General features: G+C 72.3%; 49 protein-coding genes, 1 other RNA gene and 4 pseudogenes (2 of these 54 running past the window's edge). 24 read left to right on the top strand and 30 right to left on the bottom strand.

From position 1 onward, the window contains the following. Together OG524_RS10675 and OG524_RS10670 are read left to right on the top strand one after the other, a co-directional pair. Window positions 1-726 carry the 3' portion of a class I SAM-dependent methyltransferase gene (locus OG524_RS10675; RefSeq protein ID WP_405809984.1) on the top strand. 6 nt of this gene lie to the left of the window's left edge, so 726 of the gene's 732 nt are visible here — the last part of the coding sequence; the start codon falls outside the window, past its left edge; it ends in the stop codon at window positions 724-726. Next, window positions 723-1,811, top strand: coding sequence for a prenyltransferase (locus OG524_RS10670; RefSeq protein WP_405391160.1), 1,089 nt, complete (start codon window positions 723-725; stop codon window positions 1,809-1,811). Before OG524_RS10675 ends, OG524_RS10670 begins: the two co-directional genes overlap by 4 nt. On the opposite strand, the gene OG524_RS10665 is transcribed toward OG524_RS10670, so the two are convergent. After that, the gene (locus OG524_RS10665; protein ID WP_405391161.1) at window positions 1,808-2,101 is read right to left on the bottom strand and encodes a hypothetical protein; all 294 of its coding nucleotides are present in this window, start codon (window positions 2,099-2,101) and stop codon (window positions 1,808-1,810) included. The two genes, OG524_RS10670 and OG524_RS10665, sit on opposite strands and share 4 nt — an antisense overlap. Before the next feature lie 140 nt (window positions 2,102-2,241). Here OG524_RS10665 and OG524_RS10660 point away from each other — a divergent pair. Together OG524_RS10660 and OG524_RS10655 are read left to right on the top strand one after the other, a co-directional pair. After that, window positions 2,242-2,792, top strand: a pseudogene (locus tag OG524_RS10660) (hypothetical protein). A gap of 40 nt (window positions 2,793-2,832) precedes the next feature. Further along, the gene (locus OG524_RS10655; RefSeq protein ID WP_405809981.1) at window positions 2,833-3,612 is read left to right on the top strand and encodes a maleylpyruvate isomerase family mycothiol-dependent enzyme; all 780 of its coding nucleotides are present in this window, start codon (window positions 2,833-2,835) and stop codon (window positions 3,610-3,612) included. A 63-nt stretch (window positions 3,613-3,675) separates the two neighbouring features. Here OG524_RS10655 and OG524_RS10650 read toward each other — a convergent pair whose 3' ends face one another. The 4 genes from OG524_RS10650 to OG524_RS10635 form a co-directional block, all read right to left on the bottom strand. Continuing rightward, on the bottom strand, window positions 3,676-4,518 hold the full coding sequence (locus tag OG524_RS10650) for a DUF5336 domain-containing protein (protein WP_405391164.1): 843 nt from the start codon (window positions 4,516-4,518) through the stop codon (window positions 3,676-3,678). A 185-nt stretch (window positions 4,519-4,703) separates the two neighbouring features. Beyond that, entirely contained in the window at window positions 4,704-5,639 is a 936-nt protein-coding gene (locus OG524_RS10645) for an N-acetylmuramoyl-L-alanine amidase (RefSeq protein WP_405391165.1), read from the bottom strand. Between the two features lie 9 nt (window positions 5,640-5,648). Continuing rightward, window positions 5,649-6,248: a class I SAM-dependent methyltransferase gene (locus tag OG524_RS10640; RefSeq protein WP_405393244.1), complete on the bottom strand. Its 600-nt coding sequence runs from the start codon at window positions 6,246-6,248 to the stop codon at window positions 5,649-5,651. A 173-nt stretch (window positions 6,249-6,421) separates the two neighbouring features. After that, window positions 6,422-8,002, bottom strand: a complete 1,581-nt coding sequence (locus tag OG524_RS10635) for an MFS transporter (RefSeq protein WP_405809979.1) — start codon at window positions 8,000-8,002, stop codon at window positions 6,422-6,424. A 269-nt stretch (window positions 8,003-8,271) separates the two neighbouring features. Between OG524_RS10635 and OG524_RS10630 the strand changes: the two genes are divergently transcribed. Next, entirely contained in the window at window positions 8,272-9,759 is a 1,488-nt protein-coding gene (locus tag OG524_RS10630) for an MFS transporter (RefSeq protein ID WP_405391167.1), read from the top strand. A gap of 261 nt (window positions 9,760-10,020) precedes the next feature. On the opposite strand, the gene OG524_RS10625 is transcribed toward OG524_RS10630, so the two are convergent. Together OG524_RS10625 and OG524_RS10620 are read right to left on the bottom strand one after the other, a co-directional pair. Further along, complete coding sequence (locus OG524_RS10625) at window positions 10,021-13,752, bottom strand: CHAT domain-containing protein (RefSeq protein ID WP_405809976.1); 3,732 nt, start codon at window positions 13,750-13,752, stop codon at window positions 10,021-10,023. 718 nt (window positions 13,753-14,470) lie between these two features. Then, a complete protein-coding gene (locus OG524_RS10620; RefSeq protein WP_405812445.1) occupies window positions 14,471-15,772 on the bottom strand; it encodes a hypothetical protein in 1,302 nt (433 codons plus the stop codon). Window positions 15,773-16,549: 777 nt separating this feature from the next. On the opposite strand from OG524_RS10620, the pseudogene OG524_RS10615 reads away from it, so the two are divergent. The 5 genes and pseudogenes from OG524_RS10615 to OG524_RS10595 all read left to right on the top strand — a co-directional run bounded on the left by OG524_RS10615 (window position 16,550) and on the right by OG524_RS10595 (window position 21,276). Then, window positions 16,550-17,579 (top strand): annotated as a pseudogene (locus OG524_RS10615) (ABC transporter substrate-binding protein). A 95-nt stretch (window positions 17,580-17,674) separates the two neighbouring features. Continuing rightward, a complete protein-coding gene (locus OG524_RS10610) occupies window positions 17,675-18,511 on the top strand; it encodes a Nif3-like dinuclear metal center hexameric protein (RefSeq protein ID WP_405391169.1) in 837 nt (278 codons plus the stop codon). Then, complete coding sequence (locus OG524_RS10605) at window positions 18,508-19,251, top strand: zinc ribbon domain-containing protein (protein ID WP_405393247.1); 744 nt, start codon at window positions 18,508-18,510, stop codon at window positions 19,249-19,251. The genes OG524_RS10610 and OG524_RS10605 overlap by 4 nt, the downstream gene beginning before the upstream one ends. Further along, window positions 19,251-20,483, top strand: a complete 1,233-nt coding sequence (locus OG524_RS10600) for a bifunctional RNase H/acid phosphatase (RefSeq protein WP_405809974.1) — start codon at window positions 19,251-19,253, stop codon at window positions 20,481-20,483. The genes OG524_RS10605 and OG524_RS10600 overlap by 1 nt, the downstream gene beginning before the upstream one ends. Window positions 20,484-20,490: 7 nt before the next feature. Continuing rightward, window positions 20,491-21,276: a sulfite exporter TauE/SafE family protein gene (locus OG524_RS10595; RefSeq protein ID WP_405391171.1), complete on the top strand. Its 786-nt coding sequence runs from the start codon at window positions 20,491-20,493 to the stop codon at window positions 21,274-21,276. Between the two features lie 85 nt (window positions 21,277-21,361). Here OG524_RS10595 and eda read toward each other — a convergent pair whose 3' ends face one another. Together eda and yaaA are read right to left on the bottom strand one after the other, a co-directional pair. Then, window positions 21,362-22,012, bottom strand: coding sequence for a bifunctional 4-hydroxy-2-oxoglutarate aldolase/2-dehydro-3-deoxy-phosphogluconate aldolase (eda, locus tag OG524_RS10590; RefSeq protein ID WP_405391172.1), 651 nt, complete (start codon window positions 22,010-22,012; stop codon window positions 21,362-21,364). Window positions 22,013-22,075: 63 nt separating this feature from the next. Beyond that, entirely contained in the window at window positions 22,076-22,876 is an 801-nt protein-coding gene (yaaA, locus tag OG524_RS10585; RefSeq protein WP_405809971.1) for a peroxide stress protein YaaA, read from the bottom strand. A 317-nt stretch (window positions 22,877-23,193) separates the two neighbouring features. Here yaaA and OG524_RS10580 point away from each other — a divergent pair, with 317 nt between their 5' ends. Then, entirely contained in the window at window positions 23,194-24,630 is a 1,437-nt protein-coding gene (locus tag OG524_RS10580; RefSeq protein WP_405809969.1) for an RNB domain-containing ribonuclease, read from the top strand. Here the strand turns inward: OG524_RS10580 and OG524_RS10575 are convergent. From OG524_RS10575 to OG524_RS10565, 3 genes are all read right to left on the bottom strand, one after another. Further along, window positions 24,581-25,441: a hypothetical protein gene (locus OG524_RS10575; protein WP_405809968.1), complete on the bottom strand. Its 861-nt coding sequence runs from the start codon at window positions 25,439-25,441 to the stop codon at window positions 24,581-24,583. The genes OG524_RS10580 and OG524_RS10575 overlap by 50 nt on opposite strands. Beyond that, window positions 25,408-27,036, bottom strand: a complete 1,629-nt coding sequence (locus tag OG524_RS10570; RefSeq protein WP_405809966.1) for an IS200/IS605 family accessory protein TnpB-related protein — start codon at window positions 27,034-27,036, stop codon at window positions 25,408-25,410. Before OG524_RS10570 ends, OG524_RS10575 begins: the two co-directional genes overlap by 34 nt. Window positions 27,037-27,247: 211 nt before the next feature. Then, window positions 27,248-27,988, bottom strand: a complete 741-nt coding sequence (locus OG524_RS10565; protein ID WP_405391175.1) for a MerR family transcriptional regulator — start codon at window positions 27,986-27,988, stop codon at window positions 27,248-27,250. Between the two features lie 159 nt (window positions 27,989-28,147). Between OG524_RS10565 and OG524_RS10560 the strand changes: the two genes are divergently transcribed. Then, on the top strand, window positions 28,148-28,690 hold the full coding sequence (locus OG524_RS10560) for a TetR/AcrR family transcriptional regulator (RefSeq protein WP_405809964.1): 543 nt from the start codon (window positions 28,148-28,150) through the stop codon (window positions 28,688-28,690). 18 nt (window positions 28,691-28,708) lie between these two features. Continuing rightward, window positions 28,709-29,110: RNase P RNA component class A (gene rnpB / locus OG524_RS10555), an RNA gene on the top strand. A 301-nt stretch (window positions 29,111-29,411) separates the two neighbouring features. Here the strand turns inward: rnpB and OG524_RS10550 are convergent. Further along, window positions 29,412-29,804, bottom strand: a complete 393-nt coding sequence (locus OG524_RS10550; protein ID WP_405809962.1) for a contact-dependent growth inhibition system immunity protein — start codon at window positions 29,802-29,804, stop codon at window positions 29,412-29,414. A gap of 181 nt (window positions 29,805-29,985) precedes the next feature. Between OG524_RS10550 and OG524_RS10545 the strand changes: the two genes are divergently transcribed. Both OG524_RS10545 and OG524_RS10540 read left to right on the top strand, forming a co-directional pair. Next, complete coding sequence (locus OG524_RS10545) at window positions 29,986-31,860, top strand: serine/threonine-protein kinase (RefSeq protein WP_405809960.1); 1,875 nt, start codon at window positions 29,986-29,988, stop codon at window positions 31,858-31,860. Further along, window positions 31,854-32,330 (top strand): GNAT family N-acetyltransferase, encoded by a 477-nt coding sequence (locus OG524_RS10540; protein WP_405391193.1) that lies wholly within the window; start codon window positions 31,854-31,856, stop codon window positions 32,328-32,330. The genes OG524_RS10545 and OG524_RS10540 overlap by 7 nt, the downstream gene beginning before the upstream one ends. 29 nt (window positions 32,331-32,359) lie before the next feature. On the opposite strand, the gene OG524_RS10535 is transcribed toward OG524_RS10540, so the two are convergent. Together OG524_RS10535 and OG524_RS10530 are read right to left on the bottom strand one after the other, a co-directional pair. Further along, window positions 32,360-32,929: a GNAT family N-acetyltransferase gene (locus OG524_RS10535; protein ID WP_405809957.1), complete on the bottom strand. Its 570-nt coding sequence runs from the start codon at window positions 32,927-32,929 to the stop codon at window positions 32,360-32,362. Between the two features lie 43 nt (window positions 32,930-32,972). Then, entirely contained in the window at window positions 32,973-34,424 is a 1,452-nt protein-coding gene (locus tag OG524_RS10530) for an MFS transporter (RefSeq protein WP_405391195.1), read from the bottom strand. Between the two features lie 104 nt (window positions 34,425-34,528). Between OG524_RS10530 and OG524_RS10525 the strand changes: the two genes are divergently transcribed. Beyond that, window positions 34,529-35,140: a TetR/AcrR family transcriptional regulator gene (locus OG524_RS10525; RefSeq protein WP_405391196.1), complete on the top strand. Its 612-nt coding sequence runs from the start codon at window positions 34,529-34,531 to the stop codon at window positions 35,138-35,140. Here the strand turns inward: OG524_RS10525 and OG524_RS10520 are convergent. The 4 genes from OG524_RS10520 to OG524_RS10505 form a co-directional block, all read right to left on the bottom strand. Then, on the bottom strand, window positions 35,038-35,646 hold the full coding sequence (locus OG524_RS10520; protein ID WP_405391197.1) for a hypothetical protein: 609 nt from the start codon (window positions 35,644-35,646) through the stop codon (window positions 35,038-35,040). The genes OG524_RS10525 and OG524_RS10520 overlap by 103 nt on opposite strands. An 85-nt stretch (window positions 35,647-35,731) precedes the next feature. Next, on the bottom strand, window positions 35,732-36,586 hold the full coding sequence (locus OG524_RS10515) for a PhzF family phenazine biosynthesis protein (protein ID WP_405391198.1): 855 nt from the start codon (window positions 36,584-36,586) through the stop codon (window positions 35,732-35,734). Window positions 36,587-36,731: 145 nt separating this feature from the next. Continuing rightward, on the bottom strand, window positions 36,732-37,196 hold the full coding sequence (locus tag OG524_RS10510; protein ID WP_405809954.1) for a lamin tail domain-containing protein: 465 nt from the start codon (window positions 37,194-37,196) through the stop codon (window positions 36,732-36,734). Between the two features lie 147 nt (window positions 37,197-37,343). Beyond that, window positions 37,344-38,096 (bottom strand): SDR family oxidoreductase, encoded by a 753-nt coding sequence (locus OG524_RS10505; RefSeq protein ID WP_405391200.1) that lies wholly within the window; start codon window positions 38,094-38,096, stop codon window positions 37,344-37,346. Between the two features lie 142 nt (window positions 38,097-38,238). On the opposite strand from OG524_RS10505, the gene OG524_RS10500 reads away from it, so the two are divergent. Continuing rightward, window positions 38,239-39,906 carry an alkaline phosphatase D family protein gene (locus OG524_RS10500; RefSeq protein WP_405391201.1) on the top strand — a complete coding sequence of 556 codons (1,668 nt, stop codon included), beginning with the start codon at window positions 38,239-38,241 and terminating at the stop codon, window positions 39,904-39,906. Window positions 39,907-39,928: 22 nt separating this feature from the next. Here the strand turns inward: OG524_RS10500 and OG524_RS10495 are convergent, their stop codons facing one another. Beyond that, window positions 39,929-40,936, bottom strand: a complete 1,008-nt coding sequence (locus OG524_RS10495) for a Gfo/Idh/MocA family protein (RefSeq protein ID WP_405391202.1) — start codon at window positions 40,934-40,936, stop codon at window positions 39,929-39,931. An 81-nt stretch (window positions 40,937-41,017) separates the two neighbouring features. Between OG524_RS10495 and OG524_RS10490 the strand changes: the two genes are divergently transcribed. Next, window positions 41,018-42,346 carry a multidrug effflux MFS transporter gene (locus OG524_RS10490; protein WP_405391203.1) on the top strand — a complete coding sequence of 443 codons (1,329 nt, stop codon included), beginning with the start codon at window positions 41,018-41,020 and terminating at the stop codon, window positions 42,344-42,346. Here OG524_RS10490 and OG524_RS10485 read toward each other — a convergent pair. After that, on the bottom strand, window positions 42,328-43,641 hold the full coding sequence (locus OG524_RS10485; RefSeq protein WP_405391204.1) for a hypothetical protein: 1,314 nt from the start codon (window positions 43,639-43,641) through the stop codon (window positions 42,328-42,330). The genes OG524_RS10490 and OG524_RS10485 overlap by 19 nt on opposite strands. A 266-nt stretch (window positions 43,642-43,907) precedes the next feature. Here OG524_RS10485 and OG524_RS10480 point away from each other — a divergent pair, with 266 nt between their 5' ends. Then, entirely contained in the window at window positions 43,908-44,909 is a 1,002-nt protein-coding gene (locus tag OG524_RS10480; RefSeq protein WP_405809951.1) for a small ribosomal subunit Rsm22 family protein, read from the top strand. On the opposite strand, the pseudogene ddaH reads toward OG524_RS10480, so the two are convergent. Further along, window positions 44,906-45,754: pseudogene (ddaH, locus tag OG524_RS10475) on the bottom strand (dimethylargininase); the annotation flags it as partial. The gene OG524_RS10480 and the pseudogene ddaH sit on opposite strands and share 4 nt — an antisense overlap. Window positions 45,755-45,937: 183 nt before the next feature. Between ddaH and OG524_RS10470 the strand changes: the two are divergent. Then, window positions 45,938-46,573 (top strand): TetR/AcrR family transcriptional regulator, encoded by a 636-nt coding sequence (locus OG524_RS10470; RefSeq protein WP_405809950.1) that lies wholly within the window; start codon window positions 45,938-45,940, stop codon window positions 46,571-46,573. A gap of 140 nt (window positions 46,574-46,713) precedes the next feature. Beyond that, window positions 46,714-47,457: a bifunctional DNA primase/polymerase gene (locus OG524_RS10465; RefSeq protein ID WP_405391207.1), complete on the top strand. Its 744-nt coding sequence runs from the start codon at window positions 46,714-46,716 to the stop codon at window positions 47,455-47,457. A gap of 53 nt (window positions 47,458-47,510) precedes the next feature. On the opposite strand, the gene OG524_RS10460 is transcribed toward OG524_RS10465, so the two are convergent. From OG524_RS10460 to OG524_RS10440, 5 genes and pseudogenes are all read right to left on the bottom strand, one after another. Then, window positions 47,511-48,500, bottom strand: coding sequence for a hypothetical protein (locus tag OG524_RS10460; protein ID WP_405393248.1), 990 nt, complete (start codon window positions 48,498-48,500; stop codon window positions 47,511-47,513). Beyond that, window positions 48,388-49,356 carry an iron uptake transporter permease EfeU gene (efeU, locus tag OG524_RS10455; protein WP_405391208.1) on the bottom strand — a complete coding sequence of 323 codons (969 nt, stop codon included), beginning with the start codon at window positions 49,354-49,356 and terminating at the stop codon, window positions 48,388-48,390. Before efeU ends, OG524_RS10460 begins: the two co-directional genes overlap by 113 nt. A 40-nt stretch (window positions 49,357-49,396) precedes the next feature. Then, complete coding sequence (efeB, locus tag OG524_RS10450; protein WP_405809948.1) at window positions 49,397-50,662, bottom strand: iron uptake transporter deferrochelatase/peroxidase subunit; 1,266 nt, start codon at window positions 50,660-50,662, stop codon at window positions 49,397-49,399. Further along, a complete protein-coding gene (efeO, locus tag OG524_RS10445; protein ID WP_405809946.1) occupies window positions 50,662-51,798 on the bottom strand; it encodes an iron uptake system protein EfeO in 1,137 nt (378 codons plus the stop codon). Before efeO ends, efeB begins: the two co-directional genes overlap by 1 nt. 186 nt (window positions 51,799-51,984) lie before the next feature. Beyond that, a pseudogene (locus OG524_RS10440) lies at window positions 51,985-52,426 on the bottom strand (hemin ABC transporter ATP-binding protein); the annotation flags it as partial. A 198-nt stretch (window positions 52,427-52,624) separates the two neighbouring features. On the opposite strand from OG524_RS10440, the gene OG524_RS10435 reads away from it, so the two are divergent. Then, window positions 52,625-53,329 (top strand): PhzF family phenazine biosynthesis protein, encoded by a 705-nt coding sequence (locus OG524_RS10435; protein ID WP_405391211.1) that lies wholly within the window; start codon window positions 52,625-52,627, stop codon window positions 53,327-53,329. Between the two features lie 87 nt (window positions 53,330-53,416). Here OG524_RS10435 and OG524_RS10430 read toward each other — a convergent pair whose 3' ends face one another. Both OG524_RS10430 and map read right to left on the bottom strand, forming a co-directional pair. Further along, entirely contained in the window at window positions 53,417-54,088 is a 672-nt protein-coding gene (locus tag OG524_RS10430; protein WP_405391212.1) for a heme oxygenase (biliverdin-producing), read from the bottom strand. 177 nt (window positions 54,089-54,265) lie between these two features. Beyond that, window positions 54,266-55,123, bottom strand: coding sequence for a type I methionyl aminopeptidase (gene map, locus OG524_RS10425; RefSeq protein WP_405391213.1), 858 nt, complete (start codon window positions 55,121-55,123; stop codon window positions 54,266-54,268). Between the two features lie 59 nt (window positions 55,124-55,182). On the opposite strand from map, the gene OG524_RS10420 reads away from it, so the two are divergent. After that, window positions 55,183-55,410 (top strand): hypothetical protein, encoded by a 228-nt coding sequence (locus OG524_RS10420; RefSeq protein ID WP_405391214.1) that lies wholly within the window; start codon window positions 55,183-55,185, stop codon window positions 55,408-55,410. Between the two features lie 181 nt (window positions 55,411-55,591). Here OG524_RS10420 and OG524_RS10415 read toward each other — a convergent pair whose 3' ends face one another. After that, window positions 55,592-56,194 (bottom strand): hypothetical protein, encoded by a 603-nt coding sequence (locus OG524_RS10415; RefSeq protein WP_405391215.1) that lies wholly within the window; start codon window positions 56,192-56,194, stop codon window positions 55,592-55,594. Window positions 56,195-56,313: 119 nt separating this feature from the next. Between OG524_RS10415 and OG524_RS10410 the strand changes: the two genes are divergently transcribed. After that, window positions 56,314-56,345, top strand: the beginning of a protein-coding gene (locus OG524_RS10410; RefSeq protein ID WP_405809942.1) for a hypothetical protein. The gene runs 307 nt beyond the window's last position; the window shows 32 of its 339 coding nt (coding positions 1-32); its start codon is at window positions 56,314-56,316; its stop codon lies off the right edge, out of view.

Here is a 56,345-nt window from a genome sequence, read left to right as displayed (position 1 = left end):
ACCGTCGACTTCACCCGCTTCCCGCTCGCCGCAGGCGACCGGGTGCTCGATCTGGGCTGCGGCGCCGGCCGTCACGCGTTCGAGTGCTACCGGCGCGGCGCCCAGGTGGTGGCACTCGACCGGAACGCCGAGGAGATCCGCGAGGTCGCGAAGTGGTTCGCCGCGATGAAGGAGGCCGGAGAGGCCCCCGAGGGCGCGACCGCCACCGCCATGGAGGGCGACGCGCTCAACCTGCCGTTCCCCGACGAGTCGTTCGACGTCGTCATCATCTCCGAGGTCATGGAGCACATCCCCGACGACAAGGGTGTGCTCGCCGAGATGGTCCGTGTGCTCAGGCCCGGCGGCCGGATCGCGATCACCGTGCCCCGCTACGGCCCCGAGAAGGTCTGCTGGACGCTCTCCGACGCGTACCACGAGGTCGAGGGCGGGCACATCCGGATCTACAAGGCCGACGAACTCCTCGGCAAGATCCGCGGCGCCGGACTCAAGCCCTACGGCACCCACCACGCGCACGCCCTGCACAGCCCCTACTGGTGGCTCAAGTGCGCCTTCGGCGTCGACAACGACGCAGCGCTGCCGGTGCGCGCCTACCACAAGCTGCTGGTCTGGGACATCATGAAGAAGCCCATGGCCACCCGGGTCGCCGAGCAGCTCCTCAACCCGGTCGTCGGCAAGAGCTTCGTGGCGTACGCGACCAAGCCGCACCTCCCCAGGACCGAGGCGTGAGCACTCCCGAGCGGACCGAGCACCTCGTCCTGCCCGGAGTCCTCACCGCCGAGCAGGCCGCCGAGACCGTGGCCGCGCTGCGCGCCGTGCAGCGCGAGGACGGGGCACTGCCCTGGTTCCGCGGCCACCACCTCGACCCGTGGGACCACACCGAGGCCGCCATGGCCCTGGACGCGGCCGGCGAACACGAGGCCGCCGCCCGCGCCTACGCCTGGCTGGCCCGCCACCAGAACGAGGACGGCTCCTGGTACGCCGCCTACCACGACGGCGACGCCGAGCAGCCCACCGACCTCGGCCGCGAGACCAACTTCTGCGCCTACGTGGCCGTCGGCGTCTGGCACCACTACCTCGCCACCGGCGACGACGCGTTCGCCGACCGCATGTGGCCGACCGTCTACGCCGCGATCGAGTTCGTGCTGCGGCTCCAGCAGCCCGGCGGTGAGATCGGCTGGAAGCGCGAGGCCGACGGAACCCCCGTCACCGACGCGCTGCTGACCGGCTCCTCCTCCGTCCACCACGCCCTGCGCTGCGCCCTGGCCCTCGCGGAGGAACGCGAGGAACCACAGCCCGACTGGGAACTCGCGACCGGAGCACTCGGCCACGCGATCCGCAGCCACCCCGAACGCTTCCTGGACAAGAGCCGCTACTCGATGGACTGGTACTACCCGGTCCTCGGCGGCGCGGTCACGGGGCCGGCCGCCACCAGGCGCATCGACGAGGGCTGGGACAGCTTTGTCGTCCCCGGCCTCGGCGTGCGCTGCGTGCTGCCCAACCCCTGGGTCACGGGCGGCGAGAGCTGCGAACTGGCCCTGGCCCTCTGGGTGACGGGGGAGTCCGACCGGGCCCTGGAGATCCTGCAGTCCGTCCAGCACCTGCGCGCCGAGGGCGGCATGTACTGGACGGGATACGTCTTCGAGGGCAAGCGGGCCTTCTGGCCGGAGGAGCTCACCACCTGGACGGCGGGTTCGCTGCTGCTCGCGGTGGCCGCGCTCGGGGGGGACGAGGCGACCACCGCGGTCTTCGGCGGCGAACGGCTGCCGGCCGGCCTGGAACCGGACTGCTGCCGGGAGAGGGAAGTCCGCTAGAAGCGGCGGACCCGGCCCGCCACGGCGTGACCGATGAACAGGTAGACGGCCGCGGCCAGACCGTAGCCGGCGACGACCCGCGCCCACGCTTCGTCGAACGTGAACAGGTCGTACGACCAGCCGGCCAGCCAGTGGGCCGAGTCCTGGACGAACTGCACCAGGTCGTTGGCCCGGTTGGCGTCGAGCAGGTACATCAGGATCCACAGGATGATGATGAACGCCATGATGTCCGCGACGACGGCTATGACACGTGCGGCGGTACTGCTTCCTGAGCCTGTTCTGGGAGACATGTTCTCCGGGTTGCCGCTTTACGGTGGGTGAAACCCGTACGGCGTGTGCCGGGTGGCTGCCCGCCCCCGCGCGGGCGAGCCTGGCGGTGAGTGACGGGCAGCGCCACTCACCGTGAAACGCCCGGTCAGGGCGGCCCGCCGTGCCCCGTTCCGTACCGCTCCGCCGGCTCCTCGTGGCGCTGCTGCTGTCCTGCGCGGTCCTCGTGGGAGCAACCGCCTGCGGGGCCGGCGGCGGTGACGGCACCGATGCGAGCAGCACCGTGACGCCGAGCCCCACGACGTCGGCCGAGGCGCAGAAGTTCGCCAAGGCGCGGTTCGTGGCAGACGCGGGGCCGGCGGCGGGTGCGGCGTACCGGTGGATCGTGAAGCCGTACCGCGCGGGCAAGTTCAAGAAGGGTGCGGACGGGCGCACGTCCGCGGTCGTCAAGGCGGGCTCGCGGGCGCGTACAACCGGCTCACGGCCGCGGCGGACAACGCCGAGGGCGACCCGCTCCTGTCGAAGGCAGTCGCCCCGCTGACCGCCGGAATCGCCTCGCTCAGGGGACTGGCCACCAAGATCGGCAAGGGTGAGGCGGGCGCCGGGGACGTCGGTGCGTTCGAGAGCGTCATCAACAGCGTCAAGGACGCCGGGAAGAGCGCCGGCGCCGAGGTGAAGGACAAGGTCCCCTCCACCTCCCAGCTGGGCGGATAATCCGATGAGGGTGTGCGGGGGTCCGCACTAGGGTGCGGGGATGACCGCCCTTGCACACGACCGATACTGCGACGAGATCCTGTTCCAGACCGACAGGCTGAGGGAGACCCTCAAGGACGCGGACCTCGCCGCGCGCGTTCCCAGCTGCCCCGACTGGAGCCTGCGCGAGCTCGTCGTCCATGTCGGCGGCGCACACCGCTGGGTGAGCGAGATCGTCCGCACCCGGACCACCGAGGAACTGCCGGACGAGGACGTGCCGGACGCCGACGGCCCTTCCGGTGACGACCCCGCCGCACTCGACGCCTGGCTGGCCGAAGGCGCCGCCGCGACGGCGGCCGCCCTGCGCGAGGCCGGCCCCGACACCGCCCTCTGGACCTGGGCCCGGGAACAGCGCACGGCCTTCTGGGCCCGCCGCATGGCACACGAGACCGCCGTTCACCGCGCGGACGCGACCCTCGCCGCGGGGACCGGCTTCGAGGTGGCCCCCGACATGGCCGCCGACATCATCACCGAATGGCTGGAGATCGTCTCCTTCGCCCAGAGCGAAGGTGACCCGGAGGCGCTCGAACTGCGCGGCGGGGGACGGTCCTTGCACCTGCACGCCACGGACGTGCCGGGCGCGGAATGGCTGATCGAGTTCGGCGAGGACGCATTCACCTGGCGCCACGCGCACGAGAAGGCGACGGTGGCGCTGCGCGGCCCGCTGACCGAACTGATGCTGGCCTTCAACCGCCGCCAGAAGCCGGACGAGGGCGGGCTGGAGGTGCTGGGGGACAGGGGCCTGCTGGACTTCTGGCTGGAGCGCGCCGCTTTCGGCTGAGCACCCGCCGACGACGACGGCCCCCGCCCTGGTGGGCGGGGGCCGTCACACGTGCGGGATGCGTCAGCCGCGCTGGATGCCCGTGGTGTCCTGCAGCACACCACGACGGCCGTCCTGCGTCTGGGCGATCAGCCCGGGACCGCGCTGCTCGACCGCGAGGTACCACGTACCCGGTGCGAGCTCCGCGATCGGGGTCGGGGCGCCGTCCTCGCCGTAGAGCGGGCGCGCGACCGGCACGGCGAACCAGAACGGCGTGAAGTCACCGGCCGGTGCTCCGCCGCCCTGCGAGGCCTGCTGAGCGGCCTGCTGGGGCTCGGCCTGGGCGGGCTGACCGGGCTGGCCCGGCTGACCGGGCTGTGCGCCGTACGGCTGGGGCTGGCCCGGCTGCGCACCGTAGGGCTGCTGCTGGGCGCCGGGGTAGCCGTAGCCCTGGCCGGGCTGCTGGCCGTACGGGGACTGCACCGCCTGCGCGGGACGCGGGGCGCCGACGAGCGGGGCCTTGAGCGCGGGAACCAGCGGGGTGGCCACCGCCCCGCCTGCCAGCACGAGAGTGGCGAGCAGGCCGAGGATCAGACCGGCACCGGCGTCGTTGGCGTCGATGATCGTCCAGAACATGGTCCACAGCGCGAACACGGCGAACGCGGCGCCGAACTGGCCGAGTTCGAAACCAGCGACCTTGCGGCCCGGCATGGCACGGCTCACGATCAGCAGCGCCGCACCGATGATGCCGGCCAGGTAGATGCTCATCAGGAGTGAGAGCGAGTCCCAGGCGTTCGCGCTGTAGCCGGAGCAGTCGACGCCCGAGGGGCAGTCGAAGCCGGAGAGGTCGAGGAAAGAGGCGATGAACAGCACGACCGCTGCTCCGATCACCACGCCGTCGCCTCGAGTGAGGGAGCGGATATTCACGTGAAGGTCCTTAGTCGGTCGTCTCGTCGGGGCGGTCGTCGATGCCGCCTGTACGGCGGGTACGGCGCGAAGCTCGGGGCGGCTCCCCATCGTACGGATGAATCTATCGTCTGCCCGGGCGGGTTGTGTTCCTGCCCGGACCTCGGACGGGTCATCCCCCCAATGTCGCCACTATCACCGCAGAACTATCTCTTCAGATAGCTGCTGACGCCCTCGGCGATGCCGAGGGCCGCCTTCTGGCGCCAGTTCCCGCTCGTGAGCAGGGCGGCGTCCTTCGGATCACGCATATTGCCGCATTCGATGAACACTTTGGGCACGGTCGACAGATTCAGGCCGCCGAGATCCTCGCGGGTGTCCAACCCGGTATTGCCACCGATGTAATTGGAGGGAGCACTTCCGGTAACGCGTACGAAATTGCCCGCGATCCGTTCGCCGAGATCGCGGGAAGGGGCCACGATGGCCGCGGTGTCCGCGGCACCTCCGCGCACCGCGGCGGGAAGGATCACGTGGAAGCCGCGGTTGCCCACCGCGGAACCGTCCGCGTGGACCGAGACGACGGCGTCGGCGCCGGCCTCGTTGCCGATCCGGGCCCGTTCGTCGACGCACGGGCCGAACGGACGGTCGTCGTCCTGCGTGAGGACGACCTTCGCGCCCTCGGCCTCCAGCAGCGTCCGCAGCCGGCGCGACACGTCGAGGGTGAACCGGGCCTCCGCGTAACCGGAGCCGGTGGCGGTTCCCGTGGTGTCGCACTCCTTGCGCCCGGTACCGATGTCCACCTGGCTGTCGATCTCCCGCGTGTGGTCGCGGTTGCGCGGGTTGTGCCCCGGGTCGATCACCACGGTCCGGCCCGTCAACGGCCCCTCGGGCAGCGGCTTTCCGGAAGTGGGCGCGGGGGACGGGCTCTTCGAGGCGGACGGCGGCGACGTCGTCCCGGCCGGGGCGGACGAAGGGGACGAAGAGGCCGCGCCGCTGCCGGGACGCGGTTCGGCCCCGCCGGTCACGCCACCGCCTCCGCAACCGGCCGCGGTCAGGCACACGGATGCCAGGGCCGCCGCGGTGATCAGGGGCCGAACGCGCGCCGCCGGGCGCGAAGTGGGGGGAGGGCTCTCGTCGTCACGCACGCCGCGATGCTATCCGTGGTCCCCGGTCCCCGGTCCCGTACGCCGGAGAACGCGCAGCGAGTCCGTCGCGGAGATCTCGGTGAACTCACCTGAGGCCAGGGCCCGTTGGTGGACGCGGTACGGGGCCTGGCCGCCGTCCGCCGGGTCGGGGAACACGTCGTGGATGACGAGCAGACCGCCGTCGGCGACCTTCGGGGCCCAGCCCTCGTAGTCGCCGCCCGCGTGCTCGTCGGTGTGCCCGCCGTCGATGAAGACGAAGCCGAGCCGCCCGCCCCAGACGGCCGCGACCTGCGGGGACCGCCCGACGAGCGCCACCACGTGCTCCTCCAGTCCCGCCGCGTGCAGGGTCCGGCGGAAGGCCGGCAGCGTGTCCATCAGGCCGACCTCGGGATCCACCACGGACGGGTCGTGGTACTCCCAGCCGGGCTGCTGCTCCTCGCTGCCCCGGTGGTGGTCGACGGTCAGCGCCGTCACCCCGGCCGCGCGGGCGGCGGCGGCCAGCAGGATCGTGGACCGCCCGCAGTAGGTGCCGACCTCCAGCAGCGGAAGTCCGAGTGCGGCGGCCCCGACGGCCGCGGCGTACAGGGCGAGCCCCTCGCGCAGCGGCATGAAGCCCTTGGCGGCCTCGAAGGCGGCGAGGACCTCCGGCTCGGGTGCGACGGCGGGCTCGGCGGTCACGGATTCCTCCAGGGGGTACGGGCGTCGATCGGCGCCCATCGTGCCGTACGCCCCCGCCGGGGATCCCGGCGGGGGCGTACGGCACTGCCGCCCGGACCCGCACGTCAGCGCCGTACGGGCACCTCGGCCGACACTGGTGCCTCGGCCGGCACTGGCACCTCGGCCGGTACGGGCACCTCGGCCGGTACGGGGGCGGAGGCCGCGGCCCGGGCCGCGTCGGCCGCGTCGCCCGCGCTGCTCGCCAGCAGGACCGGGCGCGGGGGCCGTCGTGTCGGCAGGAACGCCGCCAGTACCAGGCCGACGAGCACCGCACCCGTCGCGATCACGAACGAGGTCCGGAAGCCCTCCATGGTGGGTACGTCCACCGACCCCATCCGTACCGAGGTGTTCGCGAGGACCATGCCGATCACCGCGCTCGACAGCGAGGTCCCGATCGACCGCATCAGCGTGTTCAGGCCGTTTGCCGCACCCGTCTCGGACGGGTCGACGGCCCCGACGATAAGCGCGGGCAGCGAGGAGTAGGCGAGCCCGATCCCGGCCCCGAGCACCACCGCGATCACCACGGTCTGCCAGGCGGCGCTCATGAGGCCCAGCCCCGCCCCGTAGCCGATCGCGATGATCAGCATGCCGAGCATCAGGGTGGCCTTCGGGCCGCGGCGGGCCGAGAGACGGGCGTACAGCGGGGCCACGAACATCATGGTCAGGCCCAGCGGCGCCACACACAGTCCGGCCACCACCATCGACCGCCCGAGCCCGTATCCGGTCGACGCCGGCAGCTGGAGCAGCTGCGGCAGGACCAGCGAGACGGCGTAGAAGGCGACCCCGACCATGATCGACACGAGGTTGGTGAGCAGCACCTCGCGGCGGACGCTGGTGCGCAGGTCGACCAGCGGTGCCGAGCTGCGCAGTTCGAACAGCCCCCACAGCACCAGGATCACCACGGACGCCGCGATCAGCCCGAGTGTGGTGGGCGAGGTCCAGCCCCAGTCGCCGCCCTTGGTGACGGGGAGCAGCAGGCAGACGAGCCCGAGCGACAGGCCCAGCGCGCCGACGAGGTCGAAGCGGCCGGGGGCGCGCAGTGTCGACTCCGGAACGACGAGGACCGTCAGCGCCATGGCCAGCACCCCGAGGACCGCCGAGCCGATGAAGAGCGCGTGCCAGTCCGCGTGCTGGGCGACGAGCGCGGCGGCGGGCAGGGCGAGTCCGCCGCCGACGCCTATCGAGGAACTCATCAGGGCCATCGCCGAGCCGAGCTTCTCGCGCGGCAGGACGTCACGCATGATGCCGATGCCGAGCGGGATCGCGCCCATGGCGAAGCCCTGGAGCGCCCGGCCGACGATCATGATCACGAGATCGTCGGTGGAGGCGCAGGCCAGCGAGCCGAACACCATCACGGCGAGGCTGGCGAGCAGCATCCGCCGCTTGCCGAACAGATCACCGAGCCGCCCCATGATCGGGGTCGAGACGGCACCGGCGAGCAGTGTGGCGGTCATCACCCAGGTCGCGTCGGCCGGGCCGGTGTCCAGGAGGACCGGCAGGTCCTTGATGACGGGGACGAGCAGGGTCTGCATCACCGCGACGGTGATTCCCGCGAACGCGAGCACGGGGACGACACCACCGGACCGGCCCGCCTCGCGCGGACCGGAGAGTTCCCCGGGCTGCTGTTCGTTCGTCGTCCGTTGCATACGTGGGGCCTCCGGGCGGGGCAGAGAGGAAGGGGAACGAGCGGGGCGGAGCATGCGGGGCGCGCCGGGAGGGCGGCGCCGACCGCCAAGTGTGTGCACACTGAACGCTTTCGCACGCGCGAGGTATTCCGGCGACACGCGCGAGGTGTTCCGGCGAACGGAGAAGAACGTCCGGCGGTCCGGAACGAGGTCCTACGCCCCTGGACCGAGCCCCGGTCGCGACCCGAAACCGATGTACGGGGCACAGGGTGCCTGCGAGTATGACACCCATGGTTGACGCCCCCACGCCCAAGCGGCTGCCCGCCCGATCGAGGACCCGCACCTGGGCCGTGGTCGCGGCGGCCTGTACCGGCCAGTTCCTGGTCGTCCTCGATGTGTCCGTCGTCAATGTGGCGCTGCCGTCCATGCGCACCGACCTCGCTCTGAGCGGCCCCGGACTGCAATGGGTCGTCAACGCCTACTCCATCGCCTTCGCCGGATTCCTGCTGCTCGGCGGGCGGGCCGCCGACATATACGGCCGCAAGAGGATGTTCCTGATAGGGCTGGGCCTCTTCACCGTGGCCTCACTGGCCGGCGGACTCGCCCAGGAGGGCTGGCAGTTGCTCGCCGCCCGCGCCGCCCAGGGGCTCGGTGCCGCCGTACTCTCCCCGGCGACCCTCACCATCCTCACCGCGGCCGTCCCCGAAGGCCCCGCCCGCACCAAGGCGATCAGCACCTGGATGGCGGTCGGAGCCGGTGGCGGAGCGGCCGGCGGACTCATCGGCGGGGTGCTCACCGACGCCCTCTCCTGGCGGTGGGTCCTGCTCATCAACGTACCCGTCGGCGCGCTCGTCCTGGCCGGAGCCGCACTGTGGCTGGCCGAGGGCCGGGCCGGCGACCGGCGCAGGGTCGACCTGCCGGGCGCGGTGCTCGTCACGGCCGGTCTCGCCGCGGTGGCGTACGGCATCGTGCAGACCGAGGCCTCGGGCTGGGCCGCCTCCGACACGCTCGTCCCGCTGCTCGCCGGCCTGGCGCTGCTGGGCGTCTTCGTCCTGGTGGAGTCGCGGACGGCGGCCCCGCTGATGCCGCTGCGGGTGCTTCGCGTGCGGGCCGTCTCGTCGGCGAACGTGTCGATGCTGCTCATGGGGTCCGCGACGTTCTGCATGTGGTACTTCATGACCGTCTACGCCCAGAACGTGCTGGGCTACACGCCGTTGCAGGCAGGTCTGGCCCTGATGCCGACCTCCGCCGCCGTCGTCCTCGGCTCCAAGACCGCGCCCCGGATCATGGCGCGGACCGGTGCCAGGACCCTGGCCGTCCTCGGCGTCCTGGTCGCCGCCGCCGGCTTCGGCTGGCAGTCGACGATGGGGGTGCACGGCTCGTACCTCACCGCCGTCTGCCTGCCCGGGATCCTGATGATGGCCGGGGCCGGACTCGCCTCCACCCCGCTGGCCACGCTCGCGACGTCCGGTGCGGCACCGGGCGACGCCGGACTCGTCTCCGGACTGGTCAACACCTCCCGCACGATGGGCGGTGCGCTGGGCCTCTCGGTGCTCTCCACGGTCGCGGCGGCCCGCACCGGCGGGTCCACCGGGGCGGCGGAGCTCACCGCCGGCTACGCGCTGGCCTTCCGCACCGCCACCGTCGTGCTGCTGGGCGCGGCCGTGCTGATGCTGCTCTGGCTGCCGGGGCGTACCCGCAGGAGCTCGGAGGAGCCGACCGGTACGCCCGTCCTGGTGAAGCCCGCGACGCAGGCGGCCGTGGGGAGAGAAGCGTAGGGGGCGCGTCGGATCCGGCCGCGGCGGGGCGCCTCGGGCCAGGAGGGCCGGGGGCGCGGGCCGGCCACGGATCGGCGTTCCCGGTCCGGCTGGTCACGCCGACGGCCACGGCGCCACATGACCGACCCGGTGCCGTCGTCGCGCCGTTCCGGCAGGGAACCGAAACCGGTGTGCGGGCACCGGGGCCTTCGTCGTTCCAGGAACAACCCGGTCGTCCGCCAGGCTGAGTGCCCGGCCGTCGCGGGGCTGCACGGGCGCGGCTCAGCGTGCCGCGGGGTTGCCCTGGTGGGTGAAGGCGGCCCACAGGTGGATCTCGTGCAGGTCGGCGCGGGAGGCCTCACGGTGCAGCGGGTCACCCAGGCCGGGCGGTGGCCGGCGGTCCGGGTCGAGCATCCACAGCTGAGCGGCGCGCAGCGCGTCGGCGGGAGCGAGGCTGTGGCCGGTGAGGAAGCGGTGGAAAACAGTCATCATCAGTGCGGTCGCGCTGTCGCTGACGGCCCAGCGGGAGCCGACGACATCGGCCGCTCCCCGCGCGACCAGGGCGGTGGAGAGGGTCAGTGCCTCGTCGTGATCGCCCGTGCTCAGGTCGGTCTCACAGGCGCTGAGCACCACCAGCGGTCCGTCCGGACCGGACGTCGCGGTCGTGGCGTGGTTCAGGATCCGTGCGACGGTCAGCTCGCCGTCGGCCAGCGACAGCGCCGATCGTGTAGGACTCGGACCGGCCACGCCGTGGCAGGAGACGTGCACGACCGCCGCCGGCTGATCGCCGCCCGGCAGCACGGCCAGCAGATCCTCACAGTTCCCCGCCGCATCCGGCACGCCCTCGGCCGCCATGAACTCGCCGTAGCGCCGGGCGTCCGGGTAGCACCCCGAACGCAGCGCCTCCATCTCGATCTCGGCCCACACCAGGCTGAGTCGCGGGTCGGTGACCAGCACCCGATGCCCGGTTGCGGGCAGCCGGTCGCGGGCGGCGGCCCGCAGGAACTGCGCCCCGGACGGGGCGTAGTTGAACACCGCGTCCTGGCAGGCGTACCGGTAGCCCCCCAGCGGGATGTGTGCGCGCGCCGCATGCCACGGGACGACGCCGAGGGGGCCGCAGGGGACCAGCACGATCCGGGGCGGCCGGCCGAGGGGCTCCAGGGTTTCGAGGACCGGCCCCATGGCGGCTGCCCAGGCCCAGTCGCACAATTTGCTCAGTGCCGCTCGCCATTGCGTCTCGGCGGCCTCTTGCGACGCGCGCGACGCACCCGGGTCGGCCGCCTCGCGGGAACGGTCGGCGGCGGCGGCGAGATAGTGCTCCAGCTCATGGCTGCCGGGGGAGAGCAACAGGGGCAGGGAGAGCATGGCGGGCTCGGCGCCGCCGGGACGCAGGATCAGCGCGCGTCCCGGGACATGAGGGCGGAAGCCCTCGCCGGGGACCAGGTAGACCAGCGCGTCCGCCCCCGAGGCGGCCAGCGCGGCGGTCAGTGCGGCGACGTCCGGAGTGCCGAGCAATTCCCGGGCGCCGGTGCCGTTTCCTGCCCCCAGCGCGGCGAGCGCCTTGCGTCGCAGGCTGCTCGGCAGCTCGGCGCCGGGCGCCGCCACCACGGCCGGTCCCCTCGGCCGGAGCGGATCGCCCTCGGCGGGATGCTCCTCCCTCGCGTGCCCGTCGGGCCGGTCGCCCTCGCCCGGATCCTGCGTGAGCGGATGCCGCAGCGCCTGCGCCCGCCACCGTTCGGCCAGGTCCCGGTGGCCCCGGTCCGCCAGCAACCGAGGCACGCCGTGTGCGGCCGCGGCGGTCTGGAGCACCAGGGCCCGTCCCAGCTCCAGCGCCTCCACGGCCTCGGCGGGCCGGCGGGCCTCCGCGCACCGCAGGGCCAGCCACAGTCCGTGGCCGGTCGCGGCCCCGGCCACCGACAGGGCGTTCTCGGTGCCGAGTTGGAGGAGGACATCGGCGGCCATCAACTCCAGCGCCTCGCGACGGGTCTCCAAACTGGCCTTCCGGTCCTCGCTCGCGCGTCCGCCGCCGGTCACCGCGCTCACCCAGTAGGCCGTGGACAGCTCGGTCAGAGCCTCGACGCGCAACGGCAGGCGGTTGCCTTCGGCGGCCAGGGCGCGGACCCGGCTCAGTTCGGCGATGCACGGGTCGAGCAGGCTGAGGTCACTGCGGTGGTTGGTCGCGCGGAGCATGGCCCGGCCGAGGGCGAGCCGCAGCCGGGCTTCCGCCCAGGGCGGTGCCTGCGATTCCTCGATCACCCGGTGGATCTCCGCGATGGCGCGGTCAACGACCTCCCGGCGGGGATCGACCCCGGCCAGCTCGGCCATCAGTTCGGCCCGCACCGTGCGGAAGGACGCTGCGAACAGCGGCTGGACCGTGTCCGGATCGGTCTCCACCGCCTCCCGCAAATACCGGGCGGCGGCTCGGAAGTCGGCCGGGTGTCCGGTGCGGGCCGCACGTTCGCCGTGGGCCAGGCCCAGCGTCCCAGTGATGACGAAGCCCGTGCCCGCGTCGGGCGCGGGGGACGTGTACCGGTCGCCCAGTGTCCGGATCAGGTCCTCCGTCGCGCGGACCAGTGCGGCCCGGTCCCGGCTGCGGCGTGCCAGTTGGAACCCGGCCATGAGACTGAACAGCGCCTGGACCTCGTCGCGTTCATCGGCAGCACGCAGCCCCTCGGCCATCGACAGGGCTGCGACGCCGTCCTGGAGGCTGCCTCCGACCGTGGCGGCGGTGGAGATGCGATGGGCGAGCAGTGCGGTCAGGTACCGCCGGGCGGCCGCGGCCCTCCTCCCGTCCGCCGGAAGGGCGTCGATCTGCTCCCGGAGCCATGCGGCGCTCCGCTCCAGGCGTGCGAGCTCGCCGTCCGACACCCACAGATTGTCGATCATGGTGCACAGGATCATTTCCAGGCTCAGCTCTCGCTGCCAGGCCGAACGCGCGGCGGGGTCGGGGTCCGGCCGCATCGCGGCTGCGTCCACCTCACCGAAGTCGAACATTCCGGGCATCCGGAGGCTGCCCGCCACCAGCAGGACCGCGTGGAACTTGGCGACGCGGATCCGTTCGGGCGCGTCCGCGGGCAGAGCGAGCATCACCTCCCTGGCCTCCTGCGCGGCGCTGCGGACGCGTCGGGCGAGCGACCGGGGGTCCTGCCCGTCCGATCTGATCACGGCGAGCAGCTCACGCAGCGACGCGAACCGCGGATGGTCCAGCCCCAGATCCGACACCTCCCGGACGGCGTCCGCCTCGGAGACCCGGGGATCGTGCATGGTGACGCACAGCCACTCCAGCAGACGCGCGAAATGCGCCGCGTCCCGGCGAGCCCAGTCCACCACGCCCTGGAGGAGGCCGGCCGGTGCCGCTTCCACGGGCTCCCCACGAGGCACCGCACCGGCCGGCCCGGCCGCATCCCCGGTGTCGTCGTCCACCTGGGGCGGAGACTGCGGACTCCCCGCGGGTGTGCCGGGGAGCGAGGACAGCAGTGTCGCGGCTCGCTCCATGACGGCCAGCACCCTCTCCCGCGTCGACAGGTCCCCGGCGATGATGCGGGCGAGGACCTCCAGGGCCTCGGTCAGCTGTTCCCGCAAGGATTCGGCCAGAGCCGGCGGGCCCGAGCCGTCGCACACCTCCCGGGGAATGCCGGGTGGGACGAGCAGCTCGGCCAGGCTGTTCCGGGCCAAAATGGCGAGACGGTCGTCAAGCGGCCGGACGCGGTCGGTCCACCGCAGATGGCCCAGGGCGGCCGCCCGCTCCTGCGGATCCGGGTGTGGCTGACCCATGAGCCGTGCCTGCGTCAACAGCCCGAGCCAGGGCACGACGGCCGCTCGGGCCGAGTCCTCTGCCGGTAACAGCCTCTCGACGGTGGCCAGATGCTCGATCACGAAGCGTAACGCCACCGACTGTGGATTCTTCCGCGCGTGGGGCCACAGCTCGTGCGCCTGGCGAACGGCGACGGCGGCCCAGGCCCGGCGCTCCGCGACATCTCCCACGCCGTGGTCCCGCTGCTTCTCGTCGGCCATGCATCCCTCCGCGACCGATCTCGTCGGCCATGCATCCCTCCGCGACCGATGATCCCGGCCCGCGCCCCCGCGAGGCCCCGTTGCCGGGCGGGTGTCCTCGTTGACCGGGGACAGGCTAGTGCCCGGGTTCCGGCGGGCGCAGGCAGAACGCGATCAGGGCCGCCACCTTCAGCGCCCGCGGGGCGGCACCCGGCCCGGTCGGGCGCATGACCGGACCGCTGTGTGCCCCCAGTGCCTCGCGGAGCGGTTTCCGGCAGCGTCCCGCCATGAGGGCCGGGGCCGACGGGGGCTGTCGAGTCCGGTCGACGCGTTCCCCGGCCGGGTGGGCGCACCGCCGGGTGGACAGGCCGCCGAGCGAGGGGTTCCGCAGCGGGCACCACGGCCGAGGGCCGTCACGGCCTGGCGGCTGTGACGGCCCTCGGTGCGCGGCGCGGTTCAGGCCGCCGCTCTGCCACCCCCTTCGGAGGGACGGCGGTGGCGGCCGTGCGGCTGCGCGTTCGTGCTCTCCGCCGACTCGCCGCCTCGGTGCTTTCCGGAGCCGGCTCCGTCCCGGTCCGCCCCCGGCGGACGTGTCTGGGTCGTGTCGGTTCGGGCTTCAGACATGTGGGAAGTCACCCCGTTGAAATCGCGTACGTGTGTGTCGCAAGCCCCGCCACCGCAACCCGACGCGGTCACCGTCGGTATCCGCGCGGAACGACTGCGTGGCCCTGGTCCGAGTTCATCCAGGTGCCGTGCGGCTGGTGAGGGGCGCCTGGCCGAGTGGAACGGGCCTGCACACACCAGGAGACAGGGCCGTCGCGGATGGTTCCGTTCCGTTCGTGGCAGGTCGGTGTTCCTCGTCCGCCGGGGCTTCCATCAGTGCCACGGAGCACGGCGCACCGGCCTGTTCGTACGGCAGGTGCAGGACCCCTTCCCGGGTCCAGAAACCTGCCCCGGCCAGCCAGCCCGCAGGCGCCGCGAACTGGTGCAGGCGGCGTCCCTCCGGACGCCACAGCCCCACCCAGCTGCCCGCCGCCCCGTCGATCCGCAGCGCCACGGCACAGCTCTCCGGCATGAGCATCTGGCCCGGCTGCACGGCGAACGGCGTCACGGCCAGGTCCGCGGGGTGCAGGCACTCCGGGAATCGCACCGGCAGAGAACTGCCGAGCACACCCCAGCCGAGCCGGTCGCGGCCCGGGGCGTCGGAGCGGATCAGCAGCAGCCCGCTGTCGGCGTCGGCCAGCAGCAGCCGGTCGTCGCTGTCCGGCGCGATCTGCAGCAGCGGTGTCACCTCGCCGCCCCGCACCAGGTCCACGGCGACCGCCTTCACCGGGCCGCCACCCGGCAACTGCCGGTCCAGGGCGAGCAGTCGCCCCTCACGGTCCAGCCAGACACCGCCCGAACACTGCCCCGGTACGTCCGCGACGTGCTCGGGCCCGAAGGCGCCGCCCGCGACCAGCCAGACGGCGGTGGAGCGTTCGCCGGGGAGCAGGGCGTAGGCGCTCATGCCGTCCGGGGGCGGCGGGAGGAGGACCAGGTCCGTGCACTCGATGGCGCCCAGGGGCAGTTCACCCGTAGCGGGCCCGGTCGGATAGAGCAGCGAGAAGGCGTGCCGGTCGGCCACCCGCCGCCGGATCAGCACCCGCCCGTCGGAGAGCGGCAGCACATCGGAGTCGGCCTCCTCCGGCTGGTCGAGGGGGAGGGGCACGGCGTACGGCTCGGGGCCGTCGAGCGTCCAGCGCTCCGGGAACCAGGCGGGATCGGCTCCGGCGGCGGTGGTCAGCCGGGCAGCGTACGAGTGGTCGGCGGCGATGGTGAGGACGCGCGGCGCCAGGCGCTGGGGCGCGTCGGACGGGACCGGGTGGCGGGCGGGGCCGCCGGCGCGGGCCGGTGCGGGTTGGTCGAATCCGTCGTGCAGGCCGGTTGGGGTGGGCTCATGGTGCGGTGCGGGTTGGTCGAATCCGTCGTGCAGGCCGGTTGGGGTGGGTTCATGGTGCGGTGCGGGTTGGCCGAACCCGTCGTGCAGGCCGGCTGGGTCGATTTCCCCGTGCGGGGTGAACCTGTCGAGCCTTCCGTGCCGACCGGTCCGGTCGAACTCTCCGTGCGGGACCGGCTCCTCGTCCCCGGCGGCCCCGGGCTGCGCGACGGCCGGGGGCTGCTCGCCGCTCCGGGCAGGCGGGGTGTTCCCGCCGGACTCCGCCGCGCTCCCGGCCGGATTGGACCCGTCGGCCGCGCGGACCGGGGCGGTTCCACGGACCGGGGCGCCGGTCGTGGCCACGCGGGTCCAGCCGGCTCCGAGAACCCCGGCGGACGTGGCCGCGCCGGGAGTACCGGCACCCGGCACCCTCGCCCCCACGGGGACCTCGGCCCCGGGCACGACGGCTGCGGACAGGGCGACCACGGACGCGGCGGCCAGGGGCCCGGCGGCTCCGCCACGCCCCGCAGGCTCCGCGAGGCGGCCCGCCTCGCCGGTCCCCGCGGCCCCCTCCCCGTCCGCGGTCGCGCGCGGTCCCTCCGGCTCCCCGGACCCGTCCGGTCTCGCGGGTTCGGGTTCGGGTTCCGGCGTCGTGGCACCCGCCGCCGCTCCGGCGGTCTCGTTCTCGATGGCACAGGCAGTCATGGTGCGGTCACCTCCGGCAACCGAAGCTAGTTTTCGCACTTCCTGCCGAACAACACCAGCCACCACACTTCACACATAAGGGTGGTGATGTCCGGATTCGCCTGTGGGGAGGGCGGTGACTGTGCTGCCGCTGATATCCCTGACTAAGGTGAGGCAATCCTAAGAATTTCCTGTGCGGGCCCCGAGCTGGAGCAAAAGATGTCCCTTCGTCGCCGCGGTACCGCCGCAGTCGGCCTGGCAGTGGCTGCCGCCCTCTCCCTCTCGGCGTGCGGCGGCGACGCCTCGGGCGGCAAGGCCGACGCCGGCGCCGACAGGAAGGCTGCCGTCGCCACGGGCGGCAAGGACTTCGGCGACGCCGCGAAGAAGACCGCGGCGTACGGCACGGACGCGAAGGCCGGCCAGTCCCCCCGTACGCTCACCCACGCCATGGGCAGCGCCGGGATCAAGGCCGCGCCCAAGCGCGTCGTCGTCCTGGACGTCGGCGAGTTCGACAACGTCGTCCCGCTGGGCGTGAAGCCCGTCGGCTACGCCCCGTCCGAGGGCGAGGCGGCCATCCCCTCGTACCTGGCGAAGGGCGCCGGTGAGCCGAAGAACGTCGGCACGATCAACAGCCTCAACCTGGAGGCGATCGCCGGTCTGAAGCCCGACCTCATCCTCGGCAGCCAGCTGCGCGCCGCCGACAAGTACGACGAGCTCTCCAAGATCGCGCCGACCGTGTTCTCCGTCCGCCCGGGCTTCACCTGGAAGGAGAACTACCTCCTCAACGCCGCCGCGCTGGACAGGACGAGCCAGGCCGAGACCGCGCTCGACGCGTAGGAGGCGAAGGCGAAGAAGCTCGGCGAGGACGTCGGCCCGGACAAGCCGACCGTCTCCATGGTCCGTTACCTCCCGGACCGCATCCGCCTGTACGCCAAGGCGTCCTTCATCGGCACGATCCTCCAGGACGCCGGACTGCCGCGGCCCGAGAACCAGCAGATCGACGACCTCGCCGCCGAGATCAGTCCCGAGAACATCGACCAGGCCGACGCCGACTGGATCTTCACCGGCGTCTACGGCGACCCGAGGCCACCAGGCGCGACACCGCCCGGGCCAACCCGCTGTGGAAGAACCTCAGGGCGGTCAAGGCCGGTCAGGCCAAGGACGTCTCGGACGAGACCTGGTACCTCGGCCTCGGCGTCACCTCCGCGACCTGGTCCTGGACGACCTCCGTGCCGACCTCGTGAAGTAGCGGGAAGTAACGATTCGTGACCGGCTGCGGGTCCGCCCGTACGGGTGCCCGCAGCCAGGGCCGACGGGGCGCGCAGGGCAGGTAGCCTTTGCTCCGTGCCCCGTCTGTCTGAAGTCATCGCCGAGCTCGACGCCCTCTGGCCCCCCGGGCGGGCCGAAGGTTGGGACGCGGTCGGCACGGTCTGCGGCGACCCCGGGGCGGAGGTCGACCGGGTCCTCTTCGCCGTCGACCCCGTCCAGCAGATCGCCGACGAGGCCCGCACCCTCGGTGCCCAGCTGATCGTCACCCACCACCCGCTCTACCTGCGCGGTACGACGACGGTCGCGGCGTCCACCTTCAAGGGCCGCGTCGTGCACGGGCTCATCAAGCACGACATCGCCCTGCACGTCGCGCACACCAACGCCGACAGCGCCGACCCGGGTGTCTCCGACGCCCTCGCCGCCGCCCTCGACCTGCGGGTCACCGGACCCCTCGTGCCCGACCCCACCGATGCCGAGGGCTGCCGCGGCCTGGGCCGGATCTGCGAGCTCGACCACCCCGAGACCCTCCGCGACCTCGCCGCCCGAGCCGCGGCCCGGCTGCCCGCGACCGCGCAGGGCATCAGGCTCGCGGGCGACCCGGACGCCGTGGTGCGACGGGTCGCGGTGAGCGGCGGCTCCGGCGACAGCCTCTTCGACGCCGTGCGGGCGGCGGGCGTCGACGCCTTCCTCACCGCGGACCTGCGCCACCACCCGGCCTCCGAGGCCGTCCAGCACTCGCCGCTCGGCCTGGTCGATGCCGCACACTGGGCCACCGAGTGGCCCTGGTGCGAGCAGGCCGCCGCGCAGCTCGACGCGATTTCCGACCGCCACGGATGGGACCTGCGGGTCCATGTCTCGAAGCAGGTCACCGACCCCTGGACCACCCACCAATCTTCTGGAGCCCCCAACTGAACGCCGCGCCCGCCGACCAGATCCGACTCCTCGAAGTCCAGGCCCTCGACGTACGTCTCTCGCAGCTCTCCCACAAGCGGACGTCCCTGCCCGAGCACGCGGAGATCGACGCGCTCAACAGCGACCTCGCGCAGCTGCGCGACCTGCTGGTCGCCTCGCAGACCGAGGAGAGCGACACCACCCGCGAGCAGACCAAGGCGGAGCAGGACGTCGACCAGGTGCGCCAGCGCGCCGCCCGCGACCAGCAGCGGCTCGACTCCGGTGCGGTCTCCTCGCCGAAGGACCTGGAGAGCCTGCAGCGCGAGATCACCTCGCTGGCCAAGCGCCAGGGCGACCTCGAGGACGTCGTCCTGGAGATCATGGAGCGCCGCGAGTCCGCCCAGGAGCGCGTCACGGAGCTGACCGCGCGCGTCAGCGCCGTCCAGGCCAAGGCCGACGACGCGACCGCCCGCCGGGACGCGGCGACCCACGAGCTGGACACCGAGGCGGCAGGCGTCGCCAAGGACCGCGAGGTCGTCGCGGGTTCCGTCCCCGCCGACCTGCTGAAGCTGTACGACAAGCTGCGCGTCCAGCAGGGCGGTGTCGGTGCCGCCCGGCTCTACCAGCGCCGCTGCGAGGGCTGCCGGCTGGAGCTGAACATCACCGAGGTCAACGACGTGAAGGCGGCGTCCCCCGACACCGTGCTGCGCTGCGAGAACTGCCACCGCATCCTGGTCCGCACCTCGGAGTCGGGCCTGTAATGCCCGCACCCCGCCAGCTGGTCGTCGAGGCCGACGGAGGCTCCCGGGGCAACCCGGGGCCCGCCGGATACGGCGCGGCCGTCATCGACCCGGTCACCGGCGAGACGCTCGCCGAGGCCGCCGAGTACATCGGCGTCGCGACGAACAACGTCGCCGAGTACAAGGGCCTGATCGCCGGCCTGAAGGCGGCGAAGGCGCTGTTCCCGGACGCGGACGTGCGGGTGCGCGTCCGGATGGACTCCAAGCTGGTGGTCGAACAGATGTCGGGGCGTTGGAAGATCAAGCACCCCGACATGAAACCGCTCGCGGCCCAGGCCGCGAGCATCCTGCCGGTCTCCTCCGTCACGTACGAGTGGATCCCGCGCAACGAGAACAAGCACGCCGACCGGCTCGCCAACGAGGCGATGGACGCGGGCAAGCGGGGCAGGCAGTGGGAGCCGTCGTCCTCGACGGCCGCCCTGGACGCCCCGCCGCGCACGCCCGCCCCGGTCCAGGACGGTCCGCCCGGGGACGCGGTCGCGGGTGCGGCGAAGGTCCGCGCCGCCCTGGCCGCCGCCCGCCCCGCGCCGGCCGTACCGCAGGTGGGCTGGGGGAGCACCCCCGACCTGGGGGTGCCCGCCACCTTCGTCCTGCTCCGGCACGGCGAGACGGCGCTCACCCCCGAGAAGCGGTTCTCCGGCAGCGGCGGCAGCGACCCCGAGCTCTCCGCCACCGGCCGAGACCAGGCCGCCCGCGCCGCCGGGGCGTTCGCCGCCTTCGGCACGGTCCAGGAGATCGTCAGCTCCCCGCTGCGCCGCTGCCGCCAGACGGCGGCGGCCGTCGCCGACCGGCTCGGCCTGGAGGTCCGCATCGAGGACGGCCTGCGCGAGACGGACTTCGGCGCCTGGGAGGGCCTCACCTTCGCCGAGGTACGGGAGCGTCACGGCGCGGACCTGACCGCCTGGCTGGCGTCCGCCGACGCGGCCCCCACGGGCGGCGGCGAGAGCTTCGCCGAGGTGGCCGACCGGGTGTCCGCGGCGCGCGACCGTCTGATCTCCCGCTACGCGGGCCGCACGGCACTCCTGGTCACGCACGTCACCCCGATCAAGACCCTGGTCAGGCTGGCACTGGGCGCCCCGCCGGAGTCCCTGTTCCGCATGGAGCTCTCACCCGCCTCCGTCTCGACGGTGGCGTACTACGCGGACGGTAATCCCTCGTTGAGGGTCCTCAACGACACCTCGCACCTGCGGTAGCGGGCGGGTGAGCTGGTCCACAGGGCTGCTCGGCTTCCTCGCCGGACTGCTGATCTCGGCCGCGACCGCACCCGTGGGCGTGTCCGGGGCGGTGTTCCTGCTGCCGGTGCAGGTCAGCGTGCTCGGTGTGCCGAGCCCCGCGGTGACGCCCACCAACCTGCTGTACAACGTGGTGTCGTGCCCCGGAGCCCTCCTGCGCTACCGCAACAGCGGCAGGCTGCGCGGCCCGCTCACCCGGCTGCTCGTCGCGGGCGCGGTGCCGGGAGTGGTGGCCGGAGCGGTGATCCGGGTCTTCGCCGTGCCGGGCCCCGCGGTCTTCCGGCTGTTCATCGCCGTCCTGCTGCTCCCGCTGGGCGCCTGGCTGTGCGCCCGTACCCTGCGCCCCTCACACCGCGGTGCCGTCGCCCCGGAACCGTCCCCGCGCGCCACCACCGCACTGGCCCTGGCCGTCGGCGTCGCGGGAGGGATCTACGGGATCGGCGGGGGTTCGCTGCTGGGGCCGATCCTCGTGGGGCGCGGGGTCCCGGTCGCGAAGGTCGCGCCCGCCGCCCTCGCCTGCACGTTCGTGACCTCCCTCGCGGGAGCGGGTGCGTACGCCCTGCTGTCCCTGACCGCCACGGGCGACATCGCGCCCGACTGGGCACTCGGCCTGACCTGCGGCCTCGGCGGTCTCTGCGGCGGCTACCTCGGGGCCCGCCTCCAGCCACGCCTGCCCGAAACGGCGCTACGGCTCCTGCTGGGCATCCTCGCCCTGGGCATCGGCACGTTGTACGCGGTCCAGACGCTGCGCTGACCCACCGCCGGACTCCTGGGCACGGAACCGCAGTTCGGCCGCGCGGCGTGGGCCCGCCCTCGACCCCGTACCGACGGGACGGTGTTCAGCCCCGCAGGGCAGATGCCTCACGCGCCAGCCGCTCCACCCGCGTCCAGTCCTTCGCCGCCACCGCGTCTCCAGGAACCATCCAACTGCCGCCCACGCAACCGACGTTCGGCAGCGCCAGATAGGCCGGCGCGGAGGCGAGCGAGATGCCGCCGGTCGGGCAGAACCGGGCCTGGGGCAGGGGAGCGGACAGGGCCTTGAGATAGGCGGTGCCGCCGGCCGCCTCGGCCGGGAAGAACTTCATCTCGGTGACCCCGCGCTCCAGCAGCGCGACCACCTCGGACGTCGTGGAGACCCCCGGCAGGAACGGCACACCCGACGCCTTCATCGCGTCCAGCAAGGTGTCCGTCCAGCCCGGGCTGACCAGGAAACGCGCCCCGGCGGAGACCGTCTCGGTCACGTGCCGTACGGAGATCACGGTGCCCGCACCCACCACGGCCCCGGGGACCTCGGCGGCGATCGCCCGGATCGCGTCGAGCGCGGCGGCGGTCCGCAGCGTCACCTCGATCGCCGGGAGTCCGCCCGCCACGAGCGCCCGGGCCAGGGGCACCGCGTCGGCCGCGTCCTCCAGCACGACGACGGGGACGACGGGCGCGAGGTCCAGGACGGAGGCGGACGCGGGCAGGGCGGCGGGCGCGGAGGAGGTCATGGGCACATCCTGCCGCGCGAACCGCACCCTACGCAATGAGCGTTGCGCATGTTGCAATGATCGCTAATGGATCTCCGTGACCACCACATCGAGCGCCCACGCCCGCCCGGCCCGCTCCGGGGCCTGCGCCTCGACCGTGTAACCGAGGTCCCGCAGCACCCCCACCAGCTCGGCGGGCCCCTTCGGCTTCGCCCCGGCGACCAGCAGATCGCGGACCATCCGGCCCTTGGTCGCCTTGTTGAAGTGGCTGACCACCGACCGCTTCTCCACCCCGTTCACCATCTGCGACTGCAGCACCCGCACGCTCGCGGTGCGCTCCGCCACCGCGCCCGCCGGCTTCCACGCCCCGGCGTACGCCGACGACCGCAGATCCAGCACGAGCCCGTCCCCGGCCGCCTCCGGCAGGACGGACGCCATCGGGGCGCGCCAGTACGCGCCGAGCCCGCCCAGTCCCGGCAGCTTCACGCCCATCGAGCAGCGGTACGACGGAATCCGGTCGCCCACCCGCACCGCGCCCCACAGACCGGAGAAGACCAGCAACGACTTCCCGGCCCTCCGCCTGGCCGCCGTGTCCAGCGAGGCCAGACCGAGGGCGTCGTACAGCACCCCGGTGTAGATCTCCCCGGCCGGCCTGGTCCCGGCCGTGCGCAGGTCCGCGTTCTTCGCGATCTCGCCGCGCAGCCCCTCGCTCAGGCCGAGCACCACCCGGGCCTTGTCCTCGTCCGCCAGGCACAGCTCGACCAGCTCGTCGAGGATCGCCGCCCGCGCCCCGGCGAGGCCGGGCAGGGACAAGGACTCCTGCTTCAGGGGCGCCCCGCGCCCCGAGGCGGCCTTTCCCTCGGAGGGCGGCAACAGCACGAGCACGGGTGTCTCCTTCGTACGTGACAGAGGGTCCCCCGGCGGCGCGGGAACCCCTCGACAAGGGTACGGGCCGCAAGCGCCACGCCCGGTGCCTGCCCGTGTCCGGCCGAGGGGCGGTCCGGACCGGGCCGGACGCCGGCAGGTCCGTCGGCGGGCACGCCGGGGACACCCCGCCCGGACCGGGGACGGCGACCACAACTCGCCCCGCCCGCTTGTGGCCGCGCAGGGACGGCGGCCACATCCCGCCCGGTCCACCCCGGCCGTCCGCCCCCGCCCGGACCGGGATGCCGACCGCACCGCCCCCGCCTACGCTCGGTGGCATGCCCCGCCGCCAGCTCCACATGACCGGCGCCGCCGACAGCCTGCGGGCGGCCCTGCACGCCCTGCGCACCGAGCTCGCCCTGCCGGCGGACTTCCCGCCCGATGTCCTCGCCGAGGCGGCCGACGCCGCGAGGTCCCCGGACCTGTCGGGCCACCGGAACGCCACGGACCTGCCGTTCTTCACCGTCGACCCGCCCACCTCCAGGGATCTCGACCAGGCGATGCACCTGGAACGGCGCCCGCACGGATTCCGGGTGCACTACGCCATCGCCGACGTCGCCGCCTTCGTACGGCCCGGCGGGGCACTGGACGCCGAGGCCCACCGGCGGGTGACGACCCTGTACTTCCCCGACGGCAAGGTCCCCCTGCACCCGGCCACCCTCTCGGAGGGCGCCGCCGGCCTCCTCCCCGGCGAGACCCGCCCCGCGGCCCTGTGGCGGATCGACCTCGACGCCGAAGGCCGCCCCGTCTCCACCGAGGTGAGCCGCGTGCTCGTACGCAGCCGCGCCAAGCTCGACTACGCGGGCGTCCAGCGGCAGATCGACGCGGGCACCGCAGAGGAGCCGCTCGCCCTGCTCAAGGACATCGGCCTGCTGCGCGAGGAGCAGGAGACCGTCCGCGGCGGCATCTCGCTCGACGTCCCCGAACAGGAGATCGTCGAGCGCGACGGCACCTACGGCCTCGACTACCGCGCGCCCCTGCCCGCAGACGGCTGGAACGCCCAGATCTCCCTCCTCACCGGCATGGCGGCCGCCCGGATGATGGCGGACTCGGGCACCGGCATCCTCCGTACGCTGCCGGTCGCCCCCGACGGCGCCGTCGCCCGGCTCCGGCGCACCGCGCAGGCCCTGCGCATCGACTGGCCGCACCACGTCCCGTACGCCGAGGTCGTGCGCTCGCTCGACCCGCGGAAGGCCGGCCACGCCGCGTTCCTGGAGGAGTGCACCACCCTCCTGCGCGGCGCCGGCTACACCGTCTTCGAGCACGGCGACCTCCCCGACCCCGCCGTGCACGCCGCCGTCGCCGAGCTCTACACGCACTGCACCGCGCCGCTGCGCCGCCTCGTCGACCGGTACGCCGCCGAACTGTGCCTCGCGGCGACCGCGGACCGGGAACCGCCCGAGTGGGTGCTCCAGGCGCTGCCCGGCCTGCCCGAGGAGATGGCGGAGGGCACCCGTCGCGCCAACACCGTGGAGCGCGAGTGCGTCGACCTCGTCGAGGCGGCACTGCTCAAGGACCGGGTGGGCTCGGTCTTCGACGGCTACGTGATCGACGTCGAGGACGACCGCCCGGCCGTCGGCACCGTCCACATCGAGGACCCCGCGATCGTCGCCCGGATCGATTCCGACGCCCCGCTCCCGCTGGGCGAACGCCTGCGGGTGCGGCTCACCCAGGCCGATCCGGGCTCGGCGAAGGTGCGGTTCGCACCCGTGTGAGCGCGGCGACGGCGGCACGCGGGTCGTCCGCGTGGAAGCGGACGGTGTGCACCGCACCGGGCTTCCCCAACGGCCGTACGAACGCGACCGGACCCGTGAGTTCCACGGTCACCGTGGTCTGGCTGCCCACGGACAGGTCGAGTACGCCGTCGGGGTGCAGCAGGACCGACCGGCCCTCCGGGTAGCGCCGGTCCACCCGGACCCCGGCGACCGCCGACGCGGGGATCCGCAGATCGAACAGCCCGCCGTGGCGCAGGCGCAGCGAACCGTCCTCGCCCACCACGTGCGGCCGGGTCACGCAGGCCGCGTGCAGGGCGAGGAGGAGGACCACCCCGTACACGTCGACCACGAGCAGCACACGGTGCACGACCGGCCAGGGGATCAGCAGGGCCAGCATCACCGTCTCCACGAGGGAGACGAATACCAGCCCGTACATCATCGCCGTCTGAGGCCCGGTGTAGGGGACGGCCACCGCACCCTCCGGGACGCCGTGGCGGCGGCGCAGCAGCCACAGCCCGAGACTGTGCAGGGCCCGCACCTCGTGCGCCACCAGCCGCCGGACCGGCACCGGGACCAGCGTCCGCAGTGCCGCCCGCAGCGCGTTCCGGCGTCCCGCCCCCGCCCGCCTCCCCGCCGCGTACAGGGGCCACAGCGTCACGGCCTCCACCACCAGCACGGCGAGCACGAGGGCCTCGGCGCCGAGGAGGACGGCGACGGGTATCCGTACGCCCGCCACCAGGCAGACCGCCAGGGCCAGTTCGGCGGGCAGAACCGTTCCTAGCCAGTGTGCATGAGTGAGTCCTGGACCCACTGGTGCGTTCTGGGCGCATCCCGAACGGTTTTGGGTGCGCTGGGTCGCCGCTTTCGCGTCCCGCTCGGTGACACGCCTCCGGGGGCGTGGTCCGTTGCGGGTGGGCGGGTTCCCTCACGCCCTCGTCCACCATGATCGGCCTGGACGGTCCGATGCCCGACACGATCACTCCGGTCGTGTGGGGGCGGTGCCGTCCGACGCCGGATCGGGTGTCCGAGGGCGCGTCGCCCGATCGCGATACCGGCGGCATCGTGACGGGACATCTTCCGGTGCGGGGTGGTCAGTGGTTTCTGCCAGTGCTGACCGCCCCACATCGAGGTGTAGGCCGGATCGACCGCGATGATCGCCAAACCGTGTCCGGCGGCCATGGAGACGAGCCGGGCCTTGAGCTTGCCGGTGGGGATGCCGGAGATCAGCTGCCGGAACCGTTTCCTGCGCCCGTGCTTCTCCCGCGTCTTCTCCGCACTGAAGTCGAGGTCCTCGATCGCGATCACACTCACACCGGTTTGCCTGGCCCAGTGCAGGAGGCGGGTCAGGGCATGGCGCAGTTGCGCGTCACGGTGGGGTGCGGTGCCGGTCAGGTTGTAGCCGAAGCGGTGGGGTTCGCCGACCGGGTTGCCGTGCGGGTCAAGGCGGTAGGCGGCGAGGTGGTCGGCGTTGGTGTCGACACCGACCACCCCCTTGGCCCGGGCGGCCTCCCACCCGATGGTCTGGACGGTGGGGCGTTGCCAGGACGCGGTCAGGTACCAGCGGCCCCTGGCGGTGTCGTAGTGGATGCGGTAGGCGACCGCCCGGTTACCTTCAACACGGTCAGCCCATTCCACACCCCGATGCGTGAACGCGATGGTGGAGGTGAGCGTGTAGCGGCCGTGCTTGGCGTTGGCCAAATGAGCCAGTGGTGCGGGCAGTTTGATGCTGACCTGGCCGTCCGGCGTGACGCGGATCGTCTCGTTCCCGTACCGCTTCCCCGACTCACCATCTGCCGCCAGGAACCACCGCTCAGCCTCCCACCGCCCCCGCCACTCACCCTCGGTCAGCCCCGCCTCGGCGAGGTGGTGGCGGGTGTTGAGGAGCCGTTTCCCGCCCCGCACGATCCGTACCCGACCGGCCTGCCAGTCCGCCACCGCGGCAGCGTGCCGGGCTTCCAGAGCCTTGAGGCGGCGGGACTTGTGGAGCCACTCACGCCTGGACCGGTAGCCACCCGGGGCACGTTTGGTGCCCTTCGCCCCGACCGGGAGCGACAGGCGGTGCCGCAGCGTCCTGATCCCGGCATCGAGGCTGCGGATGTGCGCGGCCTGGCAGCGCCGGGCGAGCGCCCACTGATCATGGCTGGCCTTCGTGATCGCCCCGGCGATCCTGGACGACGACTCCTTCGTCAGTTCCCGCTTCCGCGCGGCCCAGGATTCAGCACCGTGATTCAGACCACCTGCGCACCGGACCTTCAGATCACGCGAGGCCAGCGCCCCCTGATGCGCGCCGACCGCCCGCAGAACCTGTACGTCGTGCGGGGTGAGGTGTTTGAGACGGTCCCGGACCGCCACCCCCGAGGGGCCCGGGGCCACGAACGGCACCGCCAACTCCCGCACAGCACCCACCACCACACCTCCGCCCCCAGCACCGGTCCAGCCCGTCACCCGGCACAACGAACCACCACCACCAAGGTCACCCATTCGACCCCGAAACATTCATTCCCACCCTCACTCACCGCACCGCTCGACTCACTCACAGGTGCTACAGCTCACTCATACACACTTCAAAGGCAACAGCTCACAACCCCCCACGCCGCCGCGCGTGCGATCCGCACACTCATCGCGTCCCCCCGGCCAGTCGTGCGGCCATCGCGGCCATCATCCGGCGCACCACCTCGGCCTGAGCCGGTGCGTAGTCGGCCAGCAGCGCCTCCCCGAACCCCGACCGGACCGGTCCGCCGGACGGGATCGCCTCCAGGAGACCGGCGGGCACGGCCGCGACCAGGTCGGCGACCAGCGGGGCGATCCGGGGATCGTCCACGGGCGCCGTGGCCAGCTCGTCCAGCCGCTCGTACAGGACCAGGACGGCGGGGTCGTCGGCCATCGGCCGCAACGCGGCGTACACCTCGGCGGCGCCGTCCGCGCCCTCCAGCAGCGACAGGTGCTCCAGGTCCTTGGCCGCGGTGGGGGAGTCGGTGGCGGGCACCGCTCCGAGCAGCTCGGCAAGGGCCGGGGACACCGGCTCCCGGCCGTTCAACGGCCCGTCCATCAGCCGGGCCAGCTGCCGCCGCCGCTCCCCGATCTCCCGCTCCTGGCGGGCCAGATCGGCGTCCAGCTCGCCCAGCACCTCGACGAGTTCGCGCCCGGCGTCGTCGGCCACCACGTCCCGCACCTCGTCCAGACCGAGACCGAGCTCGGTGAGCCGCCGGATCCGGGCCAGCAGGACCGCGTCCCGGACGCCGTACGCCCGGTAGCCGTTGGCCCGGCGCCCCGGCTCGGGCAGCAGACCGACATGGTGGTAGTGCCGGATCGCCCGGGAGGTGACTCCGGCGAGCGCGGCGATCTCTCCGATACGCATGAGGCCAGTAGAAACCCTGACGCTGCGGCAAGGTCAAGGTCCCCCGGTGACCGGCTTGTCCCCTCTCGTACGATCACCTCTTCGGATACGGACCGCGTACCGACGCCGTCCCGGCACCGTCCCGACTCCGTTCCGCCCTCGTCCGAAGGAGGCTCACGCATGAGTGACCTCGCCACCGTCCCGCCGACAGGCCGGCCCCGGCAGATCGTCGCCGCCGCACGCACGCTCCTGGAGGACGAGGGCGCCGAGGCGCTCACCATGCGACGGCTGGCCGACCGGGTGGGAGTGAAGGCGCCGACGCTCTACAAGTACTTCCCGGACAAGTCGTCGGTGGTGACGGCGCTGGCCGGCGAGATGCTCCGCGAGACCGCCGAGGTGCTTCGGGCTGCGGAGTACGAGGCCCCCGGCTCCTTCGCGGGCCTCGCCACCGCCTACCGGACCCACGCCCTGGCCCACCCGCACCTCTACCTCCTCACCATGGGCAGCGCCGTCCTGCCCGTGGGCGCGGTGTACGCCGCGGCGGCCCCGCTGTTCCGGGCGGCGGGCGGCGACGAGAACCTGGCCCGGGCGGCCTGGGCCTTCGCCCACGGGATGGTGACCCTGGAACTGAACGACCGCTTCCTTCCGGGCGCCGACCTCGCGGCAGCCTGGGAGGCGGGCATCGCGGCCTTCGCGGTCCGGGACAGGGAAGGCGCCGGGTAGCATGGACGACACGGCAGACGAGCCGGGCGGACGGCCGCGTGAGGATCCTCGGATCCTCCCGAGGAACGTCCGGGCTCCACAGGGCAGGGTGGTGGCCAACGGCCACCCGGGGTGACTCGCGGGACAGTGCCACAGAAAACAGACCGCCCGGGACCTCGGTCCCGGGTAAGGGTGAAACGGTGGTGTAAGAGACCACCAGCGCCTGAGGTGACTCAGGCGGCTAGGTAAACCCCACCCGGAGCAAGGTCAAGAGGGACCGTCGCAAGACGGTCCTGCGCGAACGTCCGAGGGCTGCTCGCCCGAGTTCGCGGGTAGACCGCACGAGACCGGCAGCAATGCCGGTCCTAGATGGATGGCCGTCTCCCCGGCCGCCGCGAGGCGACCGGGTGACAGAACCCGGCGTACAGCCCGACTCGTCTGCCCCTAAGGGCTGCTGACCAGCGAAAGTACAGGTCAGGGGCTCTATTTGCGTCTCGAAGGGTACTGCTGGGCCCCGGTCCACACCGGTTCCAACGGCACCACGCGGCTACGTACGGAGCCATGAAGGCAGCCATTCCTCGTGGGGCCGGAGATGGGGTGTCGGCGGGGCCGGGAAGCGCCCCGGCCAGGTGCTTGCCTGATCAGGGGCCTTCTGAGGTTCCCCTGGTCTGAGCGGCGAAGCTGCCTCACTCCTTGTAGCTCGACCTCAGGGATCTCCACGCCGTCACCGTGCGGTGTTCCATCAAGCCAGGAAGCGGTCGGCCTTCTGCCGCAGGTCAGGGGGCAAGCCGGTCAACTCCGAGACGATCATGCGAAGGTCTCGGCCGAGTCCGGGCAACTCGGCCCAGACCGACGGGTTCCCGGTGAGGACCGCGGACAGCAGATCACCTTCGTACATGTGCCCCTCTGCCATGGGGTTCTTCCGCAGTACCGCCAGTGCCAGGGGCAGGAGGTGGGGCAGACCTATGTCCTGCCCGATCAACAGGCGCATGTCCTCGACGGTCAGCTCGCCGATCGGCCGAAGCCGCAAGGCGTGTGCGGTAGCGACAAGACGGGTGTCGTCGGCCGACGGGGCCGGCCAGCGGGTGCGTTCAAGTTCTTCCAGGGCGCGGTCACGGTTCCGGGAGCGCGTCACCGATCGATTGTCCTACGAGTCGGACGCCTCCGAGCGCATCAGCGGACGCATCGAATTCCGAAGGCCGGCAGTCCCCGGGCGTGCGCCGGGGGATGGCTCGAACACCTCCGCCCGGCTGCTCGTTCGCGCCCTGACGCAGCGTCTATTGTTGCTCACCACAACAGCACAAACAGGGGGTCGGATGGACAGCGACGGCATGCGCATCGGTCCGGACACAGTGATCGCCGACCGCTACAGGCTGCAGAGTCAGCTCGGGCGTGGCGGGATGGGAGTGGTCTGGGAGGCCCTCGATACGCGGCTCGACCGGAAGGTCGCGGTGAAGGGGCTGCTGTACCCCGGGGCCGTGACGCCGGATGCCCAGGCGCAGTGGGTGAACCGGGCGCGGCGTGAGGCCCAGGCCATCGCCAGGATCGGGCATCAGAACGTGGTCGCCGTGCACGACGTGATCGAGGACGGCAACCAGGTCTGGATCGTGATGGAGCTGCTCAACTCGCGCTCCCTGGCCGACCTCCTGCGCGAACAGCAGCAGTTGTCCGTGCCGCACGCGGCACGTATAGGGCTTCAGGTGCTGCGCGGGCTGACCGCCGTGCACGAGGCCGGGGTGCTGCACCGGGACGTGAAGCCCCACAACATCCTGTTCCGGCCCGACGGGCGCGCCCTCCTCATGGACTTCGGGATCGCCACCTTCGAGGGTGCCGTGCAGGTGACCCGGTCGCACGAGATCATCGGGACGCCGCAGTACCTCGCACCCGAACTCCTCAGCCGCAGCGCCGCGCAGCCCCACCCCGCGACGGCCGCGTCCGACCTGTGGGCGCTCGGCGTCACGCTCTACGAGATGGTCGAGGGCAGGCGTCCCTTCGACGGGGCGACCAGCTACGAGGTGCTCATCGCCGTACGCGAGTCGCCCGTGCCGCCCATGAAGTACGCCGGGCCGCTCGCCGCGCTGGTCGAGGCGCTGCTGCGGAAGGACCCCCTGCTCCGCCCCGACGCCGTCGAGGCGGAGCGGATGCTCCAGGCCGTCACCCGGGACATGCTCACGCTCGACCCGCCGGCCACCCAGCGGCCCGCGGAACCCGCCCGGCAGGACCCGCCTCCTCCGGCTGGCCGCCCCGAGGTGCCCGGTCGCGGGCGCCGGGGCAGGTGGACGGTGCCGGTGGCCGTGCTCTGTACGGCACTGCTCGCGGGCGGGGCATGGTTCGTCTGGGGGCAGCAGGACGGGACCGGCACGAAGGGCGACGCGGGGTCCGGCAAGGGGACGACGGGCGGGAGCGAGGCGCCGCCCCTGTTCAGGGACACGCACGCCGTGCTGCGGATCGGCGTCAAGTCCGACCAGCCCGGACTGAGCGTGGAGAGCAAGGGGACGTTCAAGGGCTTCGAGGTCGACATGGGCATGGAGATCGCCCGGCACCTGGGCTTCGACGACGACCAGGTGACCTTCGTACGCGTCAACTCCGGTAACCGGAGCGACTATCTGAAGGAGGCCGACCGGGTGGACATCGTGCTGGCCTCGTACAGCATCAACGCGGAGCGCGAGAAGAAGGACGGCGTCATCTTCGCCGGTCCCTACTACCAGGCCCTCAAGGGGCTCCTGGTGCGCAAGAACAGGCCGTACAACGACATCAGCGACCTGCAGAAGGATTCCAGCGCGAAGGTCTGCACCGCCAGGAAGTCGGTCTACGAGGCCTGGATCAAGAACGAGGGCATGGCCGACCAGCAGGTGCTCCGGCCAGGCTTCGAGGACTGTGTCAAGGCGTTGCTGGACCCCAGGACACCTGTGTACGCGGTGGCCACGGACGACGTCATCGTCGCGGGTCTCGCCGACAAGTACTCCGACAAGACGAAGGCCCTCGACAACATCGAGGGTGACACGGAGGGCTACGGTGTCGCGATGGACGCGAACGAGACCGGCCTGCACGCGGAGGTGTGCGGCGCGCTGGGGGAGATCATGAAGTCGTCCGGCGGAAGCCGTTCGCAGTGGGCCGGTCTGTACGACCTGCATCTGAAGCCCGTCATGAAACAGCCCGCGCCGGGCGAACCGAAGCTGACGAAGTGCTAGGACCCGTGGCCGGAGACGGCATACGGCTGCGCACCGCGACGCCCGGGGACGCGGAGGCCGTCACCCGGGTCTTCCTGGCCTCGCGCGCGGCGGTCCTGCCCTACCTCCCCCGTGTGCACGGCGACGAGGACACACAGGCCTGGATCACCCATGTCCTGCTGCCCGGCAGCAGGGTGTGGGTGGCCGAGGACGCGGAGGGGGAGCTGCTGGGGTTCGCCGCCCTGGACGGTGACGAGCTCGACCAGCTCTATCTGCGGCCCGACGCGCTGCGGCGCGGCATCGGGTCGCGGCTGCTGGACCGGGTCAAGGAGGCTTCGCGCGGGGAGCTGAGCCTGTACACGTTCCGCCGCAACACCGCCGCCCGCGCCTTCTACGAGCGGCACGGATTCGTCGCGGTCGCGTACGACGACGGCAGCCGCAACGAGGAGAAGGAACCCGACGTGCTGTACCGGTGGACGTCGGACCGCTGACTGGAGGCCGGCGGCCGGGGCCCGCGTGCTCAGCCGCCCCCGGCCACCGGGCGGTCCTCGTCGAGCCGTGCGTACATCACCATGTCCCGGCGCCGGTTGCCGATCCGCTGCCAGCCGCGCAGCAGCCCCTCGCTCACGTACCCGGCGCTCTCGGCGGTCCGCGCCGACGCGGTGTTCCACGGTTCGACGAGGAACTGGACGCGGGGGATGCCCAGCTCGTGCAGGGCCCAGGTGGTGACCGTACGGAGTGCCGCTCCCGATACCTCCTGCCGCCGGGCCGGACCGGTCATCCAGTAACCGACCGTCGCCCGGCCCTCCGCGGCGTCCCTCAGCCAGAGTCCGATGGAGCCGACCGGTCGCCGGTCCCGGGTGCGGACGATGGCGAACGGGTATCCGGCACCGGTCTCCGCCCTCTCCCACTGGCGCCGGACGAACGCCTCGGCCGCCTCGTCCGAGTAGGGCGAGGGGATGGTGGTGATCAGCGGGATGTAGTCGTCCGCCGCCGCCTCGCGTACGAGGGGCAGGTCGCTCATCTCCCAGGGGCGCAGGACGAAATCGGGTCCGGCGGTCATGCTGGGGACGATCAGGGGCTGTGCCATGGCCCTCATCCTGTCGCGGACGGGCCACGGAACCGGGCCCGACTCACCCGGCGGAGGTCCGTCTGCCGGGCCGGCCGAGGAAGGCTCCGGCGAGCAGGGCACCGGCCAGCACGAGTGCCGAGTTGACGAGCACCGCGGCCGAGACGCCGGACAGCACCGCGTCGGGGCCCGTCGCCGTGCCCATCCGCGCGGTGACGACCGCGCTCATCACCGGGATGCCCATCGTGATGCCGACCTGCTGCGTCATCGTGGCGAGCCCGGTGGCCAGGCCCTGTTCCTCGTCGGGGAGTCCCGAGGTGGCGGTGACCATGAAGCCCACGATCATCAGCATGTTGCCGACACCGCCGACGAAGGTCGCGGCCAGCAGGAGCTGGATCCAGCCGCCGGACGTGCCGAGCGCCACCAGCGAGAGGGTGGCGGCGGCCTGGACGACACCGCCCAGGACGATCGTGCGCCGGTTCCCGAAGCGGCCCACCGCACGGCCGCCGAGCATGCCGCCGATGACGGTCCCGACGCCCAGGACACCGAAGGCGAGGCCGGTGGCGAGCGGCGAGTAGCCCAGGACCTCCTGGAGGTAGAGCGTGAGCAGGAAGACCAGGGACGTCTCGGTGACGAAGGCGATCAGCCCGGTGGCGTTGCCCCAGATGACGCTGCGCCGTTTCAGGATGTGCACCGGGACCAGGGGTGCCGCCGCCCGCTTCTCGACGAACCAGAAGGCGACGAGGAGGGCCGCGCCCGCGAGCAGCGCGGCCAGGGTCGTGGGCGCCAGCCAGCCGGACTCACCGGCCTGCGTCAGCCCGTACACGAGGAGCAGCAGACCGCCGGTGACGGTCGCGGCGCCGGGCACGTCGAGCTTCGGGCGGGTCGCGGGCCGGGAGTCGGCGATCACGGAGGGGGCAAGGGCCACGACGAGTGCGGCGACGGGAACGTTGACGAAGAAGGCCCAGCGCCAGGAGAGCAGATCGGTCAGCAGCCCGCCGAGGATCGCCCCGGCGGTGAAACCGGCCGACATCAGGGCGCCGTTGAGGCCGAGGGCGCGTTCGCGCAGCGGGCCCTCCCTGAACGCCGTGGTGAGCAGCGCCAGTCCGGCCGGGGTGACGGCCGCGGTGGCCAGGCCCTGCAGCACCCGCGCGGTGAGCAGCACCTCGGGGGAGGTGGCGAGGCCGCCGAGCACGGAGGACAGCCCGAGGGCGACCATGCCGCCGATGAACAGGCGCTTGCGGCCGACGAGATCGGCTGTGCGGCCGAACAGCAGCGTGAATCCCGCGGCGGCGAGCGCGAAGGAGGTGGCGATCCACTGGAGGTGCGAGAGGGAGAAGCCGAGCCCCTCGCCGACGGCGGGCAACGCGACGTTCAGGATGGAGAAGTCCACGGCGATCATGAACTGTGCGCCGAGGAGGAGTACGAGGACGAGCTTCTGGCGTCCGGTCATGCGCGGGAGGGGAGGGGCTGGGACCGGGGGAGCGGCCGGAGGTGCCGTGCGGGACGTGGACATGGTGAGCCCTTTCCTGAAGGCGAAGCCGCTAACGGGTCCGTGGTTCCGTTAGGGTGGAGTCACCGTAGCAGGGCTGAACCGATTAATGGAACTGGAGACCCGTTATGGATGTCGAGGGAGCGGAGCCGGGCATGGTCCGGCCCGGTGGGCGCACCGCCCGGGTACGCGAATCCGTCCTGCGGGCGGCCGGTGACGTGCTGGTCGAACATGGATTCGACGGGCTGGACCTCGCCGATGTGGCACGCCGCGCCGAGGTCGGCAAGACGACGGTCTACCGGCGCTGGGCCGGCACGGCCGGTCTGGTCGCCGACCTGCTCACGGACATGGCCGAGCAGTCCGTACCGCGTACGGACACGGGTTCCCTTGACGAGGACCTGCGGGCCAACGCCCGGCTGGTCGTGCGGACCCTGACCGACCCGCGGCAGGGTGCTCTCTTCGCCGCGGTGATCGCCGCGGCCACCTGCGACTCCCGCACGGCCGAGGCGCTGCACCGCTTCTACGCGGTGCGCATCGCGGAGTGGGCGGGCTGTGTCGACGCGGCGGTCGAGCGCGGCGAACTGCCCGCGGGCACCGACGCGGGCGAGGTGATCAGGGCCGTCTCGGCCCCCCTCTACTACCGCCTGCTGGCCAGCGGCGACCCGCTCGACGAAGCCACCGCCGACCGCGCGGCGGACGCGGCGGCTGCGGCGGCACGGGCGGGCGTGTACGTGAGCTGAGGGGGGCGCCGGTGTCGCGGGGCCTTCACCAGCGGTTGTTTCTCTTCGACCTGGAAGGCGACGAACCAGCGTCCCCGGTCAAGACGTACTGTCGCGGACAGGATCCGCATGCTGCCCGCGTCGATACGTGCGCGCAGGTCGGGGCGGTGCTCGTGGAGGCGGACCGTTCCGATCCTGGGCAGGGTGACGTGTCTGCCGTCCGCCTTGACACGGATGGTGCCGGTCGTGAACCGGCACGCCGGGCGCGCCTTCCGCTTCGACTTGAAGCGGGGAACACCCACCCGCGCTCCCTTGCGCTTACCGCTCTTGGACTTCGCGTAGTTGTCGAACGCTGCCGAAGCATTGGCCAGGCCGGTGTAGGCCTCCTTGGAGTTTTCCTCCCACCAGTGGGCGAAACGCGGATCGGTGCGCTCGGCCTCGTCGAACGCCTTCCGCAGCGACGGCAGCGACCACGAACGCCACGGCGTCAAATCCTCCTCCGGGACCCCGTACGAGGCCTCGGCCATGCGCTGCCACCACACCGCAGTGACATGGGTGACCGCCCAGTTGTACGCAGCCCGCGCCGCACCCGCATGTCTGCCCCCGCGCCGGTCAGCCGATACGGGTACCCGTGCCGCTCACCCTGATCCGGGTGTCGTCCGGGCGCAGTTCCACCGTGAGGGTGCCGGGGCGGCCCATGTCCGCTCCCTGGTGCAGGGTCAGGACCGCGTCGTCCCGGACGATGCCGCGCTCGCGCGCGTACGCGCCGAAGGCCGCGGCCGCCGCGCCCGTGGCGGGATCCTCGACCACTCCGCCGACCGGGAACGGGTCGCGGACGTGGAAGACGGTCTCCGACTCGCGCCGCACCAGCTGGAGCGTGGTCAGGTCCAGGAGGTGCATCAGCGCCTCCAGGCGGGCGAAGTCGTAGTCCAGGTCCGCCAGTCGCTCCCGGGTCGCGGCGGCCAGCACCAGATGGCGGGCACCCGCGTAGGCGATGCGGGGCGGCAGTGCGGGATCGAGGTCGGCGGCCTGCCAGTCCAGCGCGGCCAGGGCCTCCGCCAGATCGTCCGGGGCGATGTCCGTGACATGGGGCTCGACACTGGTGAGGGTCGCGCGGAGCTCGCCGCCCTCCTGGACGACGGTGACCGGCACCTCGCCCGCACGGGTGCTGAACACCAGGTCGCCGGGGCCGTCGCGTTCGGCGAGGGCGATGGCCGTCGCGACCGTCGCGTGGCCGCAGAACGGGACCTCGGCCTTGGGGCTGAAGTAGCGGATCGTGTACCCGCCCCGGCCGTCCCACGCGGTGAGGAAGGCCGACTCGCTGTAGCCCAGCCCGGCGGCGACGGCGAGCATCGCCGCGTCGTCGAGCCCGGTGGCGTCCAGGACGACCCCGGCCGGGTTGCCCCCGTCGGGGTCGGCGGAGAAGGCGGTGTAGCGGAGGACCTCGGTGCTGGGCAGTCGACTCATGCGCACGTCAACCGAGGTGCCGCCGCGGGCATTCCCCGGCGGGTCCGGGGAAGACTTCCGGGGGTGGCCCGGGGTCCTGACACCCCGGGCCACCCCCTGGCCGGATCCGCGGACCCCCCAGCCCGCGCCGGCCCGTTCGCTGTGGTCAGTGGCAGACCTTGACGCCGGTGCCCTTCGTCCAGGAGCAGGAGTCCCGGAGCGTGCCCGTCGCCTTGTAGAGCCGCGCCTTGTCGCCGGTGTTGTTCCACACGTACGAACCGCGGTTCCAGTACACGTGCGACGCGGTGTTCGTGCCCTTGCCGGTGTGCACCCGGACCGTCTTGCCGGCCGCGACGGTGAAGCTGCCGAAGGTGTACGTGTAGCCGGTGTTGTCCTTCAGCTTGTAGCCCCTGAGCTGCAGCTTGGACGTGCCGTTGTTGTGGATGTCCACGTACTCGGCGTTGAGGGACGAGTTCGTCCGGGTGTCCTTGCCGGGGCTGTCGTACTGGATCTTGCCGAGGTGCAGCCCGCCCTGGTGGGAGGCCGCCGATGCCGGGGCCGAGGCGAGGAGCGAGCCGGCCAGAGCGGTGGCGGCGGCCAGGGCGAGGGGCGCGGCGGTGCGTATGCGCATGCGGTGTGGTCCTCCTGTGTGCATCAGGTGAAGGTCAGCAGCATACGGGCAGCACGCGCTTGCCCGGCCGTCGGAAGTGAAATCGACGAAAGCGTGCAAAATCTGTCATTCAAAGGTCAGTTCCGGGCAGTGGGCGGAGTGAATCCGTCAGCCCCGGCCTACGTACGGCATCGTCGTCGCCAGCACCGTCGCGAACTGCACATTGGCCTCCAGCGGCAGTTCCGCCATGTGCAGGACCGTCCGGGCCACGTCGGCCGCCGCCATCACCGGCTCGACGGCCACCTCGCCGTTGGCCTGGAGGGTCCCCGTCCGCATCCGCTCCGTCATGTCGGTCGCCGCGTTGCCGACGTCGATCTGCCCGCAGGCGATCCGGTACGGGCGCCCGTCCAGCGACAGCGACTTCGTCAGGCCCGTGACGGCGTGCTTCGTCGCCGTGTACGCGATCGAGTGCGGGCGCGGTGCGTGGGCGGAGACCGAACCGTTGTTGATGATCCGGCCGCCCTGCGGGTCCTGCTCCTTCATCAGCCGGAACGCCGCCTGCGCGCACAGGAACGCCCCCGTCAGATTGACGTCCACCACCGCCCGCCAGTCCTCGTACACGATGTCCTCGACCGGCGCCGCGCGCCCGAACGTCCCCGCGTTGTTGAAGAGCAGGTCCAGGCGGCCGAAGTGGTCCCGTACGGAGGCGAAGAGGGCCGCCACCCCGCCCGGGTCGCTCACGTCGGTGGGTACGCACACCGTCCCGCCCCGCGCCGCCGCGGCGGCGGTCTCCTCCAGGGCGGCCGCCCGCCGCCCCGCCAGCACCACCGTCCAGTCCGCACCCGCGAGGGTGAGGGCGACAGACCTGCCGATGCCCGATCCCGCACCCGTGACGACAGCGATTCTCCGCTCAGCGTTCATGGCCCGGCAGCGTACGGCAGGTTTGGCGGCGGGCGGCATCCGGATCTCATCGCACCGCCATAAGGATGTTGTGTACCCGCCAACGGAACGTCGTCGACCCGCACTCCAATGCCTGTGACAACATCCGGCACGGGAGGGGCATATGACAGCCGTACAGATGAGCAGTACGTCCGGTCGGCAGGGGCATTCCGCCGAGCTGCGGGCCGCCGCCAGGCAGCTCGGAGCGGGCGTGGACCGCCGCAGGTTCCTCACCGTCACCGGGGCCGCCGCCGCGCTGGCCTTCGCGGTCAACCTCCCCACCGCGGGAGTCGCGGGCGCCGCAGAGCTCGACGCCCGGAAGATCACCGAGGACCCCTTCACCCTCGGCGTGGCCTCCGGCGACCCGCTGCCCGACTCCGTCCTCCTGTGGACGCGACTCGCCCCCCGCCCCTACGAGGCCGACGGGGGACTGCCCGCCACCCGGGTCCAGGTCCGCTGGGAGATCGCCCGCGACGAGCGCTTCACACGTGTCGTCCGGCGCGGATCCGTCACCGCCCACCCGGAGTTCGGCCACAGCGTCCGCGCTGACGTCAAGGGCCTCGAATCCGGCCGGACGTTCTACTACCGCTTCCGCGCGGGCAACTGGACCAGCCCCGCGGGCCGCACCCGCACGGCCCCCGCCCGCGGCGCCCGCACCAGCTCGCTGACCCTGGCCGCCGTCTCCTGCCAGGCCTACCACGACGGCTACTTCACCGCCTACCGGCACCTCGCCGCCGAGGACGTCGACGTGGTCTTCCACCTCGGCGACTACCTCTACGAGTACGCGGTGACCGCCACCGGAGGCGCCCGCAACTACACCGACCGCGTCCTGCCGGACCACTACAACCGCGAGACGGCGACGCTGGAGGACTACCGGATGCGGTACGGCCTCTACAAGTCCGACCCCGACCTGCGCGCCGCCCACGCCGCGCACCCCTTCGTCGTCACCTGGGACGACCACGAGACCGAGAACAACTACGCGGGCGACACCCCGGAGAACAGCGTCCCGCCGGAGGAGTTCCTGCTGCGCAGGGCCGCCGCCTACCGCGCGTACTGGGAGAACCAGCCGCTGCGCACCCCGCAGCGCCCCACCGGCCCCGACATGCGGCTCTACCGCCGCCTGCAGTTCGGCCGGCTCGCCCAGTTCGACATCCTCGACACCCGCCAGTACCGCAGCAACCAGGCGTACGGCGACGGCTGGAAGGTCCCCGGACCGGAGTCCGAGGACCCGTCGCGCACCATGACGGGGGCCGCCCAGGAGCGCTGGCTGCTCGACGGCTGGAAGAACTCCCGCGCCCGCTGGAACGTCGTACCGCAGCAGGTGACCTTCGCCCGGCGGCGTGACGTACCGACCGACGCCTTCAAACTGTCCATGGACTCGTGGGACGGCTACCCGGCCTCCCGGCAGCGGATCCTGGCCGGGGCCGAGGCCGCCGGGGTCGACAACCTGATGGTGCTGACCGGCGACGTGCACGTCGGCTACGGCTTCGACCTGAAGAAGGACTTCGACGACCCGGCCTCCCGGACCGTCGGCACGGAGATCGTCGCCACCTCGATCTCCAGCGGCAAGGACGGCGCCGAGAAGCCGGCCAACTGGACCAACCAGACCCGGGCGAACCCGCACATGAAGTTCTACAACGGCCGCCGCGGCTACGCCCTCGTCACCCTCGGTACGGAGCAGGCGCGCGCCGACTTCCGTACGCTGCCGGCCGTCACCACACCCGGTGCGCCCGTCACCACCGCCGCGTCCTTCGTCACCGAGGCGGGGAACCAGGGGCTCACCCCCGCGTGACGCCGTACGGCCGCCGGGGCGGTCAGACGAGGCCGTCCGCCGGATAGCGGACGCCGACACGGTCACGTACCGCGTCGAGCGTCCGCATCACGGCGAGCGAACCGTCCAGCGGCACCAGCGGGGACTCCGTCTCGCCCGCGCGCACCGCACGCATCACCTCGGCCGCCTCGTACTGCATGCCCGAAAGGCCCTGCGGGCCCGGGCCCGTGGTGATCTCCTCGGGATCCCGGCCGGTCCGGTGCAGGACGAAGCGCTCCGGGTGGAAGAAGCCCTGCGGGAAGTCCATCCGCCCGGCCGTGCCGGTGACCGAAGCGGTGGTGGGCAGATCCCCGACGATCGAGCAGTTCAGCAGCGCCGTGGCCCCCGACTCCCAGCCCAGCAGCATCCCGGTGTTGAGGTCGACGCCCTCCGGGGACAGCAGCGCGTCCGCCTGCACCCGGTCCGGCTCGCCCAGCAGCAACTGCGCGAACGACACCGGATAGACCCCGAGGTCCAGCAGCGCGCCGCCGCCCAGCGCGGGATCCCGCAGCCGGTGCCCGGCGCCCAACGTACCCAGGAAACCGAAGTCGGCCTGCACCGTGCGGATCTCGCCGATCGCACCGTCCCGCACCAGCTCCGTCATCCGGCGGATCAGCGGATTGCAGTACGTCCACATGGCCTCCATCAGGAACACCCCGCGCTCCCGGGCCAGGGCCACCAGCTCCCGTGCCTCGCGCGCGTTGAGCGTGAACGCCTTCTCGCACAGCACGTGCTTCCCGGCCTCCAGCGCCAGCCCGGCCGCCTCCCGGTGCGCCGAGTGCGGCGTGGCCACGTACACGACATCGATGTCGTCGTCCGCGACGAGCTCCGCCCAGCTGCCGTACGCCCGCTCGATCCCGAACCGGTCGGCGAACACCTTCGCGGACGCCTCCGTGCGGGAGGCCACCGCCACGACCTCGGCCCCGGAGTCCTTCATCGCCAGCAGGTCCGCCGTGAACGTCGCGGCTATGCCGCCCGTCGCCAGAACACCCCAACGCACAGTCCCGCTCATGCCGCCCGCCTCACAAAAAGGTATCGACCACTACGACTGACCTGAGAGCATAGATGCGGATTCAACGAAGCGGAGACGATGATGCCGGACAGCGGCGTGAGCCGGGCCCAGCAGGAACGACACGAAGAACACATAGTCCACACCCACCCACCGACTCCCCCCGGCACCGCCGCCGTTGCCGCAGCCCGGCGTGCCGGGATCCTGGTCACGCTGGTCCTCGGCGGACTCACCGCCCTGCCGCCGCTGTCCATGGACATGTACCTCCCGGCGCTGCCCGCGGTCACCGACTCGCTGCACGCCCCGGCCTCGACCGTCCAGCTCACCCTGACCGCCTGCCTCACCGGCATGGCGCTCGGCCAGCTCGTCGTGGGGCCCATGAGCGACCGCTGGGGCCGGCGCAAGCCCCTGCTCCTCGGCATGATCGTCTACGTGGTCGCCACCGCGATCTGCGCCTTCGCCCCCTCCGCGGAACTCCTCATCGGATTCCGCCTCCTGCAGGGCCTGGCCGGCGCGGCCGGCATCGTCATCTCCCGGGCCGTCGTGCGTGACCTCCACGACGGCGACGAGATGGCCAGGTTCTTCTCCACCCTGATGCTCATCTCGGGTGTCGCCCCCGTCATCGCGCCCGTGATCGGCGGACAGGTCCTCCGGTTCACCGACTGGCGCGGCATCTTCGCCGTCCTCACCGTCGTCGGTGTCCTGCTCACCCTCGTCGTCTGGAAGTGGCTGCACGAGACACTGCCCGAGGCGGACCGGCACACCGGCGGGGTCGGCGACGCGCTGCGCACCATGCGTGGACTGCTGGCCGACCGGGTGTTCACCGGCTACATGGTCGCGGGCAGCCTCGCCTTCGCCGCGCTCTTCGCCTACGTGGCCGCGTCACCGTTCGTCATGCAGGAGATCTACGGGGCCTCGCCGCAGACCTTCAGCCTGCTCTTCGGCATCAACTCGATCGGCCTGATCGCCGTCGGCCAGATCAACGGCAAGATCCTCGTCGGCCGGGTCAGCCTGGACAAGGCACTCGGCTTCGGCCTCGCGGTCATCTCCCTCGCGGCCGTCGCCCTGTTGCTGATGACCTCCGGGGTCTTCGGCGAGGTCGGCCTCCTGCCCGTCGCCGTCGGACTGTTCGTGCTCATGTCGGCCATGGGCCTGGCCATGCCGAACACCAACACCCAGGCCCTGATGCGGACGAGGCACGCCGCCGGATCCGCCTCCGCCCTGCTCGGCACGTCGTCGTTCCTCATCGGCGCCATCGCCTCACCGCTCGTCGGGATCGCGGGGGAGGACACGGCCGTACCCATGGCCGTCGTGCAGGTCGTCTGCGCCCTGTCCGCCGTGGCCTGCTTCCTGGTGCTGTGCAGGCCGTGGCAGAACAAGACCAGGGCGCCGGATCAGCCGGTGCGCGGATAGCCCAGCAGATGCAGACGGTCCTTGCGGTCCGTCCAGCGGAACACGCCGGTGTCGGACGACTCCACGTCCGGCAGCCGCTCGTTCGGTGACAGCGGGTCGAAGCCCCAGGTCGTGAAGTTCATCACGACCGGGGTGCCGCCGCCCTCCAGGGCGTCGGCCGCGTCGCGGGCGTTCCGCGCACCGTACGCCGTGCCGTCGTCCGTGACCGAGGCGAGCGTCAACAGCGACGCCCCGGCCTTGTCCTCGAAGCAGAACCCCTTCTTCGCCTCCAGGTCGAAGGCCAGGTTCCCCGCCACCAGATATCTGCCCGAGGGCGAGACGAGGGCCTGAGGAGGCCGCCCCGGCGCTATGGCCGGCCGGTGGCACTCCACCGAGACGACGGCTTTGCCCTTCGCCGCGTCGTGCACCGTCCACAGCTCGTGGGTCGCGGCCCGCTTCGCACCCTTGGCGAGCTGCCACTTGGCCAGGACCAGGCCGGGGTTCACGGACGTCGGCACCCCGGAGCGCGGATCGGTGCCCTTGGGCGCCACCTTCCGGCTGAACCAGCCGCCCCGCACCCAGAATTCGCGTGACCCGCTCAGCAGCAGCCCCTGCGCGGTCTGCCCGCGCACCTCGGTGAGCCGCTTGCAGGTCGTGCAGCCCTTCGGATACTTCACCCCCGAAGCGGCGACCTCGGAGACCTCGCCGGTGACCGGGTCCACCACCGCGCTGTTCGCCCGGCCGTCACTGATCACGATGTCGGGGCCGGTCGCCGTGATCGTCGGCGCACCGGACCACGGCACCTCGACCCGGAGACGTTCGCCGTTCTCCGCGTCGTACACGTCGAGGGAGACGAACGTCTCGAGGGGCGCGGGACCGTCGCCGATCTTCCCGAACGCCCAGGTCACGAAGAACTGCCGGTCCTCCCGGGCCATGGTGAGCAGCTTCGGGAAGCGCAGCGGGTCCGGCGGGCGCCAGGCCTCACCGCTCCAGCCGTCGCGGCCGGTCTCCAGATCGACGGTCCGCAGCCGGTAGCGCTGCTCGGGTTCCCGGACCAGATAGGCGAGCCGGGCGGCCGGGTGCGAGACCGCGTAGTCGGGTCCGGCCCCGACGACCTCCCAGCCGAGGGACGTCGTGTACGCGGAGGGAACGGTCAGCCGTGTCGCCGGGCCCGAGTTCTTCGCGGCCGCGGCCGGCTTCCGCTGCTTGCCGTCGTCCCCGCCGCCGCCCCCGCTTCCGCAGGTCGCCAGCAGGAGCAGAAGCGCCAGGAAGAGCACCCCGCCGACCAGAGTTAGGCGCACGATCCGCTGTCTCATGGTCCCCCCGATGAACATGTCCCCGAGCAACTCCCGCCGGTCCCCGGTCGGGCGCCGGTCAGCATAGCAACAGGCCCGTGGTGAAGAGCAGTTCGGTTCCGTAGCCGTTCCGTGCCGGTTCCGTGCCGGACCACCGGCCGGCGGAGGGCAGGACCACCGGGCCGCGGGGGGACGGGCCGCCGGGCCGCGCAAGGCCGGACCCCCGGCCGCGGACGGCGGGGTCACCGGGCTGCGGGGGGCAGGCACCCTGCGCCTACAATTCGGCGGTGAACGCCACCCTCCCCACCGCGGAAACCCTGCGCACAGCCCTGGCCGCTCTGCTCGACGGGCTGCCGCCCACCAAGGCCGCGCAGGCCGTCGACCGGCTCATCGCCAGCTACCGCGGGACCACCCCCACCGACGCGCCGGTCCTGCGGGACCGCTCGGACGTCGCCGCGTACGCCGCGTACCGGATGCCCGCGACCTTCGAGGCCGTACGTGCCTGCCTCGCCGCCCTGCGCGACGCCGCACCGGAGTGGGAGCCCGCCACGCACACCGACGTCGGGGGCGGTACGGGCGCGGCGAGCTGGGCCGTCGCGGGGGAGTGGGACGGGCCGCGGACCACCGTCCTGGACTGGGCCGAGCCCGCCCTCGCGCTCGGCCGCGAGCTGGCCCTTGCCTCCGGCGTCCCCGGGCTGCGCGACGCCACCTGGCAGCGGGCCCGGATCGGCACGGCACTGGAGCTGGCGCCCACGGACCTGGTGACCGTCTCGTACGTACTCAAGGAGCTCACGCCCGCGGACCGGACCGCTCTGGTGGACGCAGCCGCTGCCGCCGCCCAGGCCGTGGTCGTCGTCGAGCCGGGCACCCCCGACGGCTACGCCCGTGTCATCGACGCCCGCGACCGGCTCGTCGCCGCCGGGCTGACCGTCGCCGCACCCTGCCCGCACAGCGGCGCCTGCCCCATCGAACCGGGCAAGGACTGGTGCCACTTCTCGGCACGAGTCAGCCGCTCGTCCCTGCACCGCCAGGTCAAGGGCGGCTCGCTGAGCCACGAGGACGAGAAGTTCAGCTATGTCGCGGCGACCCGCTTCCCCACCGTGCCCGTACACGAACGGGTCACCCGCAGGCCCCAGATCCGCAAGGGCCAGGTGCTGCTGGAGCTCTGCACCCGGGACGAGGGCCTGCGGCGCGCCACGGTCACCAAGCGGCACGGCGAGCTGTACCGCGCCGCCAGGGACACCGCGTGGGGCGACGCCTGGCCGCCCCACGCGGAGCAGGACCTCTAGGGCACCGTCCGGGGCCGCAGCTCCTGGGTGCAGCACTTCACGCTGCCGCCGCCCTTGAGCAGCTCGCCCAGATCCATCGGAACCGGTTCGAAGCCCCGGTCCCGCAGCGGATCCAGCAGCCCCACGGCGGCCTGCGGGAGCAGCACGTGGCGTCCGTCGCTGACCGCGTTGAGGCCCAGCGCCACGGCGTCCGCCTCCTCGGCGACGAGCGCGTCCGGGAAGAGGCGGGCCAGCACGGCCCGGCTGCCCGGCGAGAACGCCCCCGGGTAGTACATGATCTCGTCGGCCGCGTCGTCCAGGACACACAGCGCCGTGTCCAGGTGGTAGTAGCGCGGGTCCACCAGATCGAGGCCGATCACCGGCCGTCCGAAGAACTCCTGGGCCTCGCCGTGGGACAGAGGACTGGACCGGAAGCCGCGCCCCGCCAGGAGGTACGAGGCGGTGACGGCGAAGTCGCCCTCGCCCTCGTTGACGTGGTCCGGCTCATGGATGTCGGTCCAGCCGTCGGCCCGGAACCACTCCCGGTGCGCCTCGGCCTCCGCGTACCGCTCCCGGTAGGCGAACAGGGCGCCGAGCACACGGCCGTCGATCACGGTGGCACCGTTCGCGGCGAACACCATGTCCGGCAGGTCGGGACGGGGGGTGAGCAGCTCGACGGTGTGGCCGAGCGAGCGGTAGCGGTCGCGCAGGTCCTCCCACTGGGTGTTGGCCAGGGGCAGGTCCACGGGTTTCGAAGGGTCCATCCACGGGTTGATGGAGTACGTGACCTTGAAGTGGGCCGGGGCGCACATCAGGTAGCGACGAGGGGTGGCGTCACGAGTCAATGCAGGCTCCTCACGAACGGCAGCCGGAGCTGCGGAACGGTGGGACGCGCACGGTCTGTGCGTGCACTCATGGTGCGCCGCTCCGGGCCGATGCGCAGTGATCCGATCGGGTGGTTCACACGAGTGACGCCCGGGGGACGCCGGCCGGACTCCGGAAGGGCTGCAAGACGATACGTATCGGACCGCGAGTTGTAGATTGGGTGGATGTCACCCCACAAGGCCCCGGACTCCAGCCGCCGCAGCGACCGCTCCCGCCGCGCGATCTACGACGCGGCCCTCGCCCTCGTCGGCGAGACGGGATACGCGCGGACGACGATCGAGGGTATCGCCGCCCGCGCCGGCGTCGGCAAGCAGACGATCTACCGCTGGTGGCCCTCGAAGGCCGCCGTGCTCATGGAGGCGTTCCTCGACCTGGCGGCCCGGCAGGCCGAGGAGGCCGCCGCCGCGGGGGAGGGCGGCGACGGCGGGCACGGGATCCCGGACACCGGCGACCTGGCGGCGGACCTCAAGTGCGTCCTGCGGGCCACCGTGGACGAACTGAACGACCCCGTCACCGAGGCACCCACCCGCGCGCTCGCCGCCGAAGGCATCGTCGACCCGGTCCTCGGGGCCCAATTCGTCGAGAGGCTGCTCGATCCGTCGATGCAGTTGTATGTCACACGTCTGCGTGCGGCGCAGGAGGCGGGAGACCTGCGCGCGGACATCGATCCGCGCATCGCGCTGGAACTGCTGATCGCCCCGCTCACGCACCGCTGGCTCCTGAGGACCCTCCCGCTCACCCACGCGTACGCGGACACGATCGTCGACTACACCCTCGGGGGACTGTCGGCCACGCCCTGACCGGGGCCCTCCACCGTGACATTCCGTACGGGTGTGCTCGTCTCCGTGTGGTCACCCGGGCACCCCGCTTGGGAACTCTGGCCACCCGAGGAGCAGGATGGTGGGACCATGGACAGGTAACCGCTGAGGTGAGGGGATAGATGGGCGCCGATTCCGGCCGCTATCGCGGCACAGAGAGCAGGATTTCCCAGTGGCTGCGCCGGCGGCCGAAACCACAGCCGGAAGCCGACGACGCGGCCCGGCTGGCGCTGCTCCTGGCCGTCGCCGAGGCAGGAATGCCGATCTCACCCGCCGCGCACCCGTCCGGATACCGATGTTCGTGTGATCGCGTCGGCTGTCCCACCCCCGCCCGGCACCCCGTCTCGTTCGCCTGGCAGACGCAGTCCACGACCGACAGCGCCCAGATCGAGCGGTGGGCCGCCGGACAGCCCCTGGCCAACTTCATCACCGCGACGGGCATGATCCACGACGTCCTCGACGTCCCCCTCCCGGCCGGCCTCGCCGCCCTGGAACGCCTCCTCGAAGCGGGCGTCGACGTCGGCCCCGTGGCCCAGTCCGGCAGCGACCGGATCCTCTTCTTCACCGCCACCCGCGGCACCCCCGAGGACGAGGACGAGTGGTGGCCCTGCGAGCTGGACTGCCACCCCGAGACCATGGACGAGCATCCGGGGCTGCGCTGGCACTGCCGCGGGAGCTATGTCCTGCTGCCGCCCGCCCGGCTCCCCGGTGAGCTGGACGTGCACTGGATCCGGGGCCCGGAGAACCCGCTGCCCGACCCGCTGAACCTCCTGGAGACGCTCACCGACGCCTGTGCGCAGTACGCGGACACGGCCGACGAGAGCGACCTCGACCATGACGCGGTGGCCTGGCCGCTCAGCCGCTGAGGAGTGCCCCCGACGGGCGGTGGCCCGACGGGGGCGGTGGTGCCCGGCCGCGGTCAGGAGCCCTGTGCCGCGACCAGTCCGGGCAGCCTGTTCAGGACGCGTACCTTGCCGGCCGCGTCCCCGGCCCCGCGCTTCGGCACGTACACCAGCTGGCTGGAGACCCGCTCCTTGGTGAGGGTGGTCGTCACCTCGCCGGTCAGCAGGGCCCGTACGTCCGCCGTGACCTCCGGCCGGAGGCCCTTCGCCGCGGTCTGCCGCTCGAAGTGTCTGCTGCTGAAGAAGACCAGCGCCCCGCCGTCCTCCGTCGTCAGACCCAGGGGCGCGAACGTCCCGCCGTCCAGCGCCTGGTCGACGTACTGGAACGAGAAGCCCGCCCGCCGGGTGTTCTTGCGCGCGTCCCGCCAGCCCGTGGTCGTCGCACCCGGAGCGAAGACGTCCGGGGTCCCGTCCTTGAGGAAGTCCGTGTACGCGGTGCTCAGCTCCGCCGGACTCGTCGCCAGGGCCGTGTCCGTGTCCCCCGCGGGCACGGGCTGCGCCCAGCCGTCGGCGTCCTTGCGGAACTTCGGCACCTGGGACGGGGTGACGACCGCCAGATAGGCGGCCTTCCACGGAGCGTCCGCCTCCGCGCGGACGAAGACCAGCAGCCAGCGGGTGTCCAGCTTCCCGCCGTCCTGGTCGCGGTTGGAGTCGGTGTCCGCGACGAACCAGCGCGGCCAGCCCGCCTTCTTGGGAATGGTGTACGAGGCGTCGGACAGCTCCAGCGGCTTGTGCGCCGGGTTGCCGTCCGGATTGTTCTTCTGGCGTGCCGTCAGGCCGGCCTGGTTGATCGCGCCGAGCGAACCCGTCACCCGGTTCGCGTCCAGCGCCGGATCGTACGCCTCGTCCGCCTTGTTGTAGGCGACCGTGAAGTCGTCGAGGGCTTGCGCCGCCTCAGACTTCGTCGCTCCCGGTACGACTTCCAGTTCGCCGTGCACCGTCACGCAACCGCTCGCCGTCACGCTCAGCACCGTCGCCGTCGCGAGCCCCGCCGCCAGTCGACCCAGCCTTCTCATCCGTTGCCTTCTGCGCCTTCTGATCCGTCGTCCGCACTGACCGTCCGAACCCTACCGGGGCGAGGAACAGCGCGAGCGTGGGGATGAGATACAGCGCCCACACCGTGACCTGAAGAACGGTCGGATCGGCCTGGAAGTTGAAGACGCCCTTGAGCAGGGTGCCGTACCAGCTGTCCGGCGGGATCGTGGTGGTGATGTCGAACGCCTTGTCCTGCAGACCGCCGAGGAAGCGGGCCTCCTGGAGGTCGTGCACCCCGTAGGCGAGCACACCGGCGGCGACGACCACGAGCATCCCGCCCGTCCAGGTGAAGAACCTCGACAGATCGATCCTCAGCGCGCCCCGGTAGAACAGCCAGCCCAGCACGATCGCGGTCGCGATGCCCAGCAGTACGCCCACCAGCGGCGACGAGGAGCCCTCACCGCTCGCCCGCACCGAGGCCCACACGAACAGCGCGGTCTCCAGACCCTCACGGCCCACCGCGAGGAAGGCGGTGGCGACCAGTGCGCCGGTGCCCATCGCGAGCGCCGCGTCCAGTTTGCCGTGCAGTTCGGCCTTCAGGTGCCGCGCCGTCCGCCGCATCCAGAACACCATCCAGGTCACCAGCCCGACAGCGATGACCGACAGCGAACCGCCGAGCATCTCCTGCGCCTCGAACGTCAGCTCCTGGGAGCCGAATTCGAGCGCGGCGCCGAAGGCCAGCGAGATGCCGCAGGCGATGCCGATGCCGGTCCACACCGGACGCAGCGCGTCACGGCGGCCGGTCTTGACCAGGTACGCGACGAGGATGCAGACGACCAGACTGGCCTCCAGGCCCTCGCGCAGGCCGATCAGATAGTTGCCGAACATGCCGGTCCCTCCACGGTGTCGGTCATGGGAACGGTCCGGATCACGAGAACAGCGCCCTGCCCCACCAGTCGTCCTTGTCGCGGACGCCCGGCGGAACGGCGAAGACCGCCGAACCCACGTGCTGGATGTACTCGTTGAGCGCGTCGTCCGCCGCGAGGGAGCGCTGCACCGGGACGAAGCCCTTGCGGACGTCCCGCTGGTAGGCGAGGAAGAACAGCCCGGCGTCGAGCCTGCCCAGGCCGTCCGTGCCGTCGGTGAAGGAGTAGCCGCGGCGCAGGATCGTCGCCCCGCCGTTGGTGTCCGGGTGGGCGAGCCGGACGTGCGCGGTCGGCAGCATCGCCTTCAGGAACGGCTCGTCGCGCTCCTTCGACCTGCCGGCCGGAGCGCCCTCGCCCTTGTCCCGGCCGAAGATGTCCTCCTGCTCCTGGAGAGGAGCCCGGTCCCAGGTCTCGATGTGCATCCGGATGCGCCGGGCCACCAGGTACGAACCCCCGGTCATCCACCCGGCGTCGTCCGCCCCCGCGACCCACACGTGCTTCCGCAGGGCGGCGGCGTCCGTGCCCGCGATGTTCCGGGTGCCGTCCTTGAAGCCCATCATGTTGCGCGGCGTCTGGGCGTCGGGCGTCGTCGAGGACGTCTTGCCGAAACCCAGCTGCGACCAGCGGACCGAGGCGCGGCCCATGCCGATCCTGGCGAGGTTGCGGATCGCGTGCACCGCGACCTGCGGGTCGTCCGCGCACGCCTGGACACCCAGGTCGCCGCCGCTGCGGGTGGGGTCGAGATTGTCGCCGGGGAACTTCGGCAGATCCACCAGCGCCTCCGGGCGCCGGTCCTCCAGGCCGAACCTGCCCGCGGCGAACAGGGACGGGCCGAAGCCGATGGTGAGGGTCAGCCGCGACGGCCGCAGGCCCAGGGCCTCGCCCGTGTCGTCCGGCGGCGCCTCGGCGAGCCCTCCGTACGCGCCGTCGCCCACGGTCCGTCCGGCCGTCATCCGCTCGGCGGCCCGTGTCCACTCCCCGAGCAGTGCCACCAGCTCGGCCCGGTCCTTCGTCGTCACGTCGAACGAGGCGAAGTGCAGCCGGTCCTGCACGGCGGTGGCGATGCCCGCCTGGTGCGGACCGTGGAACGGCACTGCCGCGCCGCTGTCCGAGGCCGGTTCCGCGTCCCCGCCCGGGCGCACCGCGGCGACCGCGCCGCCCGCCGCGACGGCGCCGAGCGCCAGCCCCGCACCGCCCCAGCCGAGCAGGGCGCGGCGGGACGGGGCCGGGTCCCGTCCCTCGGGGGTTCCGCCGTTGCCGGGCTCCATTACTTCGTCACCGCCGCGGCCAGCTTGGACAGCGGCTCGGCGAGCGCGTTGACCGCGTCGGAGAGCTTCTTGCGGTCCGCCTTGCCGACCTTGTCGTACGAGGTGAAGTCGTAGGAGGTGCTGTCCGGGCGGTAGGTGTCCAGCAGCGTGTTCAGCGCCGCGAACTGCTTGTCCAGGGAGGCGGTCAGCGCCGCGTCGTTCTTCGACGCGATCGGCCTGAGGAGCTCGTAGGACTTCTCCGCGCCCTCGACGTTCGCCTTGAAGTCGACGAGGTCGGTGTGGCTGTAGCGCTCCTCCTCACCGGTGACCTTGCCGGTGGCGACCTCGTCCAGGAGCTCCTTGGCGCCGTTCGCCATCGAGGTCGGGGTGATCTCGGCCTTGCCGACCCGCTTCTGCCAGTCCGTCAGGTCCTTGTGGAGGAGGGGCGCGAGCGCCTTCTCCTCGGCCCCCAGCTTCTTGTCCTGCCACAGCGCCTTCTCCAGGCGGTGCCAGCCGGTCCACTTCTGGCCGTCCTCCAGGCCGTCCTCGCGGACGTCGACCTTCGGGTCGATGTCGCCGAAGGACTCGGCGACCGGCTCGGTGCGCTCCCAGCCGATACGGGAGTCGGCGTACGCCTTCTTCGCGGCCTCGATGTCACCCGCGGCCACGGCGTCCGTGAAGACCTTCACCCTGGGCAGCGTCTCGTCGGCCTGCGCCTGCACATAGGTGCGGTAGCCGGCGACAGCCGCGTCCATCTCCGGGCTGCGCGCGGCCACCTTGCCACCGGTGACCTCGACGGTCTGCCGGATGCCCTCGCCCTTCATACCGGGCTTGCAGGCGATCTCGTACGTGCCGGCCTTGATCTCGGCCGTGATCCTCGCCTTGGTGCCGGGGCCGATGTTCTCGCGCTCGGTGACGATGCGGTCGTCCGGGAAGAGGACGTACACCTCGGTGACCTTGGACCCCTTGTTCTCCACGGCGAGTTCCACATGGCCGGCCGGGATCTTCGTCCTGGACACCTCGCAGGAGTCGTCCTTCGCGACGACCTGGACGGCGCCCTCCCCCTTGCTGTCACTCTTCTCCGCGCAGCCCGTGACGACGGTCAGTGCGGCCACGACCGCGGCAGCGGTGACGACGGAGGAACGAACGGCTCGCATGCGGGCTCCACAGGGGACGAAAGGGCGGGAGGATGTACGGACAACGTTGGTTAGGCAGGCCTAACTTAATGGAGCCTCACCCGGTCCACGCCCGCTGTGGAAGTGATTCAGCTCTCACTCGGGGGCACGGGAAACGGCCTGGTCACGGATCTCTCATGGGGAACCCATGGGATGGTCAAAGGCGAGTCAAGAGGTCTTTGCCGGCATGACGAGGGGCACCCCGGTCCGCGGGTGCGGGAACACCTCCACCGGCTGCCGGTACACCTCGCCGAGCAGTGCCCCGTGAACACCTCGGCGGGCGGGCCGGCCGCCGCGATCCGGCCGCCGTGCAGGGCTGCGGCCCGGTCGGTATGGGCCGGGGCGAGCCCCAGATCGTGCAGGACCACCACCACCGCCCGGCCCGCTCCCGGCAGATCCGCAGCACCAGTTCCTGGTGGCGGAGGTCCAGCGCGGCCGTCGGCCCGTCCAGGAGCAGCAGGTGGGCGCGCCGCGCCGGCACCCGCGCCAGCACCCGGGCCAGCGCGACCCGGGCCAGCGCGACCCGGGCCCGCTCGCCGCCCGAGAGTGCGGAGAACACCCTCTCCGACGTGAAGGTCTCGACCGTCGGCACGGGCGGCGCGATCACCGCCGACCTGAAGACCCCGCAGGGCACCCAGGACGGCGTCGCCGTCGCGGTGCTCGACCTGTCGGCGGTCCGGCCCGGTCAGGGCGAGGGCGGCGCGATGGCAGACCCGGACGGCACGGGTCCGCCAGGGGGCCGCACCGGCACGCCGCCGGTGCGGCCCTGTGGCGTCACGGACCCCCCGCGCGGTGCTTGAATGCCCACGTGAACGACTTCGACGTACCCGACGGCATCGACGTACTGCGTGTGTTCTGCGGCCCGGACGGCCGGCACGGCAACGCGCTCGGCGTCGTACGCGACGGGCGCAGGTACCCCGACAACGAGTCCCGGCAGGCGCTCGCCCGGAAACTCGGCTTCAGCGAGACGGTGTTCGTGGACGACCCGGAGCGCGGGACCGTCGACATCCGCACGCCCGGTCTGCGGCTGCCGTTCGCCGGGCATCCGCTCGTCGGCGCGGCCTGGCTGCTCGACCTGGAGATCCTGGAACTGACCGTTGGGGACGTGTTCGCCCGCCAGGACGGCGAGTTCACCTGGATCACGGCCCGCCCGGAGTGGGCGCCGCCCAGGACACTGGAGCGGTACGCGTCGGCCGCCGAGGTCGAGGCGCTGACGGGGCCGCCGCCCGGCGAGGGCTGGCTCTACGTCTGGGCCTGGGAGGACGAGGCGGCCGGACGCGTACGGGCGCGGGCCTTCCCGCGGAGGGACGACGGGGTCGACGAGGACGAGGCGACGGGCGCGGCGGCCATGCTGCTGAGTGTCGAGCTCGGCCGCGCCCTCAACATCACACAAGGACGCGGCTCCCAGATCCTCACCGCACCCGCGCCGGACGGCACGGTGGAGGTCGGGGGCCGCGTCCTGTTGGCAGCCAAGGGCTTCGGGGGCCGGGTCCTCGCGGCGGCCACGGGCTGACGGGCGACGACCGTACGCCGGCCGGTACCTGAACGACCGGCCGGCGCACGGGGGTTCACGCGCCGGAGGGAAAGACCTCGCCGGGGTTCACGCGCTGAGCGGGAAGACCTCGCCGAGCTCACGGAAGACGGCCGTGTTCAGCGCGAAGGCGCGCTTGCACTCGTCGATGATGCGCTGCTTCTCCAGGTCGTCGGCGTTCACCGCGTCCAGCAGCTCCCGGTACTCCCGCTTGAACGCGGCCGGGTTGGAGATCTCCTCGAACACGTAGAACCGCACCCCGTCGCCCTTGCGGGCGAAGCCCCAGGTCTTCTCCGCGGTGCCACGGATGATCTGGCCGCCGGAGAGGTCCCCGAGGTAACGGGTGTAGTGGTGCGCTATGTAACCCGCCGGCCAGTCACGGGCGCACTCGGCGACCCGCTCGGCGTACGCGGCGGTGGCCGGCAGCGGCTCCAGACCGTCCTGCCACCCGTCGCCCCGCAGATGCGCCAGATCGCGCTCCAGCTCGGTGCTGCGCATCAGCTCCGGCCGGATGAACGGACCCGCGACCGGGTCCTCGCGCAGGGCCTCCGCGCCGTCCTCCAGCGCCCGGTAGACGAACCACAGCTGCTCGGTGTACCGCGTGTACGCGTCCACCCCGAGCCGCCCGCCGAGCATGTCGCTCATGAAGGTCGAGGACTCCGCCTCCGTGTGCTGCTCGTGCGAGGCGGTGCGGATGAGGGTGGAGAAAGGGGCGGGCGTGGCGGTGGCGCTGGCGTCCAAGGCGGGCCTCCGGGGGCCGAGGGGGACAGGAAGTCCGGACAGATGCGTAAATGTCGGCAGCGGCAGCTGTGTGCGCCGGCGCGCGCCGATGCACCGATCCTCCTGCTTAGGTTTACCTAAGTCAATATGTTCCCGACTGGCTGTCGGTAAAAGTCCGTGCCCGGACCGGGGCCGGTGTCAGGGGAGGGTCAGGATGTCCGCCCCGGTCTCGGTGACCACCAGTGTGTGCTCGAACTGGGCGGTCCGCCTGCGGTCCTTCGTCACCACGGTCCAGCCGTCGTCCCACAGGTCGTACTCGTGGGTGCCGAGCGTCAGCATCGGCTCGATGGTGAACGTCATGCCGGGCTGCATCACGGTCGTCGCGTGCGGGCTGTCGTAGTGCGGGACGATGAGACCGGAGTGGAACGAGGAATTGATGCCGTGGCCGGTGAAGTCCCGCACCACGCCGTACCCGAACCGCTTCGCGTAGGACTCGATGACCCGCCCGATCACGTTGATCTGCCGGCCCGGCCGGACGGCCTTGATCGCACGGTTCAGCGACTCCCGGGTGCGCTCCACGAGCAGCCGCGACTCCTCGTCGACGTCGCCGCAGAGGTAGGTGGCGTTGTTGTCCCCGTGCACGCCGTTGATGTACGCGGTGACGTCGAGGTTCACGATGTCGCCGTCCCGCAGCACCGTGGAGTCCGGGATGCCGTGGCAGATGACCTCGTTGAGCGACGAACAGAGCGACTTCGGGAAGCCGCGGTAGCCGAGGGTCGACGGGTAGGCGCCATGGTCGACCATGAAGTCGTGGGCTACCCGGTCGAGTTCGTCGGTGGTGACGCCAGGGGCGATGTGCTTCGCGGCCTCCTCCATCGCCTGCGCGGCGATTCGGCCGGCGATCCGCATGCGCTCCACGGTGTCGGAGTCCTGGATCTCCGGCCCGGTGTACGGCGTGGGGGCGGGCTTGCCCACGTACTCGGGGCGCCGGATGTTTCCCGGAACGGAACGGACGGGAGTGATCTCCCCTGGTACGAGAAGCGACTGGCCAGACATGCCAGCGAGTCTAACCAGCGTGCCTGGGGGCAGCATGGCAGCGAGGAAAGGATCCGACGATGGCCCTGTTCAAGAAGCGCACGGTCGGCAAACCGGGCGAATGGTACTACTGCCTGGAGCACAAGAAGGTCGAGGAAGGTCCCGAGTGCCCGGCGAAGGACCGCTTCGGTCCGTACACCTCCCGCGAGGAGGCGCAGCACGCGATGGACACGGCGCGTGAGCGGAACCTCGAATGGGAGAACGACCCGAAGTGGCACGACCGCACGGACGGGACGCCCCAGGCCTGAGGGCCGGGGCCGCCGCCCGAAAGGGGCTGACACCCGAAGGGCCAGGCGCCTGAAGGGCCAGGCGCCTGAAGGGCCAGGCGCCTGAAGGGCCAGGCGCCTGAAGGGCCAGGCGCCTGAAGGATCCGACACCTTGAAAGGTCCGGCGCCCGGGACGCACGCCTCGCCGCCCGCCCGGGCTCCGTCACCAACGGGCGGGCGGCGGTGCCGTCAGCTGGTCCGCCAGCCGGGACAGCCGGTCCCGGAACGTGCGGCGCCCGCGTGGAGCGGGCGTACCGTTCTCCCCCGCCGCCGCGCTGACCAGGTGCTGCACGGTGTCCAGGTCCACCTCGTCCCCCGCGGCCACCGTCAGTGCCTCATGGGCGAGCCCCCGCACCTCCGCGTCGCCCCCGTCCAGGGTCAGCACCGTCGCGCCCGCCCGGCGCGCGTCGTGCACCCGCTCCAGCAGGCCGCCGTCCGGCCGCTCCGGCGCCACCACAAGCAGCGTCTCGCCCCGCCCGGCCGCCTCGATCCGGCCCAGGCCCACGGCCAGGTGCACGGGATCGGCCGGATCGACCCGGTGGCGTACGAGCGTGGGGCGCAGCTGCGGCAGCCCGGACCAGGTGGACTCGTCCACGAGGTGCGCAGCCATGTGCCACGGCTCGTACACCTCGGTCCCCACCAGGAGCAGTCCGCCACCCTGCGGCACGACCGACGACCGCAGGGTCCGGGCGAACCGGCGGGCCGCCGCGGGCCACTCGGTCCCGGCCAGCACCTCACGCAGCAACGCGACACGCACAGCATCCATGACCCCGCATCATGCCCCCAACTTCCCTTCCGGGACTGCCGGAACGCGGCAGTCCATCCGGACGGGAACTGCCGGGGCCGAGCACTGCCACTCCCTGCCGGAACTGTCACGATGACGCCATGACCTCCGCAGACACCTTCGCCTGGGCCTG

Source organism: Streptomyces sp. NBC_01520, from assembly GCF_045040375.1.
Taxonomy (GTDB): domain Bacteria; phylum Actinomycetota; class Actinomycetes; order Streptomycetales; family Streptomycetaceae; genus Streptomyces.
This window is presented reverse-complemented; position numbering and strand designations above follow the sequence as displayed.

What these genes read in the sequence shown, in the direction of transcription:
- OG524_RS10520 (WP_405391197.1), bottom strand. Translation starts at nt 35,646, where the DNA reads ATGGCCGAGGCCTCGTACGGGGTCCCGGAGGAGGATTTGACGCCGTGG.
- OG524_RS10530 (WP_405391195.1), bottom strand. Translation starts at nt 34,424, where the DNA reads ATGTCCACGTCCCGCACGGCACCTCCGGCCGCTCCCCCGGTCCCAGCC.
- OG524_RS10515 (WP_405391198.1), bottom strand. Translation starts at nt 36,586, where the DNA reads ATGAGTCGACTGCCCAGCACCGAGGTCCTCCGCTACACCGCCTTCTCC.
- OG524_RS10565 (WP_405391175.1), bottom strand. Translation starts at nt 27,988, where the DNA reads ATGCGTATCGGAGAGATCGCCGCGCTCGCCGGAGTCACCTCCCGGGCG.
- OG524_RS10490 (WP_405391203.1), top strand. Translation starts at nt 41,018, where the DNA reads ATGCCGGACAGCGGCGTGAGCCGGGCCCAGCAGGAACGACACGAAGAA.
- OG524_RS10470 (WP_405809950.1), top strand. Translation starts at nt 45,938, where the DNA reads ATGTCACCCCACAAGGCCCCGGACTCCAGCCGCCGCAGCGACCGCTCC.
- OG524_RS10655 (WP_405809981.1), top strand. Translation starts at nt 2,833, where the DNA reads ATGACCGCCCTTGCACACGACCGATACTGCGACGAGATCCTGTTCCAG.
- OG524_RS10420 (WP_405391214.1), top strand. Translation starts at nt 55,183, where the DNA reads ATGGCCCTGTTCAAGAAGCGCACGGTCGGCAAACCGGGCGAATGGTAC.
- OG524_RS10665 (WP_405391161.1), bottom strand. Translation starts at nt 2,101, where the DNA reads ATGTCTCCCAGAACAGGCTCAGGAAGCAGTACCGCCGCACGTGTCATA.
- OG524_RS10545 (WP_405809960.1), top strand. Translation starts at nt 29,986, where the DNA reads ATGGACAGCGACGGCATGCGCATCGGTCCGGACACAGTGATCGCCGAC.
- OG524_RS10625 (WP_405809976.1), bottom strand. Translation starts at nt 13,752, where the DNA reads ATGGCCGACGAGAAGCAGCGGGACCACGGCGTGGGAGATGTCGCGGAG.
- OG524_RS10485 (WP_405391204.1), bottom strand. Translation starts at nt 43,641, where the DNA reads ATGAGACAGCGGATCGTGCGCCTAACTCTGGTCGGCGGGGTGCTCTTC.
- OG524_RS10635 (WP_405809979.1), bottom strand. Translation starts at nt 8,002, where the DNA reads ATGCAACGGACGACGAACGAACAGCAGCCCGGGGAACTCTCCGGTCCG.
- OG524_RS10630 (WP_405391167.1), top strand. Translation starts at nt 8,272, where the DNA reads ATGGTTGACGCCCCCACGCCCAAGCGGCTGCCCGCCCGATCGAGGACC.
- OG524_RS10640 (WP_405393244.1), bottom strand. Translation starts at nt 6,248, where the DNA reads ATGCCGCTGCGCGAGGGGCTCGCCCTGTACGCCGCGGCCGTCGGGGCC.
- OG524_RS10465 (WP_405391207.1), top strand. Translation starts at nt 46,714, where the DNA reads ATGGGCGCCGATTCCGGCCGCTATCGCGGCACAGAGAGCAGGATTTCC.
- map (WP_405391213.1), bottom strand. Translation starts at nt 55,123, where the DNA reads ATGTCTGGCCAGTCGCTTCTCGTACCAGGGGAGATCACTCCCGTCCGT.
- efeU (WP_405391208.1), bottom strand. Translation starts at nt 49,356, where the DNA reads ATGTTCGGCAACTATCTGATCGGCCTGCGCGAGGGCCTGGAGGCCAGT.
- OG524_RS10525 (WP_405391196.1), top strand. Translation starts at nt 34,529, where the DNA reads ATGGATGTCGAGGGAGCGGAGCCGGGCATGGTCCGGCCCGGTGGGCGC.
- efeO (WP_405809946.1), bottom strand. Translation starts at nt 51,798, where the DNA reads ATGCGAGCCGTTCGTTCCTCCGTCGTCACCGCTGCCGCGGTCGTGGCC.
- OG524_RS10535 (WP_405809957.1), bottom strand. Translation starts at nt 32,929, where the DNA reads ATGGCACAGCCCCTGATCGTCCCCAGCATGACCGCCGGACCCGATTTC.
- OG524_RS10500 (WP_405391201.1), top strand. Translation starts at nt 38,239, where the DNA reads ATGACAGCCGTACAGATGAGCAGTACGTCCGGTCGGCAGGGGCATTCC.
- efeB (WP_405809948.1), bottom strand. Translation starts at nt 50,662, where the DNA reads ATGGAGCCCGGCAACGGCGGAACCCCCGAGGGACGGGACCCGGCCCCG.
- OG524_RS10600 (WP_405809974.1), top strand. Translation starts at nt 19,251, where the DNA reads ATGCCCGCACCCCGCCAGCTGGTCGTCGAGGCCGACGGAGGCTCCCGG.
- OG524_RS10495 (WP_405391202.1), bottom strand. Translation starts at nt 40,936, where the DNA reads ATGAGCGGGACTGTGCGTTGGGGTGTTCTGGCGACGGGCGGCATAGCC.
- OG524_RS10510 (WP_405809954.1), bottom strand. Translation starts at nt 37,196, where the DNA reads ATGCGCATACGCACCGCCGCGCCCCTCGCCCTGGCCGCCGCCACCGCT.
- OG524_RS10580 (WP_405809969.1), top strand. Translation starts at nt 23,194, where the DNA reads ATGCCCCGCCGCCAGCTCCACATGACCGGCGCCGCCGACAGCCTGCGG.
- OG524_RS10560 (WP_405809964.1), top strand. Translation starts at nt 28,148, where the DNA reads ATGAGTGACCTCGCCACCGTCCCGCCGACAGGCCGGCCCCGGCAGATC.
- eda (WP_405391172.1), bottom strand. Translation starts at nt 22,012, where the DNA reads ATGACCTCCTCCGCGCCCGCCGCCCTGCCCGCGTCCGCCTCCGTCCTG.
- OG524_RS10415 (WP_405391215.1), bottom strand. Translation starts at nt 56,194, where the DNA reads ATGGATGCTGTGCGTGTCGCGTTGCTGCGTGAGGTGCTGGCCGGGACC.
- OG524_RS10505 (WP_405391200.1), bottom strand. Translation starts at nt 38,096, where the DNA reads ATGAACGCTGAGCGGAGAATCGCTGTCGTCACGGGTGCGGGATCGGGC.